Source organism: Nocardioides gansuensis, assembly GCF_003076135.1.
Taxonomy (GTDB): Bacteria; Actinomycetota; Actinomycetes; order Propionibacteriales; family Nocardioidaceae; genus Nocardioides; species Nocardioides gansuensis.
In genome coordinates this window covers 1-55,877 of sequence record NZ_QDGZ01000004.1, presented here as the reverse complement: position 1 = coordinate 55,877, position 55,877 = coordinate 1, and the positions used below count along the sequence as shown (strand labels likewise).

Sequence of the window (55,877 nt, the reverse complement as noted above, 5' to 3'; positions counted from 1 at the left end):
CTTGAGCCAGAGGGCGAGCTTGGCCGCGAGGGTCGTCTTGCCGGCGCCCTGGAGGCCGGCGAGCATGATGACCGTCGGGCCGGTCTTGGCGAAGCGCAGCCGCCGGGTCTCGCCACCGAGGATGTTGACGAGCTCCTCGTTGACGATCTTGACGATCTGCTGGGCCGGGTTGAGGGCCTGGCTGACCTCCTCGCCGCGGGCCCGCTCCTTCACGGCCGCGACGAACTCCTTGACCACGGGCAGGGCGACGTCGGCCTCGAGGAGCGCGATGCGGATCTCGCGCGCGGTGGCGTCGATGTCGGCCTCGGAGAGGCGTCCCTTGCCGCGCAGGTTCTTGAAGGTGTCGGCGAGGCGGTCGGAGAGAGTGGCGAACACGGTGTGGGTCAGTCCTCTGGAGGTTCAGGGATGCGTACGCCGCGACGCGACGCAGCAGTCGCCCAAGCCTAACCGGGGGACGGTGCCTGGCCGTGGTCGGCGGGACTTCACTCGCCCGCCAGGGCGGCCCGGACGGCGTGGGCGGCAGCGGCGGCGCGCTCGTCGGAGAGCCGGCCGGCGCCCTCCTCCTGAACGTAGAACACGTCCACCGCCTGCGGTCCGACGGTCGACACGTGCGCCGACCGGACCGACAGGTCGAGCTCGGCGAGGGCGGCACAGACCAGTGCGACGACCCCCGGCCGGTCGTCCATGCGCACCTCCAGCACGGTCGCCCGGTGCGACGCGTCCGGGCGGACCACCACGACGGGCTCCAGCCGGCCGGGTCCCGGGCGGGCCAGCCGGGACCTCGCGTCGACCCGGCCCTCGGCGACCGCGACGAGCCGTTCGCGGAGCACCGCCGGGTCCACGTCGCTGTCGGCGACCTCCCACACGGAGACGCCGAGCTCGTCCTGCGCCCAGGCCCGCGCCGAGCGCACCCGCACCCGCTGCAGGGCCAGGGTCGCGGCCGCGTCGGCGAGCAGGCCGATCCGGTCGGGTGCGGCGACCGTGACCCGGGCACCCGCCTCGTCGGGCTCGACGGACACCCACGCGCCGCCCGCACGGCGTACGGTGCCCGGGACCTCCACGACCGGTGGCGCCTCCTCGGGCGCCTCCTCGCCCCCGGCCGCGGCCATGGCGTTGCGGGCGAGCCTGCGGACCAGGCCGGCCCGCCAGGTCGACCACGCCTTCGGCGAGGCGGCCCGGGAGTCGGCCTCGGTGAGTGCGAGGAGGAGGGTGAGCGCCTCGACGCCGGGCACCCGGGAGCGCACGGTCTCGACCGTGGCGGGGTCGTCCGGGTCACGCGAGGTCGCGGTCTCGGAGAGCAGCAGGTGCCAGCGCACGAGCTCGCCGACCAGCTCCACGCCGGCGGCGTCGAATCCCATCCGGCGGGCGATCTCGCGCGCGATCGGCGCCCCCGCCACGCTGTGCTCGGTCAGCTCGCCCTTGCCGATGTCGTGGAGCAGCGCGGCCACCAGCAGGACGTCGGCGCGCGCCACGGTGCGGATGAGCGCGCCGGCCTCGATGCAGGTCTCCACCACGTGCCGGTCGACCGTGAAGCGGTGGATCACCGAGGCGTGCGGCAGGAGCCGGATGCGCTCCCACTCGGGGAGGATCCGCGCGAGGGCACCCGTCTCCTCCAGCGTCTCCCAGACGGGCAGCAGGCCGCGCCCCGAGGCCAGCAGCCGCACGAGCGCGTCGCGGGCCTCCGCGGGCCAGGGATCGGGCAGCGGGGCGCACTCCCGCACCAGCCGGGCCGCCGTGGGCGGAGCCAGCACGACGTCGTGCTCGGCCGCCTCGGCCGCCGCGCGCAGCAGCAGCACCGGGTCGGAGGCCGGCCGCGCCGCCGCGTCGAGCACGACCTCGCCGCGCGAGAGGGCCACGCCCGGCGCCAGCGGCTCGAGCCAGGGCCGCCTGGCGGTGCGCACCGACGCGGGCCTGGCCAGGACGTCGTCCACGCGGCGCCAGGTGAGCCGCGAGAAGTGGGACATCCGCCGCCCCAGCTCGCGCACGTGTCGCTGCGCGGCGCCCGCGTCCTCGACGCCGAGCGCCTCGGCGAGCGGCTCCCAGTGCTCGGGGGTGATCCGGTCGGAGGGCCGGCCGACGACGTCGTGCAGCACGTCGCGCAGGTCGAGCAGGTCCCGGCGGCCCCGCTCCAGGTCGGCGCCGGAGACGTCCACCAGCCAGGTGGCCTCCAGCGCCTTGAGCACGGTGGCGTCGCGGAGGCCTCCCTCCGACTCCTTGATGTCCGGGACCGACTCGTGCGCCAGCTCGCCCGCCACCTCGTGGCGCTTGCGCACCATCTCCCGCAGCTCCGGCAGGCGGTCCTTCGCGTGCCGTCGCCAGGCGGCCAGCATCGTCGTGCGCAGCCGCAGCGTGAGGTTGGGGTCGCCCGCGAGGTGGCGCACGTCGAGCAGGCCCAGGGCCACCTTCAGGTCGGACTCCGCCTGGCCGACCATCTCGGGCAGCGACCGTACCGAGTGGTCGAGGCGGGAGCCGGAGTCCCAGAGCGGGTACCAGACCGCGCTCGCCACCTCTCCCAGCTCCACGCCGTCGTCGTGCACGAGCACGACGTCGAGGTCGCTGTGCGGCGCGAGCTCGCAGCGCCCGTAGCCCCCGACCGCGACGAGGGCGACGCCGGTGTCCGGTCCTCCGCAGGCGGTGTACGCCGAGGCGCACACGTCGTCGGCGGCGGACGCCCGGGCGGCGCGCTCGGCTGCGGTCATCTGGTCAGAGCGCCGCTTCGTCGCGGTCGCCGGTGCGGACCCGGACGACCGCCTCGACCGAGCTGACCCACACCTTGCCGTCACCGATCTTGCCGGTGCGCGCGGCGTTGGCGATGAGCCCCACCACGCTGTCGACGTCGGCGGCGTCCACGAGGATCTCGACCCGGACCTTCGGCACGAGAGCGATGTCGTACTCAGCGCCGCGGTAGACCTCGGTGTGTCCCTTCTGGCGGCCGTAGCCGCTGACCTCGGACACCGTCATCCCGGTGATGCCGGCGGATTCCAGGGCGACGCGGACGTCCTCCCACTTGTGCGGCTTGACGACCGCGGTCACGAGCTTCATGGAGTGCCTCCTCTGCGCCCGGTGGCGCGGTTCCATCCAACAGCACGCCGACCCGCACGGACATCAGCCGTGCGGGTCGGCGCGTGGGTATGCGGTGCAGCGCGGTCGAGCGGGGTCAGAGCGCGGCCTCGTCGGTGTCCCCGGTGCGGACCCGGACGACGGTCTCGACCGAGCTGACCCAGACCTTGCCGTCCCCGATACGGCCGGTCTGGGCACTCTTGACGACGATCCCGACGACGTCCTCGGCGTCGGCGTCCTCGACCACGATCTCGATGCGGATCTTGGGCACGAGCGCGATGTCGTACTCAGCGCCGCGGTAGACCTCGGTGTGGCCCTTCTGGCGGCCGTAGCCGCTGACCTCGGAGACCGTCATCCCGGTGACCCCGAAGGTCTCGAGGGCCTCGCGGACGTCCTCCCACTTGTGCGGCTTGATGACCGCGGTGACCAGCTTCATGCCTTCACTCCTTCGGTTGCGGGCTCGGACGCCAGGACATGCCCCGAGAGGCCGCGACGGGCGCCGGAGGCGCCGACCAGGTCGTACGCCGACTCGCCGTGCTCGACGGTGTCGATGCCCTCGACCTCGTCCTCGTCCTTGATGCGCCAGCCGAGGGTGTACTTGATCAGCAGGCCGACGATCAGCGTGGCGACGGCCGACCACAGCATCGCGAACAGCGCGCACACGACCTGCAGGACGAGCAGCTTGGCGCCGCCGCCGTAGAGCAGGCCCTCCGGGATGGCCGAGGTGGCAGCGGTCGGGGCGGCCAGGAAGCCGACACCGATGGTGCCCACGAGGCCACCGACGAGGTGCACGCCGACGACGTCGAGCGAGTCGTCGTACTTGAACTTGTACTTGAGACCCACGGCCAGCGAGCAGAGCACGCCGGCGACGAGGCCCAGGATGATCGAGCCGACCGGGGTCAGCGCGCCACACGCGGGCGTGATGGCGACCAGGCCGGCCACGACACCGGAAGCGGCACCCAGCGAGGTGGCGTGCTTGTCGCGGATCTTCTCGACGAGCAGCCAGCCGAGCATCGCCGCGCAGGTCGCGACGGTGGTGTTGACCCAGACGAGACCGGTCTCCTGGCCGAACTGGGCGAGGAAGGCGTCGGGGTCGACGTCGGCCGGGTAGCCGTTGGGCGAGACCAGCGAGCCCACGTTGAAGCCGAACCAGCCGAACCACAGGAGGCCGGCGCCGATCATCGTGAGTGTCAGGTTGTGCGGCTTCATCGGCTCCTTGCCGAAGCCGAGGCGCTTGCCGATCAGCAGCACGAGCACGAGGCCCGCGATGCCGGCGTTGATGTGGACGACCGTGCCGCCGGCGTAGTCGATCGGCGCCACGTTGGGCACGCCGTCGGTGCTGCCGAACAGCATGCCGGCCAGGCCGTCGCCGTCAGCCCAGGTGAGGAAGCCGCCGCCCCACACCATGTGGGCGAGCGGGAAGTAGGACAGGGTCACCCAGAGGGGCAGGAAGACCAGCCACGCGGAGAACTTGACGCGGTCGGCGATGGCGCCCGAGATCAGCGCCGCGGTGATCACCGCGAACGTCATCTGGAACCCGACGAACACGTAGTTGTAGGGGTCGAGGTTGCTGAGGCCGAAGTTCTGGAACGGGCTCGCGAAGAGGCCGAGGAAATCCTTGCCGGTGGAGCCGTCCGCGCTGGCCCACGAGTCGCCGTAGGACATCGACCAGCCCCACAGCACGTAGACGACGCCCACGACGCCCAGGGAGGCGAACGACATCATCATCATGTTCAGGACGGACTTGGCTCGGCTCATGCCGCCGTAGAACAGGGCCAGGCCGGGTGCGGTCATCAGCAGCACCATCGACGCTGCCACCAGCATGAACGCGTAGTAGCCGTCATACGCGAAATTCACGGGACCTCCAGTGAAGCTTGTCTCGGGGGCGGCAGGCGGGCGGACGCCGGTGTCGGCACGCACTGCTGCGATCGGGCCCCACCCTGCTGTCCGGACATTTCGACGTACGCCGTCACATGTTGCGGGCAGGCAACGGTTGCCGCCCGAGTGTTACGTGCATGTGAACGACCCCTCACGCCCTGGAGCACCACCGCGGGCCCGGAGGACCGCCCGCTGCTCGTTAGACTGCGCGCCATGAGCCGGAGAGCGTTACGAACGCGATGCGTCCCCGGCTGAGGGCGGCGCGGGTGGGCGTGGTGATCGTCGACCACGACAGCATCGCCGACACCGAGGGCTGCCTGGCCTCCCTGGAGACCTCCCAGGAGCTCGACATGGCCGTCGTCGTCGTCGACAACTCCGAGCAGGAGGGCTCAGCCGGGCGGCTGCGGGCCGGCACCGGTGCGCGCGCCGAGGTGCTGCCGGGAGGCGGCAACTCCGGTTTTGCGGGCGGCGCGAACCGCGGCATCCGCCACGTGCTCGAGCAGGGCTGCGACTACGTGTGGCTGCTCAACCCCGACACCCGCGTCGAGCCGGCCACGCTGCCGCGGCTGCTCCAGCACCTCGACGAGGTGCCCGACTGCGCGGTCGTCGGCCCCCGCATCATCGAGCCGGGCGACCCCCCGACCGTCTGGTTCGACGGCGGAGTCGTCGCCCTCAACCGGCACGGCGAGACCCGCCACGTCGGGCAGGGGGTGTCGCTCGACGAAGCACCCGCGCCCAGGGTGCTCGACGTCGACTACGTGACCGGAGCGTCCCTGCTGACCCGGCGTACCGTCCTGGAGACCGTCGGCCTGCTGCCCGAGCACTACTTCCTCTACTTCGAGGAGACCGAGTGGTGCCACCGGGTGCGCGCGGCCGGCTGGCGGGTGATGGTCGACCAGCGGGCCAGGATGCTGCACCACAAGCGGTCGAGCGGGGACCTGCCGTCGCCCTACCACCTCTACTACATGGTCCGGAACCGCTACCTCTTCGTGCAGCGGGTGCTCGGCGGCGACCCCGAGGCCGCGCTCGCACAGATGCAGCGCACGTGGCTGCGCAACTGGCGGCGCCGCGTGACGGCGGCGGCCCCGGAGTGGCTGCCGGAGTTCGACGCCCTCGTCGAGCTCGCCGTGGCGGACGCCCGGGCGGGTCGGGACGGCCGCAGCGAGGCCGTGTCGCACGTGCCGTGGCCCGACGACCGGGGCGAGGCGCCGGACGAGAGCGCCGAGAGGGCAGACTGACCCCGTGGAGCCCACTCCCCGCGACGAGGTCGCGGCGCTCATCGACAGCACGCTCGGCGGCGGTCCGCGCGTGCTGCACATCAGCACGGGCGCGTCGCCCGTGCCGCGTCGTCTCGCCCAGGAGCACGACCGCGAGGTCGAGTGCCTGATCTGGCCGGTCGACGCCGAGGATGACCGCGACTGGGTGCGCTCCCCCGCCTTCGAGGCTGCCGAGGACGGCTGGGCACAGCCGTTCCTCGTGGCTCCGGTCGACGTGGTCGTCGTGGAGCGGGTCCTCGACGGTGACCGCGACCCCGTCGCGTTCCTGCGCACGCTGGCCGGCGGCGCGCTGGTGCCGGGTGCGCTGGTCGTCGTGGCCGGCAGCCGCGACCTGACCGCAGCGGTCGAGGCCGCGGGCTTCGTCCTGGAGGACGCCACCGGCCCGGGCGGCGCCGAGGGCGTCGGCGTCACGGTGGCGCGCTTCCCCTCGTTCACGCTGGCCCAGCCCTCCTCGCCGCACGCCGACGAGGCGACGGCCGCGGAGAACCGCCGGCTCGCCCACGAGCTCGAGCGCACGCGCGAGCAGCTCGCCCGCGAGCGGGCCACGATCGCCCGCGAGCTCCAGCTCGGCAAGGACGAGCTGCGCGCGATGGACAAGCAGATGGCCGAGCTGCAGGATCGGCTCCAGCGGCTGCGCCACAAGAACGTCATGCTCCGCGCCCGCGTCGCCCAGGTCGCCCGCGACCGCGACCTCGCCACCGCGCGCGCCGAGGAGCTCAGCCGCCAGCTCGCGCTCGCCGAGGACTCCCGGGCCGTGCGCGTCGTGGCCAAGGTGGTGCGCAGGGTGCGGCACGTGAGGGACTCGACGTGACTCCCGGTGAGTCCGCCGAGCGCGCGGACGCGGGCCGGCGGCGGGCCGCCTACAGACGGCTGGTGGAGGGTGAGCTCGCGGTCGGCGACCGCGGCACGGTGATCTTCCTGGTGCGCTCGGTCGACCTGCGCGAGGCCCGCTTCGACCTGGTGGCCGCGGCCGGGCTGGGGCTCGCCCTCGTCGAGCAGGGGTATGGCGTGCGGCTGGTGCCGCAGCACCGCTGGCACCTCGGCGGGGCCGCCGACGTGTGGGTGGCGCTGCTCCCGGAGGTCGACCCGTCGCTCGCGCCCGCCGGCGCCTGGCGGGTCGCCTGGGCGCTCAACGACACCGAGCAGTGGGCCGCCGCCGACCACCTCGTGGCGTACGACCAGGTGCTGGCCACCTCCGACATCGCCCTGACCCGGCTGCGCGAGCACACGGACCGGGCGGGCACCGTCCTGCGGGCCGCTGCTGACGCACGGATCTTCACCCCGGGCGTCCAGGGCCAGCCCCGCGAGGGGGTGGTGAGCTTCGGCATCCACGTCGACCGCACGCGCACGCCGCACCCGGTGCTCGGCGAGCTCGCCGTGCAGGTGCCGCTGACGGTGCACGCCGAGCCGATGCGCAACATGCGCGCCGGGCTGCTCGCGCGACTTGCGCCGCCGGTCCCGTGGCTGCGCGTGCCCGAGGTCGCGGCCCGGGCGCTCGTCACCGTCGACGACATGTCCCCCTCCGCGGTGGGCAACGGCACCCTCGACGCCCGGGTCTTCGAGTCCCTGGCCTGCGGCACCCTGCCGGTGGTCAACACCCGGCTGGGGCTGGCCGAGATCGGCCTGGACCTGCCGACGTACCGCTCGACGCGGGAGCTCGCCCGGGTCCTCAGCCACCTGGTGTCCGACCCCGAGGGCACCCAGGCACGTGCCGCGACGCTCCGGGAGACCGTGCTGGCGGGGCACACGTGGGAGCACCGGGCCGAGGAGTTCGCGAGCGCCGTGAAGCGCGCGCGGGAGGCTGCCTCGCCGGGGCCCCGGCGGGCGCTGCACTACTTCCCGGACTACAACAGCGCCAACCCCTACCAGGGCATGCTCTTCGCGGGCCTCGACACGGTCGACGCCTACCCGGTGGCCGTCACCGACGTGATCGACCACCTCGACCGGCGCGCGGTCTCCGCAGTGCCCGGCACCCTCAACATCCACTGGACGACGCCGATCCTGCAGTACGCGACCGGTCCGTTCCGCGCCGCGCTCGAGCTCGACCGGTTCTCCGCCGCGCTGCACCGGTTCCGCGGCGCCGGCGGCCGCCTGGTCTGGACCCTGCACAACGTGCTGCCCCACGAGGCCCGGCTGGTGTGGGCGGAGACCGAGCTCGCCCAGCTGCTCGCCGACCGTGCCGACGCCATCCACGCGCTGTCGGCGATCACCGCCCGCCAGGCCTCCGAGGTGCTGCGGCTGGACCCACGGCGCGTCGTGGTGATCGAGCACTCCAGCTACCTCGGCTGCTACCCCGACTGGATCAGCCGGGACGCGGCCCGCCGCTCGCTCGGCCTCGGCTCCGACGACGTGGTGCTCGTGGCGCTCGGCGGCATCCGGCCCTACAAGGGACTCGGCCGGCTCCTCGACGTCTTCCACGAGCTCGCCGAGGACGATCCCCGGCTGCGGCTGCTCGTCGCCGGGAAGCCCGCCCAGACCTCCGAGACCGCGGGGCTGCAGCGCCGGTGCGAGCAGTCGCAGCGGGTGATCTCCCACTTCGCGCACCTGCCCGACGACCAGCTCCAGGTGTGGTTCCGTGCCGGCGACCTCGCGGTGCTCCCCTACTCCCGCATCCTCAACTCCGGCGTCTTCTGGCTGGCCCAGAGCTTCGGGCTGCCGATCGTCGGCCCCCGCACCGGCGCCCTGCTGGACCTTGCCGACCAGGACCACGTGCGTCTGTTCAGCCCGCGCGACGACCGCTCGCTCAAGGAGACGCTGCGCACGGCCATCGTCGAGCTCGTCTACGACGAGACGCAGGCGCGGGCTGCCCGCCAGGCCTCCCTCGAGACGGCCCGGAGCCGGCCGCCCGAGCAGATGGCCGAGGACTTCGCGGCGTTCATCGACGCCCTGCTCCCCGCGTCGCCGCACCAGGTCACCGGCGCGGGGGCGGCGAGGTGATCGAGCCGCCGCTGACGCCCACCACCCGCCACTCGGTCCGTGACCTGGTCGCCTCGGGATTGCTGGACCTCGACTGGATCGCCGCCCAGCTCGGCACCGCGCCCGAGTCTCCGGAGGAGGCGGCCCGGGCGGTCCTCAACACCCCCGACATCTCGCCGCACCCACTCTTCGAGGCGACCTGGCTGCCCGGCAAGGGGGTGTGGCAGGCCGGTGACCTCCCGCCGTCGCTGTGGTACGTCACCGAGGGGCCCCGGCGCAACCGCCTGGCGCCGCACCCCCTGATCAACACCGAGCGGATCCTCGAGGAGCACTCCGCCGCGCGAGACCACGGCTACGGGCCGCTGGCCTGGTGGGCGACCCAGGCGCAGCGGGACACTCCGCTCCCCGTGCGGCGCGGCTACCCGCCCCTGCTGTGGGGCGAGTTCCGCGACAACGCCCTGCGCGCGGCGCGCGAGTGGCACGCCCAGACCCACCTCGACGCCAACCCCGGCGCCCAGCAGCCTCTGGCGGGTGAGCCGAGCCCGGTGGTGACGGTGCTGATGAGCGCCCAGGACGTCGGTCCCCTGCTTGGCCCGACCATTGCCTCCCTGCAGGCGCAGTCCCTCGACCAGTGGGAGCTGCTCGTCCTCGACCGGGGGTCGATCGACTCGACCGGAGCCGCGGCGATGAGCGCGGCGTCGGGCGACCCCCGGGTCCGTGTGGTGCTGGGCTCGCGCACCCAGCTGGGCCGCACGCTCAACCGCGGCATCGAGCGCGCCCGCAGCGAGTTCGTCGCGTTCCTCGAGCCCGGCGACCGCTGGCACTCCGAGCACCTGGCACGCACGGTGGCCGTGCTGCGCGCCGGCGGCCGAGTGGCGGTCCGGGCCTACACGTGCGGGGCCACCCGGCTCTCGGGCGAGCTGGTCACCCCCTCACAGGTCGACCTCGGCACGACCGTCGTACGCCGCTCCGTGCTCACCCAGGTCGGCGGCTTCGCCGACGTCGACGACGAGACGTGCGTGCCCGAGTTCGTCGACCGGCTGGCGCGGCTCACCGCCGGGCACGAGTGGGCCGACCCGGTCGTGCTGCTCCCGCCCTCCCCTGCCACGGGCCGGGCGACCGTCAACTGGGAGGCGGCCCAGGCCGCGGCCCGGGTGCCGTCGCGCACCAGCCTGGTGCTGCCGATGGGTGCGGGCAGCCGCGGCACCGTCGACTGGCTGCTCGCCGGTGGCGAGGACGTCGAGGTCGTCGTCGTCACCAGCCGGGACCGCCGCGGGCCGCACGTCCTCACCTCGGCCCTCGCCGGGCTGCTCCCCTCGGTCACCAGCATCTCGGTGCCGGCCGGCACCACGATCACCGAGGCCATGAACATCGGCATCGCCCACTCCACCGGCGGCACGCTCGTGTTGCTGCGCCCCGAGGCCCAGCCGGTCCCGGGCGTCATCGCCCCGCTCGTGGAGACCCTCGCGGCGCCGGGGGTGGCGCTGGCCCAGCCGCTCGTGCTCGACCGGCGCGGCCTGATCCTCTCCGCGGGCGCCGGCTTCCCGCAGGCCGACGACCGCCTGGGCCTGCTCTTCTCCGGCCACCCCGCCTCCGACGCCCGGCGCCTGGGTCCCACCCAGATCCCGGCGCCCGCCTCTCCGGTCATCGCGGTGCGGGCCTCCACCCTGCTGGCGCTGCACGGGCTCGACCAGGCGTTCGCCGACGTGCTCTCCGAGACCGACCTGGGACTGCGGGCGCTGGCGACCGGGGCCGGCCACAGCATGCTGGTGCCGCAGCAGACGGTCACCTCACGCACCGCCTACGCCGAGCCCGCCGACCTCAAGGTCGCGATGGCGACCCTGAGGTCCCGCCGCCACACGATCCCGGCCGACCACTCCAGCGACCTGTGGCGGACGACCGGCTTCGAGGTGACGGGCGTGCAGACGCAGCGCGTCTCGGCCGACCCCGACGACCCCGAGTCCGACTCCGTGCTGCTCCAGCAGCACGTCGTACGCCATGTCCGCGGCATCGACGAGCACCCGCCGCGGCTGCGCTGGACCATCGACACGGCCGCACCCGCCGGCCCGCGTGGCGAGCGCTGGGGCGACACGCACTTCGCCCGGTCGCTCGCAGCCGCCCTGGAGCGCTGCGGCCAGGACGTGTCCGTCGACCCGCGCGACGCCCGGTTCCGGTCCTCGCGCGAGCACGACGACGTCGTGCTCGTGCTGCGGGGGCTCGACCTGGTCGAGCCGCACCCTGACGCGCTCAACATGCAGTGGATCATCAGCCACCCCGACCTCGTCACCGGCGAGGAGATCGCCGGCTTCGACCAGGTGTACGCCGCCAGCCTGAGCTGGCCCGACCACGCTCGCCGGGCCTGGGGCGTCACCGTGCACCCGCTCCTGCAGTGCACCGACCCCCGTTACTTCAACCCCGAGCGCGGCGAGCCGGACACCGGTCCGGAGGTGCTGTTCGTCGGCAACTCGCGGGGCGTCTATCGCCACGCCGTGCGTGCCGCCCTGGAGGCGGGTGCCGAGCTCACCGTGCACGGGGCTGACTGGGACGAGTTCCTCGACCCGTCGATGGTGGCCTCGACCGGCGTGCCCAACGACGAGGTCGGCGCCCTCTACGCCAGCGCCGGCGTCGTGCTCAACGACCACCACGTCGACATGCGCCGCGACAGCTTCGTCTCCAACCGCATCTTCGACGCGGCCGCCTGCGCCGCCCGGATCGCCAGCGACGAGGTGACGGGACTGAAGGAGACCTTCGGCGACCTGGTCCAGACGTTCCGCACGAGTGCGGACCTCGCGCGCCTGATCAGGCCGCCGTACGACGCGTTCCCCGGCCTCGAGGAGCGGCGCGAGCTGGCCCGGCGGATCATCGAGGAGCACACCTTCGACCGCCGTGCCCTGCGCCTCATCGAGGATGCGGTCACCGCCCTGCGCGCCCGCTGACGCCCGGTCGCCCGGAGCCGTCAGCCGAGCAGCGCGTCGACGAACGCGGAGGCGTCGAAGGGCGCCAGGTCGTCGGCCCCCTCGCCCAGCCCGACGAGCTTGACGGGCACGCCGAGCTCGCGCTGGACGGCCACCACGATGCCGCCCTTGGCGGAGCCGTCGAGCTTGGTCAGCACGATGCCGGTGACGTCGACGATCTCGGAGAAGACCCGCGCCTGGATCATGCCGTTCTGGCCTGTGGTGGCGTCGAGCACGAGGAGCACCTCGGTGACGGGCGCCTGCTTCTCGATGACCCGCTTGACCTTGCCCAGCTCGTCCATCAGGCCGGCCTTGTTCTGCAGGCGGCCGGCAGTGTCGACGATGACGGTGTCCACGCCCCGGTCGATGCCCTCCTTGACCGCCTCGAACGCCACGCTCGCCGGGTCGGAGCCCTCCGGGCCGCGGACGACCTCCACGCCGACTCGCTCGGCCCACGTCGCCAGCTGGTCGACCGCGGCCGCGCGGAACGTGTCGGCAGCACCCAGCACGACCGACTTGTCCTCGGCGACGAGGATGCGGGCGATCTTGCCGACGGTGGTGGTCTTGCCGGCGCCGTTGACGCCGACGACCAGCACGATGCCGGGCCTGCCGTCCTCGCCGGTGATCCGCAGCCGCCGGTCCATGGTCGGGTCGACGAGCGCCACGAGCTCCTCGCGCAGCACGGTGCGCGCGTCCGGGGACTCGCCGCCCTCCACGCGCATCCGCGTGCGGAGGTGCTCGACCAGCTGCTGGGTCGGCGCGACCCCGATGTCTGCGGTCAGCAGGGTGTCCTCGATGGACTCCCAGGTGTCCTCGTCGAGCTTGTCACGCGAGAGCAAGGCGAGCAGCCCCCGTCCGAGGCCGCCCTGCGAGCGGGCGAGCCGCTCGCGCAGGCGCACCAGCCGCGACCTCGTGCCCTCGGGCTTCTCCAGCGCAGGGGCCGCCGGCTGCTCGGGCACCTGGACGGGCGCCTCGACCGGCGTCTCGACCTCCGCCTCGGTGGGAGGCGGCGCGAGGACGTCGGTGCCCGCGGTCGGCGGCTTCGGCCGACGCCGGCCGGAGGTCAGCAGCCCCGCGAGCGTGAGGATGCCGAGGACGGCGATGCCGATGATCAGGTAGAGCCAGTCACCCATGGCTCCATCCAATCAGAGCCCCCGGGCCAGGTCGTACGGCGAGGGGTGGCCGCCGGGGGTCAGGCGCGGCTCTCGTGCTCCTCGAGCGTCGGCAGCGAGTCGACGCCCTTGCGCATCGCGTTGCCGATCTGCGGCACGACCGGCAGCTGCTCGCCCCGGTGGGGGAACGCGACGTAGGCGACGACGACGCCGGAGACGGCAAGGACGAGGAACATGGTCACGACGATGGCGATCATGCGATCAACTCCCGAGGAACTCTGTCACGACGTCAGCTTCGACCTTCTGCTTCCAGAGTCCCACACCCGCGCACGAGGACCGTGATGGGGGGCGACGTGGCCTGCGTCACTCCCGCACGAGCGGGGTGACGGCGGCCCTGATCGCGTCCGGCACCGGGACCACCGGGCGGTCTCCGGCCCCCCGCGCATTGGTGACGTAGACGTGCACGAAGCGGCCCTCCGCCGCGGCCTGGTCGCCCAGCCCCTGGAACAGCCCTATCCGGTAGGTCACCGAGGAGCTGCCCAGGCGCTCGACGACGAGGCCCATCTCGACGGGCGCCGGGTAGCCGACCTCGCTGAAGTAGCGGCAGCCGACCTCGGCGACCACGCCGATCGCCGGCAGGGAGCGGATGTCGGTGCCGACGACCTCCGCGAGGTGGGCGTTCACGGCGGTGTCGATGAGCTCGAAGTAGCGCGCGTTGTTCATGTGGCCGTAGACGTCGTCGTCGGCCCATCGGGTGGTGGCCGTGCGCCAGGCGACGTAGTCCGCTCGGGTCGGCCGGGTGCGGTCGCTCACGCGGGCTCCGTCTCCCTGAGGCGCTGGGAGATCACGGCCGAGACGCCGTCGCCGCGCATCGTCACGCCGTACAGCGCGTCGCCGACCTCCATGGTCCGCTTCTGGTGGGTGATGACGAGCAGCTGGGAGTGGTCGCGCAGCTCCTCGTAGATCTCCAGCAGGCGGCCGAGGTTGGTGTCGTCGAGCGCGGCCTCGACCTCGTCGAGGATGTAGAACGGCGAGGGGCGGGCCTTGAACAGCGCGACCAGGAAGGCCACGGCGACGAGCGACCGCTCGCCACCGGAGAGCAGCGAGAGCCGCTTGACCTTCTTGCCGGGTGGGCGGGCCTCGACCTCGACGCCGGTGTTCAGCATGTTGCCCGGGTCGGTGAGGACGAGCCGGCCCTCACCGCCGGGGAACAGGCGGGCGAACGTCGCGTCGAAGGCCCTGGACACGTCAGCGTAGGCCTCGGTGAAGACCTGCTCGACCCGGTGGTCGACCTCCTTGACGATGTCGAGGAGGTCCTTGCGGGTGGACTTGAGGTCCTCGAGCTGCTCGGTGAGGAACTTGTGGCGCTCCTCCATCGCGGTGAACTCCTCCAGCGCGAGCGGGTTGACCCGGCCGAGCATCGACAGGGCGCGCTCGGCGGCCTTGAGCCGCTTGGCCTGCTCCTCGCGCACGAACGGCACGGGCTCGGGCTCGTCCTCCCCCTCGGCGACCTCGCCGGAGAACGGGACGAGGGTGTCCGGGCCGTAGTCGTTGACCAGGCCGTCGGGGTCGAGGCCGAGCTCCTCGAGCGCCCGCTCCTCGAGCTGCTCGATGCGCATCTTCTGCTGGGTGCGGGCCATCTCGTCGCGGTGGACGGAGTTGACCAGCTCGTCGTGCTCCCGGCCGAGGTCGCGCAGCCGGGCGCGGACGGCGAGCAGGTCCTGCTCACGGCCCTGCCGCGACTCCTCGACCCGGGCCCGCTCGTCGGCGGCGAGCATGACGGAGCGCTCCAGCTGGTGGAGCACCACGCCCACGGCGGCGAGCACGGCCTCGGCGGCCCGGCCCTCGCGGATCAGCCGCTCACGGCGCTCGGCCGCGCGCTGCCGCGACTCCCGCTCGGCCTGGGCCGCTCGCCGCAGCGAGTCGGCCCGGCCGTGGAGGGCCCGCGCCCGCTCCTCCGCGGTGCGCAGCGACAGCCGGGCGTCCATCTCCGCCTGCCGGGACGCCTTCGCGGCCTCGACGAGCCGCTCGCGCTCGCTGGTGTCGGGCTCCTCGTCCGGGGCGTCCTCGGCGCTGGCGAGCCGCGCCTCGAGCTCCGCGAGGCCGGCGAGGTCCTTCTCGCGCGCGGCGGTGGCCGCGGTGATGGCACGCTCGAGGCGCTCGGCCTCGCCGCGCGCGGCGCGGGCCTGGGAGCCGTACTGGCCCAGCTCCTCCGCCACCGCCGCGAGGGTGGCGTCGGACTCGTGGAGCTTGGCCAGCGCGACGTCGACCCGCTTCACGGCGTCGTGCCGCTCGGCCTCGAGCCGGGAGATGTCGAAGCCGAGCCGCTCGCTGGCGGCCGTGGCCTCCTGCAGCTGGGCGGCGGCCTCGTCCACGGCGGCCTGGATCTCCAGCAGGCTGGGCTGGCTCGAGGAGCCGCCGGCCGCGAAGTGGGAGCCCATCAGGTCGCCCTCGCGGGTCACCGCGACGAGGTCGGGCAGCTCGGCGACCAGCGCCTTGGCCGTCGGCAGGTCATCGACCACGGCGACGCGGACCAGCAGCCGGGCCACCGCCCCGCGGAGCTCGTCAGGAGCCTCCACCACGTCCACGGCGTACGTCGCGTGGCCGGGCAGGGTGGGCCAGCTGCTGCGGTCGTCGACCGGCGCGCCGCCGAGCAGCAGGCCTGCCCGGCCGAGGTCCTCGCCCTTGAGGTGTCCGATGGCGCCGGCGGCGGCGTCGGCGTCCTTCACGACCACGGCATCGGCGGCGCTGCCGAGCGCGGCGGCGACGGCGGCCTCGTATCCCGACCGCACCGACAGCAGCGCGGCGACCGAGCCGAGCAGCCCGGAGACGGTGTCGGTGGCGGCGAGCAGGGCACCGGCGCCGTCCTTGCGGTTGAGGCCGAGCTCGAGTGCGTCGCGACGGGCGACGAGGCCCGCTCGGTCGCGGTCTGCCTGCTGGGCCTCCTCGCGGGCCTTGGCGAGCCGCTCCTCGATGTCGTCGAGAAGGGAGACGGCCGCCTCGTGCTCGGCGTCGAGGCCCTCCTCGCCGGCGTCGAGGCCGGCGACCCGGGTCTCGAGGGCGGTGAAGTCGCGCTGGGCGCGCTCGACCCGGGCGAGCGCCTCCTCGCGGGCCTGGGCGAGGCGGCCGAGCTCCTCGTCGGCGGCCGCGGCGCGGGACTTGAGCGCGTTGACCTGCCCGTGCAGGCGGGCCAGCCCCTCACGGCGGTCGGCCGCAGCCCGGACGAGCCCGGCCACGCGGCGCTCCTCCTCGGCGGCGGCGTCCTCCGCCTGGCGGCGGGCGGTGACCGCCTGCTCGAGCGCGGTGCGCTGCTGCTCGACCTCGGCGGCGATCTGCTGCTCGCGGGCCCGGACCCGCTCGGCCTCGGCCTCGAGCTCGTCGGGGTTGCGGCCGGAGTCGACGGTGTCGGGCTCGGCGGCGCCGGCGGCGTTGCGCATCCGCTCGGCGGCCAGCGACTGGGTGCCGCGCAGCCGCTCGCGCAGCCCGGAGAGCGCGAACCAGGTCTCCTGCGCCTTCGCCAGCGCCGGCAGGTCCTCGCGCAGCGCGGCCTCGAGGGCGGCCTCCTGCTCGCGGCCCTTCGCGATCTCGGCCTCGACCTGCTCGCGGCGCTGCAGCAGGATCGACTCGTCGGCCATCTCCTGCTCCAGCGCCGTGCGGGCCGTGACGAGGTCGTCGGCGAGCAGCCGGGCCCGGGCGTCGCGGACGTCGGCCTGCACCTGCTGGGCCTTGCGGGCCACCTCTGCCTGCCGGCCGAGTGGCTTGAGCTGGCGCCGGATCTCGCTGAGCAGGTCGTTGAGGCGGGTGAGGTTGCCCTCGGTGGAGTCGAGCTTGCGGAGCGCCTTCTCCTTGCGCTTGCGGTGCTTGAGGACGCCGGCGGCCTCCTCGATGAAGCCGCGGCGGTCCTCGGGGGTGGCGTGCAGGATCGTGTCGAGCTGGCCCTGGCCGACGATCACATGCATCTCGCGGCCGATGCCGGAGTCGGAGAGCAGCTCCTGCACGTCGAGCAGCCGGCAGGGTTGTGAGTTGATGGCGTACTCCGAGCCGCCGTTGCGGAACATCGTGCGGCTGATCGTGACCTCGGAGTAGTCGATCGGCAGTGCACCGTCGCTGTTGTCGATGGTCAGCTGCACCTCGGCGCGGCCCAGCGGCGGGCGGCCGGAGGTGCCGGCGAAGATGACGTCCTCCATCTTGCCGCCGCGCAGCGACTTGGCGCCCTGCTCACCCATCACCCAGGCGAGCGCATCCACGACGTTGGACTTGCCGGAGCCGTTGGGGCCGACGATGCAGGTGATGCCGGGCTCGAGCTGGAGCGTCGTCGACGAGGCGAACGACTTGAACCCCTTGAGGGTGAGACTCTTGAGGTACAACGTGCTGCTCCCGGGTCGCGCGGTCGACAACGTCTGAACGCGGCATCCTCGCAAGGGACGCCGGGGGAAGGCTCAGCAGGGTCACCCTAACCGCGTGAGGGCCCACATCCGTGGACCTCTTCCCCGCGCGTGGCCCGCCTGCCACGATCCGTTCATGACCGCCCCCACTCCCGAGCAGCTGAAGGCCGGGATCACCGGCGTCTTCGACCGCGCCGCCGCGACGTACGACCAGGTCGGTGTCGACTTCTTCAGCCGGATCGGGGAGGAGCTCGTACGCCGCACGGCGCCCGCCGCGGGTGAGCGCGTCCTCGACCTCGGATGCGGCCGCGGCGCCTCGGCGCTGCCCGCGGCCCGTGCGGTCGGGCCGACCGGGCGCGTGGTCGCCACCGACCTCGCCCCGACGATGGTCGCCGGCCTGCAGGAGCAGGCGGCGGACCTTCCCTGGCTCACGGTCGAGCTCGGCGACGCGGAGCAGCCACCCGAGGGTCCGTGGGACGTGGTGCAGGCCAGCCTGGTGCTCTTCTTCCTGCCCGGGCTGCCGGCCGCCCTCGACTGCTACCGCGAGGTCCTGGCGCCCGGTGGACGGCTGGGCTACACGTGGTTCGGGCAGGGCGACGAGTCATGGAGCGACATCCAGCGACTGCTGCGCGACGGCATCCCCGAGGACCGGCGGCCGCCCGACATCGCCAAGGCCGGCCCGTTCTCCTCGGTGGACGCCCAGCACGCATTCCTGGAGGAGCACGGCTTCACCCGGGCCGACACCAGCGCGTTCCTGGTCGAGGTGCCCTTCCGCGACCCGGACCACTGGTGGGCCTGGTCGTGGTCGCATGGACAGCGCCACCTGCTGGAGCAGCTCGAGGCCGCAGGCAACCTCGACGACGTACGCCGCCGCGTGGACGCCGTGCTCACGGAGCGCCAGCGCGACGGCTCCCTGTCGTTCCGGACCGAGGTCCGCTGCACGCTGGCCCGTCCCTAGTGCCACACTCGCGTCGTGGTCAGCCTCCCCCCGAGCCGCTACCTGCTGCGCGCGCGTGAGCTCGTCGACGCCCACTACGCCGAGCCCATCACGGTGGCCGACATGGCGGAGGCGGCGCGGCTCTCCCCCGCCCACTTCAGCCGGGAGTTCAAGGCGGCGTACGGCGAGTCGCCGCACCAGTACCTGCTGACCCGCCGCCTCGAGCGGGCCGCGTCGCTGCTGCGCAACACCGACTGGTCCGTCGCGCGGATCTGCACGAGCGTCGGCCTCTCGAGCATCGGATCCTTCACGACCTCGTTCCGGCGGATGTACGGCAGGACGCCGACGGAGTATCGCGAGGCCCATCCCCCGGCCAGCCGGCTCGCCCGGCTCCCCGGATGTGTCGTACGCCAGGTGGCCCGCCCGCAGGTGCGCACGTTTCGAGAAGACGCGCCACAGGTCGCGCCGGTTGACTCGTCCTCACAGTCCACAGCAACCGAGGAGTCACCATGAACATCACCGTCGACAGCGCGCAGGTCTGGGTCCACGACCAGGACGAGGCGCTGAAGTTCTACACCGAGAAGCTCGGCTGCGAGGTCCTGGAGGACGTCACGGTCCCGGAGATGGGCAACTTCCGCTGGCTCAAGGTGGGCTTCCCCGGCTCGGGCAACATCGGCCTGGTGCTGATGGCCATCCCGGGCCCGCCGATGGTCGACCAGTCGCTGACCGACCAGATCGCCGACCTGATGGGCAAGGGCTTCGCCGGCACGGTCTTCTTCACCACCGACGACTGCCGTCGCGACTACGAGGAGCTCCTCGCGCGCGGCGTCGAGTTCGTCCAGGAGCCCGAGGACACGCCGTACGGCGTGGACTGCGGCTTCCGCGACCCATCCGGCAACAGCTTCCGGCTGACCGAGCTGCGCGCGGGCTGGGACGGTTGACCCGGGCACCCGGGGGTTCCGACGGGGCGACTCACGCCGTGGCGGCCTGGGTCGCCTCGTCGGCGTGGGCGACGTGGCCGAGCTCGCGCCACACCAGCACGAGGGTGAAGCCCGAGCCGACGAACGCGAACCACCAGGGCGCCGAGATGCCCCACTGGCCGGCGATCAGCCCGCCGAGCAGCGAGCCCAGCAGCATGCCGCCCATCACGCAGATCATGTAGACCGAGCCGACGCGCCCCTGGAACTCCGAGGGCACGGCCCGCTGCCGCACGGCGTTCGACAGGGTGCCCCAGATGAAGGCGTAGGCACCGAAGAAGAACATCAGGCCGAGCGCGAACGGGTAGGCGGTCGTGAAGGCCATCGCGAGGTGGAAGACCACCTCGCAGAGGAGTACCGCGCGCATCAGCGCCGCGAGCGGCACCCGCTTCTCCAGCCACCCGAAGGACAGGGTGCCGAGCAGGCCGCCCACCGCCGAGGTCGTCATCAGCAGGCCGAAGCCGGCCTCGCCGGCGTCCAGGCGCTCGAGCGTCCACAGCACGAGCACCGACCAGGGGGCGGCCCAGGTGACGTTGAAGGTGACGATCACCAGTGCCAGGGTCCGCACCGGGCGGTGGTGCGCGATCCAGCGCACGCCCTCGACGATGTCCTGCCGGACATGGGTCTCCACCGACTCGCGGACCGCGCCCCGCGGAGTACCGATCCGAGCCACCAGGAGGACGCCGAGCGCCACGCAGACGGCCTGCAGCACGAACGGCACCGCCGTGCCGACCGCGAAGAGCGCGGCGCCCAGGGCCGGACCCACGAGCTGGTTGGCCGTGATGAAGCCGGCCTGGATGCGGGCCTGCGCGACGCCGAGGTCCGGCTTCTCCACGAGCATCGGCAGCAGCGTCCCGGTCGTGGTGTCGGCGAAGACCTCGGCCACCCCGAGGGCGAACATCGCCCCCATCACCACCCAGATGTTGACGTGCCCGCTGAGAATCACGGTGCACAGGAGCACCAGGACGCCGGCGCGGACGGCGTTCATCACCATCACCACGACCCGGCGGTCCAGCCGGTCGGCGAGCGCGCCCGCGATCAGGCCGAAGAGCAGCCACGGCAGCTGGAAGGACATCGCCGCGGCGGCGACGAGCACCGGGTTGCGGGTCTGCGAGGCGACGAGCAGCGGCCCCGCTGCGAACATCAGCCCGTCGCCGATGTTGGTCACCCAGGAGCTCGCCACCAGCCACCGGAAGCCGCGCCCGAGTCGGGGCGGGAAGACGGTGTCGACGAGCAGGCTCACAAGCTCAGGAGGCTATCTGTCTCCCCACCGGCCGGGCACCGGGTTTACGAGGACGTACGCCGCCTCCGATAGAGCAGCAGCGCGGCGAGAGCTCCCCCGCCGACGACCGCGACGGGCACGCCCGACAGCGACGTGCTCAGGCCCACCGACGGCAGCGAGCCGAGGCCGTCCCCGGGGACGTCGACGGAGTAGACGTCCAGGCCGCGGACCAGGTCGATGGAGTAGACGAGGTTGGTGCGCCTGCCGGTCGCGATGCCGGCCTTGTTGTAGACGGGCACCCACATCGCGTCCCAGACCTCGGAAGCGCCCCAGGCGGCGTGGCCGTGGCTCTTCGGCGCAGTCGGGTCGCTCACGTCGATGAGCTGGGTGCCGCCGCCGTAGTAGCCGATGGCGACCAGCCCGGACGGGTGGTAGTCGAACCAGTGGGCCGAGCAGAAGGCGTCGGCCGGCACCGGGAACGTGCCCAGGTCGGCGAGCTCGAGCCTGGCCAGCGGGACGATCGAGCCGTCGGAGCCGTCGAGCCGCTTGACGTGCCAGGTCTGGAACGAGCCGGCCGTGGCGCAGTCGGGGTCCTCGTAGTCCTCCTCGGTGACGAGCAGGATGTTGCCGTTCGCCAGCGACGGGGCCGCGGCGGGACGGAAGGCCGAGGCGTTGGGCCGGAAGCTGTTGTGGTGGATGAAGTTGTTGAGCTCGTTCTTCGCGCCCTCGCGGGCGTTGTCGCCCGCAGCACCGGTGTTGGCGACCTCGACGGGGCGGGTCGGGTCGCTCACGTCGAAGACGTAGGAGCCGCCCGCGCCGGTGTGGGTGGCGAAGCCGGCGCCGTCGACGTTCCACTTGTGGCCGCCCCAGCCGACGGCGTCGGAGCGGAACGGCTGGGTGCCGGCCGTCGCGGGGTCGCTGTCGACCTCGACGGGGTGGTCGAGGTCGGTGAGGTCGAAGATGGAGAACTTCCCGAGGCCGCCGCGGTTGGAGCCGGCCGAGTAGGCGTAGCGGCAGTCGGTGTCGTCGATGCAGGTCACCGTGTGCGTGCTGGTGGTCCCCGGGACCCGCGAGCGGATGTGGGGGTTGGCCGGGTCGGTGACGTCGACGACCACGAGCTCCTGGCCGTCGCCGGCGTTGACGTGCTCGAGGTCGTCGGGTGACGCCTGGTGGAGGTCGACGCCGATCAGGGCGAACCGCTCGGTGCGGGTGCGGCTGACCTTGCGCTCCCCGCACTGCATCGCCTCGTTCTCGAACTGGGCGCTCGGCATCGCCCCGACGACCGTCGGCCGGGTCGGGTCGGTGATGTCGAAGACCTTCACCGAGTCGAGGCTGGACATCACGAACACGGGCGCGCTCTTCATGAAGCACCCGGAGATCCCGGCCGAGCCGGGGCGGCTGGCCACCAGGTCGATGTTGGGTGAGGTCACCAGCGGGACGCTCATGCCCGCGGCGTGCTCACTGGCCATCCGCTCGGCGCGCTCACGCTCGCCGTGGGCTGCGGCCGGCGGGGCGGCAGCGAGGAGGGTGACGAGGCCGAGCGAGGTGGACGCCACGGACAGCCGGAGGGCCCGTGAGGGCGCGCAGGAAGGACGCATGGTCCGTCAACGACGCACCAGCGTCGGAGGTCACTCAGGCAGGGAGCATCTCCTCGACCCGGTCCGCGTCACGGGTGTCGCGGTCGAGCAGTGTCGAAGCCCGGGCTTTGGTGAGGCGGTCGTTCTCGGCCTGGAGGCGGAGGACGAGGGACTCGAGCTCACCCACGCGCATGCGGAGCCGATGGTTCTCGGCGGAGATGTGAGCGGGGGTGCGCAGGTCGCTGTTCAGGTAGCCGATCAGCGCCTTGGCCATGGAGGAGCCTTTCGAGATGTGGAGAGGGCGTGCCCGTTCATCGGGGCCGTCTTCAAGAGTCCCACCGTGCCCCTGCAGGGTCAAGTCCGCGCGGCCCGCCTGCGGGGTGGCCGCTGGCACGTCGGGCAGAAGAACGACGACCGGTTCATGAAGGCCACCCGACGGACCGGCGTCCCGCACCGGTCGCACGGCTCCCCCTCGCGGCCGTAGGCGTGCAGGGAGCGGTCGAAGTAGCCGGACTCTCCGTTGACGTTGACGTAGAGCGCGTCGAAGGACGTGCCGCCCTGGACGAGGGCGTGGTTCATCACGTCGCGCACGTGGCCGAGCAGCTCGCGCACCTGCGCGGCGGTGAGCCGGTCCCCCGGCCGCTCGCCGTGGATCCCGGCCCGCCACAGGGCCTCGTCCGCGTAGATGTTGCCGACTCCGGAGACCAGCGTCTGGTCGAGCAGCTGGCGCTTGATGCCTGAGGCCCGGCGTCGTACGCGCCGCACCACCTCCGCCTCGTCCCACTCGGGGTCGAGGGGGTCGCGGGCGATGTGCGCGATCTCCGACGGCAGCTCGGCCCCGCCGGTGGAGACCAGCAGGCCGCCGAACATCCGCTGGTCGACGAACCTCAGCTCGAGCCCGGCATCCGCGGCCGGTCGAGCGAAGTCGAGACCGAACCGCACCCGCAGGTGCCGCTCCTCGGGCGCGCCCACCGGCTGCACGAGCATCTGCCCGCTCATCCCGAGGTGGCCCAGGAGAGCATCTCCGGTGTCGAGCGCGAGCCAGAAGTACTTCCCCCGGCGACGTACGCCGACCACGCGGCGTCCGACGAGCGCGGCGACGAAGCCCGTCGACCCGCGGGGGTCGCGCCGCAGCGGGCGCGGGTGCAGCACCTCGACGGACGTGAAGGTCGCACCGGTGACGTGGCGTTCGAGGCCGGCGCGGACGACCTCGACCTCGGGGAGCTCGGGCACGGCTGCCCGCTCAGGCGTGGGGCGAGGTGGGGTCGACCGCGGCCGCGGCGGGGTCGGCGACCTGGGCGTGCGCCGCCCGGATCTCCTGGTAGGCCGTCTCGGCGGCGCCCTGCTCGGCTTCCTTCTTGGAGCGACCGCCGCCCTGGCCGTAGAGGTTGCCACCGACGCGCACGCGGGCCACGAAGGTCTTCATGTGGTCGGGGCCCTCGTCCTCGATGACGTACTCGGGGACGCCGAGGCCGAGCGAGGCGGAGAGCTCCTGGAGGGAGGTCTTCCAGTCGAGGCCGGCGCCGAGCGACGCGGCGGCCTCCATCAGCGGGTCGAAGAGCCGGTGCACGACCGCGCTGGACTCCTCGATGCCGCCGGAGAGGTGGATGGCACCGATGAGCGCCTCGACCGTGTCGGAGAGGATCGAGGCCTTGTCGCGCCCGCCCGTCGACTCCTCGCCGCGGCCGAGCTTGATGTGCTCGCCGAGCCCGATCTGGCGGGCCACCTCGGCCAGCGCCCGGGCATTGACGACGGCGGCGCGCAGCTTGGCGAGCCGGCCCTCGGAGAGGGTGGGGTGGGTGCGGTAGAGCGTCTCGGTGACGACGACGCCGAGGACGGAGTCGCCGAGGAACTCGAGACGCTCGTTGGTGGGGACGCCGCCGTTCTCGTAGGCCCAGGAACGGTGGGTCAGGGCGCGCTCGAGGAGCTCGGGATCCAGCGTGGGATCACCGAGCTCCTCGCGCAGCTTCTGCATGGCCAGGGCCGGGCCGGTCAGGGCAGGCTCAGAGGACCTGGCGGCGGTCGGCGCGCGCGCCGTACTGGCCGCACTCGCCGCACGCACGGTGCGGGAGGTGCTTGGCGCCGCAGGCGGGGTTGGCGCAGGTCACCAGCTGGGGCAGCGACGCCTTCCACTGCGACCGGCGGTGGCGCGTGTTGCTGCGCGACATCTTCCGCTTCGGGACAGCCACGGTTTTTCTCCTACTACTCGGGGTTTGAGTCTTGGGGGTCTTGCTTCAAGGCCTGCAGGCCGGCCCAGCGCGGGTCGATCGGCTCCTCGTGCGAGTGTCCCGGGTCGTCTGCCAGGCGGGCGCCACACTCGACGCACAACCCGGGACAGTCGTCCTGGCACAGCGGCTGGAACGGCAGTGCAAGCACGACCGCGTCCCGCAGCAGTGGCTCGAGGTCGAGCAGGTCTCCCTCGAGCCGGCTGGCTTCGTCGTCGAGCTCCTCGTCGGAGTCGTCGTGCCGGACGTCGTCGTACACGAACAGCTCCTGGAACCGGACGTCGATCTGGTCGTCGATCGGCTCCAGGCACCGTGCGCATTCGCCTACCAGCTCGGCCTGGGCCGTGCCGGTGACCAGCACGCCCTCCATGACCGCCTCGAGGCGCAGGTCGAGCTCGACCGGCGACCCTTCGGGGACAGAGAGGACTTCGATGCCAAGATCTGCCGGCGCCGGAACAGTCAGCTCCACGTCTCGCTGGGACCCCGGGCGGCGGCCGAGCTCGCGAGTGTCGAGCACGAGCGGCGCCCTCGGGTCCAGGCTGGTCAACGCGTCACCTCAGGTCCGGACACAAACAGAACCGGTGAATCGTAACGGGCGCGGGGAGGACGGAGCAAAACGGCTCAGTCGCCACGCTGCCCCGCCGGACGTACGGCGTCCCATGGCCGAACAATGACCTGGTATCGGCAGTTCGGCCCGCGCGGCGACGAGGTGAGCGTGGATCGGGCCCAACGGTCGACGAACTGCCGACGCCAGGGTGAGGCGGAATGGGTTCGAGGCGGCGGCTCAGCCCGATTTCTCGGCCAGCCGCGCGAGCAGCCGCTCGCGGACGAACTCGGGCACGAGTCCGGAGATGTCACCCCCGAAGGCCGCGACCTCGCGGATCAGGCTGGAGGACACGAAGGCGTTGTGCACCGCACCGGGCAGGAAGACCGTCTCGATGCCGGTGAGGTGGGAGTTCATCTGCGCCATCGGGAGCTCGTACTCGTAGTCTGTCGCCCCGCGCAGCCCCTTGACGATGGCCACGGCCCCGATCTCGCGGCAGAAGTCCACGATCAGGCCGGAGAAGCCCTCGACCCGCACGTTGTCCAGGCCTGCGGTCGCCGCGGCGAGCATCTCGAGCCGCTCCTGCGGGCCGAAGAGCCGGCTCTTGGAGACGTTCACGCCGGTGGCCACGACGACCTCGTCGAACAGTCCGGCGGCCCGGCGGATGATATCGAGGTGACCGTTGGTGACCGGGTCGAACGAACCGGGGCAGACGGCTCGGCGCACGGGCCTCACTCCTCGGGGTCGATGGGGGTGTCGAGCGGGCTCTCAGGGGCTGCGTGACCGTACCAAAGCATGGTCTCGCCGTACCTGCGGCTCCGCGCGCCCGTCAGCCCCTCGGGCCACACCAGCCCGGGACCGCGGGAGGACCGCTCGACGACGACCAGCGCGCCGGGCACCAGCCACTGCTGCGCGACCAGCGCCGTTAGGTCGGCGGTGACCTGCTCCCCCCGGATCGGGTAGGGCGGGTCCATGAAGACGACGTCGTACGGCGCGGCCGGCGGTGTCGAGAGCGTGGTGGCGACGGACGCAGCGACCACGTTGGCGCGGCCGAAGCCGAGCGACTCGGCGTTCCTGGCGATCATCGCCGAGGTGCGGCGGTCCTGCTCGACCAGCGTGACCACGCCGGCACCCCGCGACCAGGCCTCGAGGCCCACCGCGCCGGACCCGGCGTACAGGTCGAGGAACCGCAGGCCGGAGAGCGAGCCGCACCACGACTCGATCGCGGAGAAGAGCGCCTCACGGACGCGGTCGCTGGTGGGCCGCGTGGCCGAGCCCTTGGGCGTGGCGAGCCGCCGGCCGCCTGCCGACCCGCCGATGATGCGGGTCACGTCTTCTCCAGGTAGTCCGAGGCGGTGGACCGCTCGACCTCGGCGACCGCCTGGGCCAGGGCGGGCGCGGACCTCAGCGTCGGGTCGTCAGCCAGCAGCTCCTCGGCCGCATGCCGCGCCATCACGATGGTCTCCTCGTCGCGCAGCACCCGGAGGGTGACGAGGCTGGACCGGAAGCCGCTCTGGCTGGCGCCGAGGACGTCGCCCTCGCGGCGCTGCTCGAGGTCGATCCGGCTGAGCTCGAAGCCGTCGGTCGTCGAGGCGACCGCCTCCAGCCGCTCGCGGGCCGGCGAGCCGGCCTCGGCGTGGGAGACGAGCAGGCACAGCCCGGGCAGCCCGCCCCGGCCGACCCGTCCGCGCAGCTGGTGGAGCTGGGAGACGCCGAAGCGGTCGGCGTCGAGGAGCACCATGGTGGTGGCGTTGTGGACGTCGACACCGACCTCGATCACGGTGGTGGAGACGAGTACGTCGACGTCCCCGGCTGCGAAGGCGCGCATGACCGCGTCCTTGGCGTCGGCCGGCATCCGGCCGTGCAGCATCTCGACCCGCAGCCCCTGGAGGGCTCCGGCGGCCAGCTCGGCGTGCACCTCCTCGACCGCGGCGAGCTGCTTGCGGGGGGCCGCCAGCTCGTCACCCTCGTCGTCGAGGTCGACCTGGTCGCTCTCCCCCTCCTCCTGGGTGTCGCCGCTGATGCGGGGGCACACGACGTAGGCCTGGTGGCCTTTCTCGACCTCCTCACGGACGCGCTGCCACACCCGCGTCATCCAGCCCGGGTGCTCGGCGAGCGGCACCACGTTGGTCTGGATCGGTGCGCGGCCGGCGGGCAGCTCGGCCAGCACGGAGGTCTCGAGGTCGCCGAAGACTGTCATCGCGACCGTGCGCGGGATCGGGGTCGCGGTCATCACGAGCACGTGGGGCGGGGTGCCGGCCTTGTCGGTGAGGGCGGCGCGCTGCTCGACACCGAAGCGGTGCTGCTCGTCGACGACGACCAGGCCGAGGTCGGCGAACTGCACGGACTGCTCGAGCAGTGCGTGAGTGCCGATCACGATTCCTGCCTCCCCGCTGGCGATCTGCTGGAGCGTCGCCTCCCGGGCAGTCTTCCCCATCGAGCCGGTCAGCAACACCACCGATGTGGCATCCGCTGCACCGCCGAGCATCCCGCCCTGGCCGAGGTCGCCCAGCATCGCGGTGATCGAGCGGTGGTGCTGCTGCGCGAGCACCTCGGTGGGGGCGAGCAGGACCGCCTGGCCGCCGGAGTCGACGGTGCGCAGCATCGCCCGCAGGGCGACGACGGTCTTGCCCGAGCCGACCTCGCCCTGGAGCAGCCGGTTCATCGGCTCTGGACGGCCCAGCTCGGCCTCGATGAGGTCGCCGATCTCGCGCTGCCCCTTGGTCAGCTCGAACGGCAGTCGCGCATCGAAGGCGGCCAGCAGGTCGCCGCACTCCCCTGTCGTCCGCCGGCCGGTGCGCGCCTGCGCGCCCTGCTCGCGCAGCGCCGCCCGCCGGCGGGCGAGGACGAGCTGGAGCACGAGTGCCTCCTCGAAGCGGAAGCGCTTGCGTGCCGCCCCGAGCTGCTCGTGGTCGTCGGGTCCGTGGATCCACCTGAGCGCGGTCATCGTGTCGATCAGCCCGTGCCGCAGCCGCAGCGCCGGGGTGAGCAGGTCGCGCACGTCGGTGACCAGGTCGAGCGCGCTGCGGATGACGAGCTGGAGGTCCCAGCTGTAGAGCCCGCTGGTGAGCGGGTAGATCGGCATCAGCTTGCTCAGGCCGCTGGTGTCGTCCTCGCCGCCGATGGTGAACCCGTGCGGCTGGTCGAGCTGCCAGGTGCGGCCGAAGAGCTTGGCCTTGCCGGTGAGCACGACGCGGCGGCCGGGGCTGAACTCCGCCTCGCGGCTCTCCGCCTGCCCCTTGTAGGGGCTGAAGAAGGAGACGGTGAAGTCGGGGCCGAGGGTGCGCACCTTGACCTCGGTGCGGTACTGCGGCTTGCGGCCCCTGAAGAACTGCGCGACCCGGCTCGAGACCACCTCGCCGACGAGCGTGACCTGCTCCCCCACGACCGGCCGCCCGACGTCGGAGAGCTCGGTGGCGTTGACGTAGCGGCGCGGGAAGTGGTGGAGCAGCTCGCCGACCGTGCGGATGCCGAGCCCCTCCTCGACCGCCTTGCGCTTCTTGTGGGACCGCCCGAAGACGGCCGCGACAGGCGAGTCCGGGGTGATCGCGGCCACGGCTCTCCCCTCACTCCACCGACATCAGCAACGGGTAGCGCTCCTGGCCCCCGTCGTAGACCATCACGTCGACCGCCGCGTGCGCATCCTCGACGTACGCCGCGCACGCGGCCGCCAGCTGCTCGCCACCCTCCCCCGCCACGATCGTGACCAGCTCGCCGCCGCCGCCGAGCAGTCGCTCCAGCACCTCGCGGGCGACGGCCTCGAGGTCCTGGCCGACCACGGCGAAGTCGCCGGCGACCACGCCGAGGACGTCTCCCGGCTCGCAGGGGCCGGCCATCGTGATGGCCTGCTTCGCGGCGACGGTGACGGCGCCGTGGCGGGCGTGGCGAGCGGTGGCGGTCATCTCGCGGACGTCCTGGTCGAACGTGCGACCGGGCTCGTGCACGGCCATCGCGGCGAGGCCCTGCACCTGCGCCGTACTCGGGACGACCTCGACCCGGATGCCGCTCTCCTGCTCGGCGGTGCGGGCGGCGATCTCGGCGACCTTGACGGAGTCCGCGTCGTTGGGGAGCACGACGACCTCGGCCGCGCCGCAGCGGGTGATCGCCTCCAGGAGCTGGCCGGTCGACGGCCGGCTGCCGGGGCCGCCCTCGACCACCACCGCGCCCGCCTCCTCGAAGAGGGCCTTGAGACCGGGACCAGCCGCGACCGCGACGACCATGCGGCCGGTGCGGGTGGCCTGCTTGCGCCGGGTCTCCGACACCTGCTCGGCGAAGTGGGTGACGCGCACGCGGTGCGGGCGGCCAGCCTCGATCCCGGCCTCGATCGCGGCGCCGACGTCGTCGACGTGCACGTGCACGTTCCACAGGCCCTGGCCGCCGACCACGACCAGGCTGTCCCCCAGCGGCGCGAGGGCCTTCTTCAGGGGCGCGATGGCGTCGTCCTCGGCATCCAGGAGGTACATCACCTCGTAGGACGGCCCGTCCTCGGTGAGGTCCTCCCCCGCCCTGGGCAGCGGGATGTGGTGCGTGCCGAACGGCTCCGGGACCGGCATCGGCCGCCGACCGGTCGACGTGGTGTCGGCGGCGTCGAGCACGACCACCAGGCCGCGGCCGCCGGCGTCGACGACGCCCGCGTCGGCCAGCACCTTGAGCTGGGTCGGCGTGCGCGCCAGCGCCTCCCTCGCGGCGGCGGCGGCCGCGGCGAAGACGTCGCGGGCTCGCGCCTTGTCGTCCTGCGCGGTCGCCATCGCCGCGTCGGAGGCCGCCCGCGCGACGGTCAGGATGGTGCCCTCCACCGGCGTCCCGACGGCGGCATAGCTGGCGTCGGTGGCCCGCTGCATCGCCTCTGCGACCGACACGGCATGGCGCTCGTCGGGCGCGGCCTCGCCCAGCCGCGCGACGTACGCGCCGAGCATCTGGCTGAGGATGACCCCGGAGTTGCCGCGGGCGCCCAGCAGCGCTCCCCGCGAGAGGGTCTTCATGGCCGTCGGCTGGTCGGCGCCGGCCGCGACCGCCTCGCGGATCGCGTCGCGCGCCGCCGAGACGGTGAGGAACATGTTGGTGCCGGTGTCGCCGTCCGGCACGGGATAGACGTTGAGCGCGTCGATCTCCTCGCGCGCGGCGCCGAGCGCGTCGGTCGCCACGTCGACGAAGCGCAGCACGGAGTCGAGTCCAAGGGACCCCCGCGGTGCATGCATCATGGACCTGCCTGCCAGTGTCGTGCCCTCCCCAGAGCGAGTGCCCACCCTAGCCATTCCGGGCTCGATCCTGATCCGCAGTCCGCGCCGCCCGGGCGCCGCGGGCTCGATTTCGTCGGTGGCCCGTCGCTCGGATACTCTTGTGCGGTTGTCCGCGCCAGCCCCTCATGGACTGAGTCTGCGGACCACGATTCTCATACACCCTCGAACGGATCGGAGTGCACGGTGGCTGCCGTCTGCGACATCTGCGCCAAGAAGCCGGGCTTCGGCAACAACCGTCCCTGGTCGCGCAAGATCACGAAGCGTCGCTTCAACCCCAACATCCAGCGCGTCCGGGCGACCGTGAACGGCACGCCCAAGCGCCTCAACGTGTGCACCGGCTGCCTGAAGGCCGGCAAGGTCTCGCGCTGAGCCGGAGCTTCACCGACAAGGCCCCGTCGCTTCGGCGACGGGGCCTTCGTCATTTCGGGGCCATCCTCGTCGCCCGTCGGGGTAGTCCGTGACGAAGGGACCCTGATCCTCGGGTCAGGAGGGTCCGATCGTCACGGACTATCCGGCGACGAGCTCAGAAGTGGGTCCAGCCGGTGGGGCCCTCGTAGTCCCCGCCGTCGACGGTGACGCCCTCGCCCTCGGCCACCTCGCCGACGACCTGCCAGCCGTCGGGCACGTCAGCGACACTCGTGAACGTGGCGAGCAGGGCGTGGTCGTCTCCCCCTCCGAGGATGAACTGCAGCGGGTCCGCGCCCAGCGCGGCTCCGACGGCCTGGAGCGGCTCGGGCACGGCGAACGCGCCACGTCGTACGTCGATCGCGACGCCGCTCTCCTCGGCCAGGTGTCTCGCCTCGGCGAGCAGCCCGTCGGAGATGTCGATCATCGCCGTGGCACCGGCCTCGGCGGCCAGCCTGCCGGCCGCGTACGGCGGCTCCGGCCGGCGGTAGGCCTCGACCAGGACGCGCGGCGACCGGAACCCCCGGCCCAGGACCGCGAGGCCACCGGCCGCCCAGCCCTGGCGGCCGTGGAGGGCGAGTACGTCGCCCGGCTGGGCGCCGCTGCGCAGGACCGGGGCCTGCGTGCAGGACCCGAGCACGGTCACCGCGATCACGATCTCGTCCGCGCGGGTCAGGTCGCCACCGACCACGCTGGCACCGACGAGCGCGCACTCCTCGGCGAAGCCGCGGGCGAAGTCCAGCGCCCACTGGGCGGGGAGGTCCGCGGGCGCGGCGAGGCCGACGGTCAGCGAGTGGGCGGTGCCGCCCATCGCGTTGATGTCGGAGAGGTTCTGTGCGGCCGCCCGGTGGCCGACGTCCTCGGCGCTCGCCCAGTCGCGGCGGAAGTGCCGGGCCTCCACCATCAGGTCGGTGGAGACCACCACGTGGCCGTTGCGGATGCGCAGCACCGCGGCGTCGTCCCCTGGCCCGACGAGCACGTGCTCGCCCTGCGGGAAGAGCGTCTCGAGCTCGGCGATCAGGCCGAACTCGCCGGCATCTGACAGGGACGCGTCGGGGGGCAGGGGCATGGCCCCATCCCACCAGACGGGGTGGCCGGCCGGAGCCTGCGGGCACCTACCCCCGCGTGTCGCCGACACGGTAGGTTGACCGCGTCCGCAATCCACGAGATCGAGGGAGTCCAGATGGTCGTCCAGGCCTACATCCTGATCCAGACCGATGTCGGCAAGGCCGCCGAGGTGGCCAAGGCCATCGCCCAGGTCAAGGGCGTCACCCTCGCCGAGGACGTGACCGGTCCTTACGACGTGATCGTGCGCGCCGAGGCCCGCAACGTCGACGAGCTCGGCAAGCTGGTCGTCTCGAGGGTGCAGACCCTCGAGGGCATCACCCGCACCCTGACCTGCCCGGTCGTCCACATCTGACTTGGCCGTCCACGGCTCTCGACGCCCCATGTCCTCCGGGACATGGGGCGTCGTCGCATCACTCGTCCTGCTCACGTCGGCGTGCTCGTCGGAGGCGGTCGAGATCGACGCGCCCAGGCTGCCGGCCAACGAGGCCGCGGCGTGCGCGGAGCTGCTGGACGCCCTGCCCGACACTCTTTTCGGCGAGCAGCGCCGGCCGGTGCACCCCGACGGCGCCCCGGGCGCGGCCTGGGGCGACCCGCCCGCCGTGCTCACCTGCGGTGTGGGCGAGCCGTCGGGCTATGAGCCCACCGCGGGCTGCATCGAGATCCGCAGCGTCGGCTGGTTCGTTCCGCAGGAGCAGCTGACGGACGTCGGCGCCGACGCGACGGCCACCGTGCTGACCCACTCGCCCCGGGTCGAGCTGCAGGTCCCGGCCGACTACCGGACCACCGGACAGTCGGCGTTGGCCGAGCTGACACCGGTCATCGAGGAGACCCTGGAACGGACCGACCGCTGTCTGTGAGCGCGCGCAAGATCCCCGGATGTCCGGGGATCCTGCCGGTTCGGGTGCGTTGCAACCCCACGAACCGCCACCAGTGAACCCTCGGCCCGACCTCAGATCAGAAGGCGCCGTAGCGGGCCAGGGAGTCGGCCACCCAGCCGCTCTCGACGAGCTCGTCGACGACGCGACGCACCCAGGCCACAGACTCGGCCGACCGCGACACCGGCACGCCGACCGCCTGGCGGATCTGCATGAACGCCGGCTCGAGCAGCCGGAGGCCGGGGTCGGACGAGACAGCCCGGGTCATCGGCTGGCGGATCCCGGCACCGGCCTCGAGACCACCCTCGCGGAGCGCGTCGATGCCGTCCTCACCGCGCACTACCGAGGCGTGCCCCAGCGAGCGGGTCAGGAAGAGGTCGTAGGCCGACCCGTGCTTCACGCCGACCCGCACGCCCGGGCGGTCGACCTCGTGGGCGCTCGTGATCGGGGAGCCAGCCGGCACGACGTACACGCCCTCGATGACGACGTACGGCGTGGAGAAGGCGACCTCGGTCTCGCGCGCGGGGTCGATCGCGAGGAAGCACAGGTCGGCCCTTCCCTGCGCCAGCGCGTCGAACGACTTGCGTGCGGCGTCGAAGCACATCAGCGCCACGTCGACGCCGAGCCGGGAGGCGAGCTCGCGGGACAGGTCGACGGTGACGCCCGACGGCGCCTCGGGGGTGCCCTGCGCGAGCACGGGGTTGCCGAGGTTGATGGATGCGCGGAGCACGCCCGTCGGCGCGAGGTCTGCGGCGAGGCTCATCGCAGGCCGGTGTCGCGGCTGAGCGCGAGGGTGATCAGCCGGTCGACCAGCTCGGGATAGGTGAGCCCGGACTCGGCCCACATCTGGGGATACATCGAGGTCGGCGTGAAGCCCGGCATCGTGTTGAGCTCGTTGATGATGAGGGAGCCGTCGGGCATCAGGAAGAAGTCGACGCGGGCCAGGCCCTCGCACGAGAGGGCCTCGAAGGCCCGCAGCGCCATCGCCCGCACCTGCTGCTCGACGTCGGCCGGCAGGTCGGCCGGAATGTCGATCCGGGTCTGCTGGTCGGCGAGGTACTTGGCCTCGAAGTCGTAGAAGGTGTGCTCGCCGCCCGCACGCACCTCGCCGGGGCGGGTCGTCTCCGCGTCGGCGTCCACCGTGCCGAGCACGCCGCACTCGATCTCCCGGGCGCCGAGCATGGCGACCTCGACGAGCACCTTCGCGTCGTACCGGAGCGCCAGCTCCATCGCGTCGGCGACCTGCTCCACGCGGTCCACGCGGCTGATGCCGATGCTGGAGCCGCTGCGCGGCGGCTTGGCGAAGCAGGGGAAGCCGAGGTCGGTGAGGCGGGCGATCGCGCCGGCCTGGTCCTGCTCCCACTCCCGGCGGCTGATCACGATGCCGGGCGTGACGGGCAGGCCGGCCGCCTGGAAGGCGATCTTCATGTAGACCTTGTCCATGCCGACGGCCGACGCCAGCACGCCGGAGCCGACGTAGCGGACACCCGCCATCTCCAGCAGGCCCTGGATCGTGCCGTCCTCGCCCCAAGGACCGTGCAGCAGCGGGAAGACGACGTCCACCTCGCCCAGCACCTGCGGCACCCGGGCGGGCTCGGCGACCACCAGGTCGGCCTTGCCGTCGCCTCCGAGCAGGGCGACCGGCGCCCGGCCACCGTCGACCGCGGGCAGGCGGTTGTCGCGGATCGCGAGCGCGGCAGGCTCGTCGGCCTCCAGCACCCAGCGGCCGTCGGTGGCGATGCCGACCGGCACCACGTCGTACTTGTCCCGGTCGATCGCGGCGAGCACGCTGCCTGCAGTGACGCAGGAGATGCCGTGCTCGGACGAGCGGCCACCGAACACGACGGCGACGCGGGGCTTGCGGGAGCCGGGCTCTGCGGGAGTGGGTGCAGTCATCGGGCACGACCCTATCGGCCTACGCTGGCCGGCATGGCCGACGCCCTGTCCCCCAAGCCCGCCACTCTCAGGCCCGCGACGCTCGCCGTCACCGCTGGTCGTCCCGACCACGAGCCCGACGCGCCGCTCAACGCGCCGATCACGATGGCGTCGACGTACGTCGCGGGCGGCGACCTGGAGTACGGCCGCTACGCGAACCCCACGTGGACCGCGCTGGAGGACGCGCTCGGCGCACTGGAGGGCGGTCGCTGCCTGACCTTCGCCTCCGGGCTGGCCGCGGTCGGCACGGTGCTCGACCTCGTGGGCGCCGACTCCAAGGTGGTCGTCCCGCGGCACGCCTACCACGGCACCGTCATGCAGGTCGCCGACCTCGAGGCGCGCGGCCGGCTCCGCGGTGAGCTCGTCGACATCACCGACACCGACGCCGTCGTGAAGGCCTGTGCCGACGCCGCCCTGGTCTGGCTGGAGTCCCCCACCAACCCCGCCCTCGAGATCGCCGACATCCCCACCATCACCGAGGCCGCCCACGAGGCGGGGGCCTACGTCGTCGTCGACAATACCTTCGCCACTCCCCTGCTCCAGCAGCCGCTCGACCACGGTGTCGACCTCGTCGTGCACTCGGCGACGAAGTACATCTCCGGCCACAGCGACGTCCTGCTGGGCGCCGTCTGCACCCGGGACGAGGAGCTGTACGGCGTGCTGAAGGGCCGTCGCGACCTGCTCGGTGCGATCCCCGGGACGTTCGAGGCGTGGCTGGCCCTGCGCGGGCTGCGCACCCTCCACCTCCGCGTCGAGCGGTCACAGGCCAACGCGAGCGAGCTGGCCCGCCGGCTCGCCGACCACCCCGCGATCGCCGAGGTCCGCTATCCCGGCTTCGGCGGCATCGTCGCGATCGTGCTGGCACAGGGGGCCCTCGCGGCCGACCTGCTCACCCACAAGACGAAGCTCTGGGTGCACGCCACGTCGCTGGGCGGCGTCGAGTCGACCTTCGAGCGGCGGCGCCGCTGGAAGACCGAGGCGCCCTCCATCCCGGAGGCCTTGGTGCGGATGTCCGTGGGCATCGAGGACGTCGACGACCTCTGGGACGACCTGGTGCGGGCGCTGGACGACCTGCGCTAGTCCGTCTCGGCTTTCGTGTCGCGGGCGATGAAGCTGTCCATCATCTCCGTCGCCGTCATCCGGCCGTCGACGACGGCGTCGACGTGCTCGGCGATGGGGGCGTCGACACCGGTGCGGCGGGCGAGGTCGAGCAGCGACTTGCACGACTTCGCGCCCTCGGCGACCTGGCGCGTGGAGGCGAGGATCTGCTCGGTCGTCATGCCCTGGCCGAGCTTTTCGCCGAAGGTGCGGTTGCGCGAGAGCGGCGAGGAGCAGGTCGCGACGAGGTCGCCGAGGCCGGCGAGGCCCATCAGCGTGAGCGGATTGGCGCCCTGCGCCATGGCCAGCCGGGCCGTCTCGGCGAGCCCGCGCGTGATCACGGACGCCGTCGTGTTGTCGCCGAAGCCCAGGCCCACGGCCATGCCGACCGCGAGGGCGACGACGTTCTTGTAGGCGCCACCGAGCTCGCACCCGAGCACGTCGACGGAGGTGTAGGGACGGAACGCCGGCGAGTGGAACAACGCCTGCAGCCGCTTCGCGACCTCCTCGTCCTCACACGCGACGACCGAGGCGGCCGGCTCCCGGCGGGCGATCTCCTTGGCCAGGTTGGGCCCGCTGACCACCGCGATGCGGGAGGGGTCGGCGTCGGTGACCTCGGCGATCACTTCGCTCATCCGCTTGAGGGTCCCGAGCTCGACGCCCTTCATCAGGGAGACCATGACGGCGTCGCGCGGGATCGCGGGCGTCCACTCGGCGAGGTTGTCGCGCAGCGTCTGCGAGGGCACGGTCAGCACCACCACGTCCGCGCCGGCGAGGGCCTCCTCGTGGTCGGTCGTGGCCGACACGCTCGGCGGCAGCTCGATGCCGGGGAGGTACTCGGAGTTCTCGCCCTTGGAGTTGATGTTCTCCGCGACCTCGTCGCGGCGAGCCCAGAGCACCACGTCGTTGCCGGCATCGCCCAGCACGACGGAGAACGACGTGCCCCACGACCCGGCGCTCAGCACCGCAACCTTGCTCACTTGGCGTCCTTCTTGTTGCGCTTGTTGGGATTGCCGATCGGCTTCACGCCCGCCTTGCGCGGGTCGAACCGCTGCGCCGGCGGGGTCTCGCCGCGCAGCTCCGTGACGATGTCGGTGAGGGCCGTCATGATCCGCTCCGTCGCGGCCGTGACCGTCTCCGCCGTCAGCGGCGCCGCGCGCAGGTCGTCGAGCGGGACGGGGTCGCCCGCCTTCATCACGATGTGCTTGCGCGGGAAGAGACGGGGCTTGCTGGCGTAGGGGTAGAGCAGCTCCTGCGCTCCCCAGTGACCGAGCGGGATCACCGGGCAGCCGGTGGCCAGGGCGATCCGGGCGGCGCCGGACTTGCCGGCCATCGGCCAGAGGTCCGGATCACGGGTGAGTGTCCCTTCGGGGTAGACCACGACGCACTCGCCGTCATGGACGGCCTCGACCGCCGCGTCGTACGCCCCGATGGCGCTGCGGGTGAGCCGCTCCACGGGGATCTGCCCGGCCGAGCGCAGGAAGCCGGCCAGCGCCTTGTTCCGGAACACGCTGGACTTCGCGAGGTAGCGCGGCAGCCGGCCGTGGTCGTAGACGAAGTGCGCGACCAGGAACGGGTCGAGGTGGGAGATGTGGTTGGCGACGACGATGCAGCCGCCGGTGGGCGGGATCTTCTCGCCGTCGATCCAGGTGTAGCGCGTGACGGCCCAGGCGGCGGGCTTGACGATCGCGGCGCCCAGCGTGAACGCCCAACCCCGTCGCCCTTCCAGCTTGCGAACCCGCACCGGCACCTCATTCCAGGCCAGGGCCGCCGTCGGCGGCCTCCCACACGTGGAGTGCAGGCTACTCGCTCCCACCGCGCGCGGCCGCGGGTGGACACACCGGTGCAGGTGGCAGGATCGCTGCCGATGCCAGGTTCGCCGCCGAGCTCCGGGCCGAGGGGTGCGCGGTGATACCCGACGGCGTCTCGGAGGACCTCAACGCCTCGCTGCGGCAGGCGGCGGCCGAGGCCGTACGCCGCTGGCCGGGCGCGACCCCCGTCGTGCTCTGCGCCGAGCTGCCCGCCCTGCGCGCCGAGGACCTGCAAGCCGTCCTCACTGCCCTGCCCGCCGGCAGTGCGGCGTTCGTGCGCGACGCCCGCGGCACGGACACCACTCTCTACTCCGCGTCGGAGACGCTCTTCGACCCGGCGTTCGGCGCCGACTCGGCCGGTCGCCATCTCGATGCCGGGGCTGCCGAGCTCGACGTGGCTGCGCCGACGGTGCGGCAGGACGTCGACGACGTCGGCGACCTCGGCCGTGCCCTGGTGCTCGGCGTGGGGCCGCACACGGCAGCGGCAACCGGCCCGGTCCTGAACCCAGGAGAGGTGGCGCCGTCCGCACGTACGACGACGGCGGGCCGCCCGCAGGCAGCCCGCCGTCGTCTGTGGTGCTGGGTCAGGCCTTCTTCGCCGCGGTCTTCTTCGCGGGGGCCTTCTTGGCCGGCGCCTTCTTGGCGGCGGTCGTGGTCTTGGCAGCGGCGGTCTTCGCGGGCGCCTTCTTGGCGGCCGCGGTCTTGGCCGGAGCCTTCTTGGCCGGTGCCTTCTTGGCGGCGGTCGTGGTCTTCGTCGCGGTCGACTTGGTGGTGGTGGTCTTGGCAGCCGTCGTCTTGGCCGGAGCCTTCTTGGCGGGCGCCTTCTTCGCAGGAGCCTTGGCAGCGGGGGCCTTGGCCGTCGAGGCCTTCTTGGCTGATGCCTTCTTCCCCGGCGTGGCCTTGTCCACGGCGGACCTGACCTGGTCGGTGACCGAGCGCACCGTCGGCGGCTTGGGCATGTTGGCCGCCGTGAGCTTGGGCAGCTTCTTCACGCCCCCGACGATGTTCTTGAGGTCCTGGCCGGCCGTGAACTTGGGCACCGACTTCTTCTTGGACTTCATGCGCTCGCCGGTCTGCGGGTTGCGCACCCAGCGAGCGTTGCGGACCGACTTCTCGAACGAACCGAAGCCGGTGATGGCCACCTTCTCGCCGCGAGCGACCTCGCGCGTGATGGTGTCGAGCACCGAGTCGAGCGCGTGGGCGGCAGCCTTGCGGTTGCCTTCGTACCGCGCAGCCAGTGCGTCGATGAGCTGAGACTTGTTCACTGTCTTCCCTTCCAATGAACCCACTGGACGAGCGGGGTGCCCGACCAACTTGCCTTGCACGCTAGGGCGGACACGCTCTGCGCATCCACTCTATCGGCGCGACACGCCGGACAACACGCGCTTCGTGGGCCGAAAGGGCTACTGGGTGGCGGGTTTCCAGGCCGGACGGGTCGCCTCGTACGCCGCGATGTCGGCGTCGTGGCCGAGGGTGATCCCGATGTCGTCGAGGCCCTCGAGCAGGCGCCAGCGGGTGTAGTCGTCGATGTCGAAGGAGTCCTCGATGGCGTCAGGACCCTCACCCGCACGGACGGTGCGCGACTCGAGGTCGACGGTGATGGTCGCGCCGGGCTTGTCCTCCAGGTAGTCCCACAGCTTCTGCACGACCTTCTCGTCGACCTGGGCCGCGAGCAGCCCGGCCTTGCCGGAGTTGCCACGGAAGATGTCGGCGAACCGGCTCGAGATCACGACCTTGAAGCCGTAGTTCTGCAGCGCCCAGACGGCGTGCTCACGGGAGCTGCCCGTGCCGAAGTCCGGTCCCGCGACCAGCACCGTGCCCGCGGCGTACTCCGGCTTGTTGAGCACGAACTCCGGGTCGTTGCGCCAGGCCGCGAACAGCCCGTCCTCGAAGCCGGTGCGGGTGACGCGCTTGAGGTAGACCGCCGGGATGATCTGGTCGGTGTCGACGTTGCTGCGGCGCAGCGGCACGCCCACGCCGGTGTGGGTGGAGAACTTGTCCATGTGTCTTCCTTCGATCAGACCGAGGCGGGCTCGAGGTCGGCGGGCGAGGACAGGGTGCCGCGCACGGCCGTGGCTGCGGCGACGGGGATCGAGACCAGGTGCGTGCGACCGCCCTTGCCCTGGCGGCCCTCGAAGTTGCGGTTGGAGGTCGACGCGCTGCGCTCCTGCGGGGCGAGCTGGTCGGGGTTCATGCCCAGGCACATCGAGCAGCCTGCGCCGCGCCACTCGGCGCCGGCCTCGATGAAGACCTTGTCCAGGCCCTCCTCGATCGCCTGGTTGCGCACCCGGACCGAGCCGGGGACGACGAGCAGGCGGGTGCCCTCGGCGACCTTGTGGCCCTGGATGATCTCGGCGGCCAGGCGGAGGTCCTCGATGCGGCCGTTGGTGCAGGAGCCGACGAAGACGGTGTCGACCTTGATCTCGCGCATCGGGGTGCCGGCCTCGAGGCCCATGTACTGGAGAGCCTTCTCGGCGGCGATGCGCTCGTCGGAGTCCTCGAAGTCGCTCGGGTCTGGCACGCTCGCGCCGAGCGGCACGCCCTGGCCGGGATTGGTTCCCCAGGTGACGAACGGCGTCATCTCAGCGGCGTCGAGGACGATCTCCTTGTCGAACTGGGCGTCCTCGTCGGTGACGAGCGTCTTCCAGTGCTCGACGGCGGCATCCCAGTCGGCGCCCTTCGGGGCCTCCGGCTTGTCCTTGATGTAGGCGAACGTGGTCTCGTCGGGCGCGATCATGCCGGCCTTCGCGCCCCACTCGATCGACATGTTGCAGACCGTCATCCGGCCCTCCATCGAGAGCTCCTCGATGGCCTGGCCGCGGTATTCGACGATGTAGCCCTGGCCGCCGCCGGTGCCGGTCTTGCTGATCAGGGTGAGGATCAGGTCCTTGGCGGTGACGCCGTCGGGCAGGCTGCCGTTGACCGTCACCGCCATCGTCTTCGGCTTGGCCTGTGTCAGGGTCTGGGTGGCCAGCACGTGCTCGACCTCGGAGGTGCCGATGCCGAAGGCGATCGCGCCGAACGCGCCGTGGGTCGAGGTGTGGGAGTCACCGCAGACGATCGTCATGCCCGGCTGGGTGAGGCCCAGCTGCGGGCCGACGACGTGCACGATGCCCTGCTCGACGTCACCCAGCGGGTGGAGGCGTACGCCGAACTCGGCGGCGTTCTTCCGCAGCGTGTCGACCTGGGTCTTGCTCACGGGGTCGGCGATCGGCTTGTCCCAGTCGAGGGTCGGGACGTTGTGGTCCTCCGTCGCCAGGGTGAGGTCGGGACGGCGCACCCGTCGGCCGGCCAGGCGGAGGCCGTCGAAGGCCTGGGGCGAGGTGACCTCGTGGATCAGGTGGAGATCGATGTAGAGGAGGTCGGGCTCTCCCGGCGCACTGCGGACGACATGCTCGTCCCACACCTTCTCGGCCAGGGTCTTGCCCATGACGTTGCTCCTTCTCCAGCGTTGAGTCCGTTGGTGCGGCGATGCGCGACCGTCGTTCGTGTCGGGTGGCACTCTACCGCTTGCATCCCATGATCTGAGACGGCAGTATTGCCATATGGACAACTCTAGCGGAGTCGGCGTCCTCGACAAGGCCGCCCTCGTGCTCGCTGCCCTCGAAGCCGGACCGGCCACGCTGGCCGGACTCGTGGCAGGCACCGGCCTGGCCCGACCCACCGCCCACCGCCTCGCGGTGGCGCTCGAGCACCACCGGCTGGTCGCCCGCGACATGCAGGGACGCTTCGTCCTCGGCCCCCGCCTCGCCGAGCTCTCCGCCGCGGCCGGTGAGGACCGGCTGCTCGCCGCAGCCGGCCCGGTGCTGGCCCGGCTGCGCGACATCACCGGCGAGTCGGCGCAGCTGTGGCGCCGCCAGGGCGACCACCGCGTCTGCGTCGCCGCCGCAGAGCGCCCGTCCGGCCTGCGCGACACCATCCCGGTCGGCTCCCAGCTGACGATGCGCGCCGGGTCTGCCGCCCAGGTGCTGCTCGCATGGGAGGACCCGGAGCGCATGCACCGCGGCCTCCAGAACGCCGCGTTCTCCGCCACTGCCCTGTCGGGCATCCGCCGCCGCGGCTGGGCCCAGTCGGTCGGCGAGCGCGAGCAGGGCGTCGCCTCGGTCTCGGCGCCCGTCCGCTCCCCCGGCGGCAAGGTCATCGCCGCCGTCTCGGTCTCCGGCCCGCTGGAGCGGCTCTCCCGCCAGCCAGGCCGCATGCACGCGCCCGCCGTGCTCGCCGCCGCCGAGCGGCTCTCGGAATCGCTGCGCCGCGCCGCGTCGGAGTGAGGCTGCGCCCTCGCGCCTGATCGCCTTCACACAGGGCGCATCGTCAGTGAGACTGCCGGCATGAGCGAGCCCATCGACCTCGACACGTCTGCCCGACAGCTCCTGGCGGTGGCGCAGGGAGTGACGGACGACCAGCTGGACGCATCGACACCGTGCGACGGGCGCACCGTCGGTCAGCTGCTGGCGCACGTCGTCGGCCTGACCGCGGCGTTCAAGGCGGCCGCCGACAAGGACTTCGGGCCGTGGACCGACACCGACCCGGACGCGAACGGCTGGCCCGAGCTCGAGGATGGCTGGCGGGAGACCCTGGCCGAGCGGGTGCCCGCACTCGTGGAGGCCTGGCGGTCGCCGGAGGCGTGGCAGGGCATGACCCGCGCGGGCGGAGTCGACCTCCCGGGCGAGGTGGCCGGGCTCGTCGCGCTGGACGAGATCGTGCTGCACGGATGGGACCTCGCGCGGGCCACGGGCCAGTCCTACGAGTGTGACGACGCGACGGCCGCCGCGTGCATGGCGTTCGTCGGGCAGTTCGACCCCTCCGGCACGCCCGGGCTCTTCGGTCCTGCCGTGCCCGTGGACCAACAGGCATCGGCCTTCGAGCAGGTGCTGACCCGGTCGGGTCGCGACCCGCATTGGTCCTGACGCGAGCTCCTGCTCAGACCAGCAGCGGCGCGACCTCTTCCGCGATCAGCGCGTGCGCCGCGGCCGAGGGGTGGAAGCCGTCAGCGGCATAGCCGCCCTCGAGGATGCGGCCGGCCAGCCGCAGGTGGTGTACGCCGCGGCGCGCGGCCACGTGGGCCCCGATCGCGTCCAGCCGGCGGGCCCGGGCACCGAGGAGGTCGGCCAGCGGGCGCGGCAGCGCCGGGAACCGGCTGAGGTCGGGCACGCCGAGCAGGGCCGCCGGGATCCCGACCGGGAGCGCGGCTAGGAGGGCCTCGAGCTCCCGCTCCCAGCGCGCGTCGGAGTGCATGCCCAGCACGTCGTTCACGCCGACAGACACGATCGCCGCGTCCGCGACGAGGCCGACGACCCGTCCCCGGGCCGTGCCAGCCGTCGCACCACTCCTCGCGGCCACCTGCCACTCCACCGGCCGCCCGGTCTGCTCGTGGAGCAGTCGCGACACCCGCCCGGCCAGGGAGTCGGCATGGTCCTCGAGGCCGACGCCCACCGCCACCGAGTCTCCGGCGACGAGCAGTCGCAGCGCCTCTCCCGCGGGACCGACCCGGCCCGTGGTGCCGGCCGCCTCGGGCAGCTGCGGCGTGTCGCGGCGTACGCGACGGCCCTGCGCCAGAAGGACGGGCGCGGCCGCGAGCAGCGCGGCCCTCGGGAGGCCGCTCACGCGAGGAGCCCGATGCCGAGGGTGAGCAGGCTGGCGGCGAGCAGCGCCGCACCCGCGAAGACCATGACGATGAAGCGGTTGGGCGCCGTGCGCCCCTGCCCCATCGACGAGAAGAAGAAGCCGCCGGGCATCAGCAGCGCCGCGACGGCGACCCCGCTGCGGGCAAACCACTCGGTGGCGCCGGTGAGGCCGGTCGCGTCGACGTAGGGCTGGCAGAGGAGCGCGAGAAGCAGCAGGACCCCGGCGTGCGCGTGGCCGGCGCGCGCGAACGCGAGCTGGAAGGGCGTCACCTCGGCGCGACCACGGACGATCTTGAGGAGGTAGAGCCCGCCGGACTCCACGGTCACCAGGGAGATGAGCAGGATCCCGGCCAGCGCCTGGGACTCTCTCGACAGCAGTTCCACCGGATCTCCTCGCTTGGATAGTGCAACTCTCCAATATTGGACAGTCGCACTATCCAATGTCAAGATGCAACCCATGTGGATGTCGGAGCTGAGCGCGCGCAGCGGCGTCCCGGTGGCCACCGTGAAGTACTACCTGCGCGAGGGCCTGCTCCCCGCCGGCCAGGCGACGGGCGCGACGCGCGCGGTCTACGGCGAGGAGCACGTGCGCCGGCTGAGGCTCATCCGCGCCCTCGTGGACGTGGGCGGCCTCCGGCTCGCGGAGGTACGCCGCGTGGTGGAGGCGGTGGACGACGAGACCTCCTCCCTCCACGACGTCCTGGGCGTCGCCCAGGCCGCACTGACCCCGGACCTGCCGGAGCCGACCGCGGAGAGTCGGGCGCGCGTCGACGCGCTGCTCCGCCGGCTGCGGTGGAAGGTCTCGGACCAGAGCGTCAACCGCGTCGCGCTGGCCCGCGCGCTCGACGCCATGGCCGACGCCGGCGACCCGCTGCGCGCCGACGCGCTCGAGGACTACGCACGCACCCTGCTCGGGCTGGCCGAAGCCGAGGTGCCGACGATCGACACCAGCTCCCGTGAGGTTGCCGTGCGGCAGACCGTCGTGCGCACGGTGCTGGTCGAACCGATCCTGCTCACCCTGCGCCGGATGGCCCACGAGCACGTCTCGCAGCGCTCCCTCTCCCGCCGGCGCCGCTGACCGCAGGTCAGAACAGGGCGTCCTGCTCCAGCTCGAGCAGCAGCTGCTTGCGGTCCAGCCCGCCGGCATAGCCGGTCAGGGTGCCGTTGGCACCGATCACCCGGTGGCACGGGACCACGATGGCGATGGGGTTGCGGCCGTTGGCCAGCCCGACGGCACGTGAGGCCGCGTTGGTCATGCCCAGCCGCGCCGCGATCTCGCCGTACGACGCGGTCTCGCCCCAGCCGATGCCGCGCAGCTGCTGCCACACGCGCTGCTGGAAGGGCGTGCCGTCCGGCGCGAGCGGGAGGTCGAACTCCTTGAGGTCGCGAGCGAAGTAGGCGGTCAGCTGGCGCCTGGTCTCGACGAGCACGGGGTGGTCGTCCTGCCGCTCCCCCAGCGGCCGCCCGTCGGGGGGCGGTCGGAACGGGAAGAACTCGATCGCCTTCAGCGCATCCGCGCGCTCCACCAGCCTGAGCTCCCCCAGGGGCGAGTCCATCAGGGTCCACATGTCAGTCATCCTCCTCGGTCAGGGAGCGCCACAGGTGCACCTGGGCGTAGGAGCGCCACGGCCGCCAGGTCTCGGCGAGCTCGCGGGGGTCGGTGTCGACGCCGAGCCGGCGCAGGGCGTCGCGGGTGCCGATGTCGGTCGGCAGGAACACGTCGGGGTGGCCGAGCGCGCGCATCGCGACGTAGTCGGCCGTCCACGGCCCGATGCCGGGCCGGGCCAGCAACGCGGAGCGCGTGGCGTCGCGGTCGTCGCCGCGGTCGAGCCGGATGTCGCCCTCGGCGAGCACGTGGCAGAGGCCGACGAGGGCCCGGCCGCGGGCGCGAGGCATCGGCAGGTGCTCGGGGTCGAGCTCCGCGATCGCCGCCGCCGTCGGGAACAGGTGGGTCAGGCCGTCGACCGCGGTGGCGACCTGCTCGCCGTGCTCCGCGACCATGCGCGCGGCGGTCGTGCGCGCCCCTGTGACGCTCACCTGCTGGCCGAGGATCGCGCGCACCGCGACCTCGTTGCCGTCGACGTGACCGGGCACGCGCAGGCCCGGCCGCCGGCGGGCCAGCGGCCCGAGGACCGGGTCGCCGGCGAACGCATCGCCGACCGCCACGGGATCGCAGTCGGCGTCGATGAGGCGCCGCACCCGCTCCACCGCGGCCCCGGTGTCGCGCAGGTCGCCGAGGGAGAACTCCGCGTGGGCGAAGGCCGTCTCCCCCGGCGTCGCCACGTCGGGCAGTCGCAGCCGCACCGTGCCGTGACCGTGCGGGAGTGCCAAGGTGCGGGAGTAGGTGTCGCCGTCGACCTGCTCGACGCCGGGCACGGCCCGGAGTGCGAGGAAGTCGAGCATCGCGCGGCCGGCGTACGGCGTGCGCACCGCGAGCCGCATCACGACCGTGCCGTGCGCGGGCCGGGAGCCGCCGCGTCGTCCGCGAAGCTCACTGGGGGACATGTCGTAGACGTCGCGCACGGTCTCGTTGAACTGCCGGACGCTGGAGAAGCCGGCCGCGAACGCGGCGTCGGTGAGCGTCATGTCGGTGGACTCGATGAGGACGCGGGCGTTCTGCGCGCGGCGGGCGCGGGCCAACGCCAGCGGCCCGGCTCCGAGCTCCTGGGTGAGGAGCCGGCCGAGGTGCCGCGACGTGTAGCCGACCCGGGCGGCGAGGCCCTCGACGCCCTCACGGTCGACGAGGCCGTCGGCGATCAGCCGCATCGCCCGGCCGGCGACGTCGGCGGCGACGTCCCAGTCGGGGCTGCCCGGTGTGGCGTCGGGCAGGCAGCGCTTGCACGCGCGGTAGCCCGCCGCCTGGGCGGCGGCCGCGGTCGGGTGGAACGTCACGTTGCCGAAGGCGGGCGTGCGGGCCGGGCAGCTGGGCCGGCAGTAGATGCCGGTCGTGCGGACGGCCGTGTAGAAGACCCCGTCGAATCGCCGGTCCCGGCTCTTCACCGCGCGGTAGCACGACTCCGGGTCGAGGGTCTGGATCGGGCTCATGACGCCATCCTGCCCCAGCCCACCGACATCGACTCGCGGAAATCGGACACTGCGGCGAGCGGCCGACGACCCGTCAGCGCTGGGCGCTGTAGCGGCGCTCCGGGCGCCCGGCGCCGCCGTAGTGCAGCCGCACCACGGCGCGGCGCTGGGCGACGAAGTGCTCGAGGTAGCGGCGGGCCGAGACGCGCGAGATGCCGACCAGGTCAGCGCACTCCTGCGCCGAGACCTCCTCCGCGTCGGCCAGCACCTTGGCCACCGCCACTGCCGTCTCGGGGCTGAGCCCCTTCGGCAGCGTGACGGCGGCGGGCGCGACGGCGCGGCCGAAGACGGCGTCGATGTCGTCCTGCCCGGGCTGTACGCCGCCGGCCAGGGCGAGGTGGGCGCTGCGGAACGCCTCGAGCCGGACCCGGAGGTCGTCGTAGTCGAACGGCTTCACGAGGTAGTGGACCGCGCCACCGGCGGCAGCGGCCCGCACGGTGTCGGCCTCCCGGGCAGCCGTCACCATGAGCACGCCCACGTCGTCGCCCCGGGCACGCAGCGCGCGGAGCACGTCGATGCCGGTCTGGTCCGGCAGGTGCACGTCGAGCAGCACCAGGTCGGGCCGCAGTCGCTCCACCTCGTCCAGCGCGACCGCACCGGTCGAGGCCGTGCCCACGACCCGGAAGCCCGGCGTGCGCTCCACGAACTGGGTGTGGATGCGGGCGACCATGAAGTCGTCCTCGACGACGAGCACTGCGATCTCGGTGGTCATCGCGCCAGCTCCTCCTGTCCGGGCAGGCTGGCCCTGAAGACCGCGCCCCCGCCGTCGCCGCCCAGCACCGTCACCTCGCCACCGCGACGCTCGCACACCACCTGCACCAGGGCGAGACCGACACCCCGTCCGCTTGCCCCGGCAGGCTTGGTGGACCAGCCCCGCTGGAAGATCTGCCCCACCTGCTCCGGAGGCACTCCCGGTCCGGAGTCGGCCACCCCGACGACGACGTCGCGGCCGCGGGTCCGCAGGTCGACCGAGACGAGGCTGCCCCCGGCCGCGACCGAGGCGTCGACCGCGTTGTCGACGAGGTTGCCCAGCACGGTGCCGATGTCCGTCGAGTGCTCGGCGGGCAGGCGCGGGAGCGACGACTCCTCCGTCAGCACCAGGTCGACGCCGCGCTCGGCGGCGACGCTCACCTTGGCGATGAGCAGCGCCGCGACGGCGGGGTCGTCGACGCGCGAGAGCACCGTGTCGGAGATCTCGGCCCGCCGCCGGCTCAGCGTGCCCACCAGCCGTGCCACCTCGTCGTACTCCTCCAGCTGCACCAGTCCGGAGATGGTGTGCAGCTGGTTGTGGAACTCGTGGGTCTGTGCGCGCAGCGTGTTGGTGATCGACTCGCGGGCGCTCAGCTCGCTCTGCAGGGCGAGCAGCTCGGTGCGGTCGCGCAGCGTCGTCACGGTCGCGACCTGGCGGCCGCCCTGGCGCACCGGGTTGCGGTTGACGACCACGACGCGGCCGTCGACCACGAGCACCTCGTCGCGGACCGTCGCCTCGCCCGTCAGGGCGGCGCGTACGCCGGGTGGCAGGTCCAGGTCGTCGAGCCGTCGTCCCTCGACCCCGTCGGGTAGGCCGAGCAGGTCGCGCGCGCTGTCGCTGAGCAGGGTCACCGTGCCGTCCTCGGAGATGGAGACGACCCCCTCGCGGATCGAGTGGAGCAGCGCCTCGCGCTGGTCGGCCAGGGCTGCGATCTCCGCCGGCTCGAGTCCGCGGGTGCGGCGCTTGACCAGCCGGGCGAGCAGCCAGGAGCCGGCCACCCCGAGGGCCAGGCCGATGCCGAGGAAGGCCGCGAGGTCAGGCAGGATCCCGCGCGCCCGCTCGCCCCAGGTGGGGTATTCCTCGGCGACCATGACGATGCCGGCGAGGTCGCCGTCGTCGGTGATGACGGGCACCTGGGCGGCGATGGAGCGGTTCCCCATGTCCTCCACGTCGCCCGTCCAGGTGCGGAGGTCCTGCACGGTGCTGCCCTCGAGGTCGATGGACTGCCCGCGACCCGCGAAGTCGCTGCTCACCACGATGCGGCCGGCGGCATCCGTCACGTAGACGCCGTTGGCCTGCACCCCGTTGCGCGTGCGCTGCAGGTAGGACGCCACCGAGCTGCGCCGGCGGGCGTCGTCGAGGTTGTCATTGACGACCGGGTCACGCACGCCCGGCGTGTTCGCCAGGTTCTCAGCCGCAGCCCGCAGCCGGGCGCCGCGGGTGGTGCGGAAGTCCTCGTCGCTCTGCTGGACGGACACCACGCTCGCCACCGCGAGCACGGCCAGGAGCACGGTCAGCTGCAGCATGAGGAACTGTCCCGCCATCGTGCGCGGACGGAGGTTGACGCGTGACCACAAGTTCCACTACCTCCATTGCTTACCCAAGCGTGACGACCGCCACATGCAGTCTCCACCATCAGGAGAGGTCGCCTCGCGCGACGTTCCATCCCCCGACCCCCAGGAGACGACATGGTCCCCCGCCCGAGACGGCTGGCGAGTGGCCTCGCCCTCGTCCTCGCGCTCGTGCTCACCACCGGCTGCGGAGTCACGCGCGGCGCCGAGAGCGCCGACATGACGATGCTCATCCCCAACAGCCCCGGTGGCGGCTACGACCAGACCGGACGTGCTGCCGTCGCGGTGCTCGAGCACCGCGACATCACCGGCGGCTCGTTCGAGGTGACGAACGTGATCGGCGCCGGCGGCTCGGTCGCGATGACGCGGCTGATGAACGCCGAGGGCGACGAGCGCACGATGATGACGGCCGGGCTCGGCGTCGTCGGCTCGCTCTACTCGTTCGGCGCGCCGCACAAGATGCACGACGCGACGCCGCTGGCACAGCTCATCGAGGACCAGGAAGGCGTCCTCGTGCCCGCGGACTCGCCGTACAAGACCATCGACGACCTCGTGGCCGCCTGGAAGGCCGACCCGTCGTCAATCGTGATCGGCGGCGGCTCCTCCCCCGGTGGGCCCGACCACCTCTTCCCGATGCAGCTGGCGGGCGCGGTCGGCATGGACCCGCGTGACGTCCGGTACGTCGTCTACGACGGCGGCGGCCCGCTGACCAGCGCGTTGCTCGGCCACAAGATCGACGTCGGGTTCTCCGGTGTCGGCGAGTTCGAGGGGCAGCTCTCCTCGGGCGAGCTGCGGCTCCTCGCGGTCTCGGGTGAGGAGCGGCTCACGGGCGACGTCGTGTCCGAGGCGCCCACCCTGAAGGAGTCCGGCATCGACCTGGTCTTCACCAACTGGCGCGGGGTGCTCGCCCCGCCCGGCATCAGCGAGGAGCGCCGCGCCGAGCTGATCGCGATGCTCGAGGAGATGCACGAGTCCCCGGAGTGGCAGCAGGCCCTCGAGGACTACGGCTGGATCGACGAGTTCAAGACCGGCGACGAGTTCACCCAGTTCCTGCGCGAGCAGGACGAGCGCGTCGCCACCACCCTGAAGGAGCTGGACCTGCTGTGAGCACCGTGACCACATCCCCTGGTGCACCGACCACGCCGAGACGCGACAAGGCCCAGCTGGGCCTGGCTGCGCTGCTCGCGGTCGTCGGCGCCTACACCTTCTACGACGCGACCACGCTGCGGGTCGGCTTCGGCGACCCCGTCGGTCCGCGCCTGTTCCCCTACGTCATCGGCGCGGGCACCTTCCTGCTCGCCGTGCTGCTCGTCGTCGCGACCCTGCGCGGCGACGTGCCTGAGGCCGAGGCAGGCGAGGACATCGACCTCTCCCAGCCCGCCGACTGGCGCACCGTGCTGACCCTGGTGGGCGTGCTTGCCTTCACCGTGCTGACCGTCAGCTTCCTCGGCTGGGCGGTGAGCGGCGCGATCCTGTTCGCCGGCTCCGCCTGGGCGCTGGGCAGCCGCACGGTGGTGCGTGATGTGCTCGTGGGCGCCGTGCTGTCGGTGACGAGCTGGTACTTCTTCCATGAGGTGCTGGGCGTCGCGCTGTCCCCCGGGATCTTGGACGGGGTGCTGTGATGGAGAGCCTCTCGCTGCTGCTCGACGGGTTCGCGTCCGTCCTGACCCCGATGAACCTGCTCTACGCCGCCATCGGCGTGCTGCTCGGCACGTTCGTCGGCGTGCTCCCCGGCATCGGCCCGGCCATGGCGGTCGCGCTCCTGCTGCCGGTCACCTACGGGCTCGACCCGGTCGCGGCGTTCATCATGTTCGCCGGCATCTACTACGGCGGGATGTACGGCGGCTCGACCACCGCGATCCTGCTCAACACCCCGGGCGAGTCGGCGTCGGTGATGACGGCGCTGGAGGGCAACCTGATGGCCCGCCGTGGCCGGGCCGCCCAGGCCCTCGCCACGGCGGCCGTCGGCTCGTTCATCGCCGGCACGATCGGCACGATGCTCGTGGTGTTCTTCGCTCCCGCCCTGGCCAGCGTCGCCGTCGAGATCGGCGCGCCGTCGTACTTCGCGCTGATGGTGCTTGCCATGGTGATGGTGACAAGCGTGCTGGGCCACTCGTGGCTGCGCGGCTTCATCGCCCTCTTCCTCGGGCTCACCATCGGCCTGGTCGGCCTGGACCTCAACACCGGCCAGCAGCGGCTCAGCTTCGACCAGCCGCTGCTGGCGGACCGGATCGACATCGTGGTGGTCGCCGTCGGCATCTTCGCCCTCGGCGAGGCCTTGTGGGTCGCCGCACACCTGCGTCGTGCCCCGCTGCACGTGGTCCCGGTCGGCCGGCCGTGGATGAGTGGTGGCGACGTACGACGCTCGTGGGGGCCATGGCTGCGCGGCACGGCCTACGGGTTCCCGTTCGGCGCGATCCCAGCAGGCGGCGCCGAGATCCCGACGTTCCTGTCCTACCTGACCGAGAAGAAGCTGGCCGCCCGCAAGGGCCAGGACGAGTTCGGCAAGGGCGCGATCGAGGGCGTCGCCGGCCCCGAGGCGGCCAACAACGCCTCGGCTGCTGGCACGTTCGTCCCGCTGCTGGCGCTCGGCCTGCCGGTGACGGCCACGTCCGCGGTGATGCTGGCCGCCCTGCAGGGCTACGGGATCGAGCCGGGCCCGTCGCTGATGACGGACCAGCCCGAGCTCGTGTGGGCGCTGCTCGCCAGCCTGCTGATCGGCAACGCGCTGCTGCTCGTCCTCAACCTGCCGCTGGCGCCCCTGTGGGCCAAGCTGCTGCGCATCCCGCGGCCGCAGCTCTACGCCGGCATCCTGTTCTTCGCCGCCCTGGGCGCCTACGCCGCCAACATGCAGGCCTTCGACCTGTTCCTCCTGCTGCTGCTCGGCCTGCTGGGCCTGCTGATGAGGCGCTTCGGGCTGCCGGTGCTGCCGCTGATCCTCGGCGTCATCCTCGGCCCGCTGATGGAGTTCCGGCTGCGCGAGGCGATGGCGATCTCCGGCGGTGAGGTCTCCGGCCTGTGGAGCGAGCCGCTGGCCATCGTGGTCTACGTGATCGTCGCCCTCGCCGTGGTGGCACCACTGGTGCTGCGGGCGGTGCGGCCGGCGCCCGCGGCAGTGGCGGCCGAGCTCGAGCACGAGCACGAGCACGAGCACAGCGCTGACAAGGAAGAGGTGGAGCGATGAGCAAGACGATCGTCGTCGGGTGGAGTCCCGACGCCTACGGCGAGGCCGCCCTGGCGCGGGCCGTCGAGGAGGCACGGCACCGGGACGGCCGGGTCGTGGTGGTGAACGCGACTCGCGGCGACGCCCTCGTCGACGACCGCTACGCCACCGACGAGCAGCTCACGGCGCTGACGTCGCGGGCCAAGGAAGACGGCGTCGACGTCGACGTACGACGCTCCCTGGGCGCCGACGTCGGTGACCAGGTCCTCGCGGTGGCGAACGAGGTCGACGCCGACCTCATCGTGATCGGCCTGCGCCGGCGCAGCCCGGTGGGCAAGCTGATCATGGGCAGCGTCGCGCAGCGGATCCTCCTCGGCGCCGAGTGCGCCGTGCTGGCGGTCAAGCCAGCCGCCTGACCCTTGCACCGGTGGTGCGACAGCCTCGGTCTGCGAGTCGCAGACCGAGGTTGTCGCATTTCCCGTCGCGCAACCCGGCAGGGCAGGCCTCCCGAGTCGTCAGTCCCTAGTGCTGCTCGAGTGCTGTTCGATCGCGCTGCCCGGCGTGGATGACCGGGGGTTCACCCAGTAGCTGATGGTCTCGGTGCGGTCTCGATGCTGAGACGACATGTGGCCAGCCGAAGCAGCCACCCACACGCGGGCTGCGCGATCGCCACGCGTGCGGCCCAGGGCGCAAGGTCGCGGACCCTTCGGGCGAGCCAGGGCGCGATCTCGGTGACCAGGGACCGGGCGAGGTCCCGGCGGGAGGGCGCGGTACCGGTGCAGGTCACTGAGGGAAGCCGGAGTGCCAGGCCCTCATCCGCGAGTAGTTGGCCGATGCTCCGGGCCAGTCGGCGGTGGCCGAGCTCGGAGGGATGGAGTCGGTCCGCGGCCCAGAGTGCGCGGGAGTAGACCATGGGATCGGCGGCCAGGTCGAGCCGCGTCGTGCCGTAGCGCTCGTGGACCTCGTCGTAGATCCGGTTGAGCGCCTCGATCCGGCGGCGCATGGGCCGGGCCAGCAGGGCGGGCAGGCCGAGCACGCGAGTGTGGTCATGGAATCGGACGGTGACCACGAGGGCGCCTTGGCCCGCGAGCGCGGCCGCGCAGTACAGCAGGTCCTCGCGGATCTGGTGGGGGTCCCAGGTGGAGCGCATGACGTCATTGAGACCGACGATCAGAGAGGCGATGACCGGGCGGTGGTCGAGGGCCGGCTGCAGCTGGTCTCGTCGCACGTCTTCGATCGTTGCGCCCGGCACGGCTACCTTGCAGAACGACACATGGTGGTCCACCGCGATCGAGTCGGCCAGCAGCTGTGCCCAGCCACGCCACCCGTGGGGCGTCGCGTCGCCCACCCCGCAGGAGGCGGAGTCCCCAAGCGCTGCGAACCGGATGTAGTCCCGGGCCTTCGGGTGCCGTGCGCGTCCGGACCGGTGGTCGTCGTAGCCCTGGGCTTCTTCACCACTCATCTGCCCGTGCTCACGGGGCCTCGACATCGGGGTCTTCGAGGGCCAGGAACGCCTGGCGCCACCATGCGGCAGCCTCGGCTGCCTCTTCGGGGGTGAGAATCTCGTGATCCATCGGCTCAGGTCCCGCAGGTGACGTAGGTGACCAGGAAGCCGTCGGGGCACGGACACGTGCGTGTGATGGTGCCGCCGGCGCTGCGGATCTTGGCGAGCAGGCTCTGGAACTCGTCCTGGGCAGCGACCTCGGTGCGCCACGTGATGTCGCGCTCCCGATGAGCTGGATATGTCGGCGTGGCCGTCGAGTTGTCGTGGCGTGCGGTCTGCATGGCTGCCTCGTCTCGTGGACTCTGTTCTTAACCCACTGAACCTCCACGACGCAGGCTCGACGACCGCAGGACTACGCATCTAAGTACGTACGTATCGCGAAGTACGTATCTCGCGGGTCCCACCCCTCCCGCTGTCGTGAGCGGCGCCAACGGCGCGGCCCGAAGCATCAAGGTGATGGCGTCGCTGAGCAGGATCACCGCGACCAGGCACCACGTCACGTGTGAACGATTTTCGTGGTGGGTACAGAAGGACTGCAACGTCCTTCATCACTCGAGGAAGTGGTGCTCGTGATTATCCTCGGCGTCGTCCTGCTCATCCTCGGCGCGATACTCGACATCCCGATCCTGTGGACCATCGGCATCATCCTCGTCGTCGTCGGGGCGTTGCTGTGGATCCTCGGTTCGACGGGCCGCGCGGTCGGTCCCCGGAGCCATTACTGGTGACGGCCGAAGCGCGAGACCCGTGGGGAACCGCTGCACAATAGCCACAGCTGCCCGTAGAACGCCGTTTCCGCCGGACACGGCGGCACAGAAGGGCCCCGATCCAGCGTTGCGGCTGGTCCGGGGCCCTTCTGGAAATCAGCGAACGTGAACGACCTCGCGCACTCGCCGGGCGAAGCTCCGCTGCCAGGGAACATCTGCTCGATGCCGTCGCTGACCCGTATGTCCATGTCACGGCGGTACGCCGCGGTGAGGGCTCAGAGACAGCCCGGCCCGGCACCGATGCGGCTCATCCCCGTGAGGTCGCCGGCGCCCAGGTTGTGGTTGAGGGAGGACGCGCTGCCGTGCATGACCTGCTCGGCGCCGTTCGCGTGCCCGAGGCCGAGGGCGTGCAGCGTCTCGTGCATCATCACCTGGCCCCACGTGGTCGACCCCGAGCTGTCGAAGCCCGGACGGAGCGCGTGGCCGCGGTCGAGCAGGACGAAGCCGCGCACCATCTTCCAGGCCACGTCCGTCCCGGCAGCCGCCTGGGCCGACCCGCCGCCGATGCCGACGACGCCGCCCAGCAGGTCCGGGACCTGGGCCTCGTCGGACCAGGCGACCGCGATGTCCGCGTGGGCCGGGAAGATCGACGCGGTCCGGTGGACGTGGGTGGTCTCCCCGACGTACTCGAAGGTCAACCCCGTCCGGCTGGCGATCCTCGCGAAGGCCTCCTGGACGTGGGCCAGCGACCCGGCGTACCCGCCCTGCGGGTTGTAGGCCCAGCGGATGGGCGTGCACGGGTTCCAGCGGGATCCGCCGGCGGCGAACAGGTAGGACCAGTCGCCCGCCAGGCCCAGAGGCGTGAGCACGTCGACAGGCGTCGGTGCCGGGGTCGGTGCCGGTGTCGGGGCCGGCGTGGTGGGCGGTCGGACCACGGCCACCCGAAGCCGCCCCGTGTGGGCTGCGGCGAGGCCGTCGAAGCGGGGGCTCCTGATCTGGAACGAGCGCGTCCGGTCCTGCGACCCGGCACCCACCTCGAACCGGAAGACACCGGTGCGGGCCGTCTGCTTCCGGGCCAGGACCCGCCAGCCCGCCGACGTGGACTCGAGCAGCTCCACGGGCCGCGGGCGGGCGTGGCGGGCCGCCTGGACCTGGGCCACCCCGGAGACGACGATGCGCGCACCGGTCTCGGCGCTCTTCGGCGTCGTCGCCGCGATCCGCGCAGCGCGGTTGAGCTCTGCCGCGTCGCCCCCGTGCACCGTGTCGGCGTACTCGGCCGTCACCGTCGCGGGGCGCGCGGCACCATCCCCAACGGCGTCGGGGGCGCCGGCGGACATCGATGCGGGAGCCAGCGCCAGCGCGAGGCCGGTCGCAGCCACAGTGGCGCACATGTGGCGAAGGGCGGGACTTCCTGGGAGCTTCATGCCGCGGTCCTCGTGGTCAAACGGGAACGGCCGGCGCTCCCCGAGAGTTGCATGGAAATGCCCCGCAGGTGTCTCGGGTCACCTGCGGGGCCATGTCAATTCTGCACGACCACCACGCGGTCTGTCACCGAATCCCGAAATTTCACGCGCAAGGATCGTGAGACCTCCCGTCCCGAGATCGGCAGGTCCTGCGTTCCGTAGCGCGAAGGTGAGTTTGCCAAGTGTTCTTGACCTGAACTTTACAGAGCAAGTCACATTCCGGAGGGGTTTCTTGGGAATTCCTTGAGAGTTCCGACCCCGAGGGAGACGGACATGCTCAAACATCCACCGTCGGCACAGTGGCCCCGGCCGAGGCCGGCGGCGCCAAGACGAGCAGGGTCGGCGACGGTTGGTGCTGCTGACCCTTCGATCAGGACTGTTCGATCAGGACTGATCGACCTGCGCGGTCACGCGGTACGCGACGACTCGGTCAGCCGTGCCTCGACCCGGCTGCCCGGGCGAGCCCGCACGCCCGCGGACGCCGCCGCGTTGCGGTAGGCGTCTCGCGCAGCGTCGG

56 protein-coding genes (1 of these 56 running past the window's edge) are annotated in these 55,877 nt (G+C 72.5%); 19 read left to right on the top strand and 37 right to left on the bottom strand.

The genetic code is table 11. The features are described 5' to 3' along the window. The 5 genes from ffh to DDE18_RS09730 all read right to left on the bottom strand — a co-directional run. On the bottom strand, positions 1–375 hold the start of the coding sequence (ffh, locus tag DDE18_RS09750; RefSeq protein ID WP_116572080.1) for a signal recognition particle protein. The gene continues 1,185 nt to the left of window position 1, outside the view; the window shows 375 of its 1,560 coding nt (coding positions 1–375); it begins with the start codon at positions 373–375; the stop codon falls past the left edge of the window. Between the two features lie 107 nt (positions 376–482). After that, on the bottom strand, positions 483–2,699 hold the full coding sequence (locus DDE18_RS09745) for a [protein-PII] uridylyltransferase (RefSeq protein WP_116572079.1): 2,217 nt from the start codon (positions 2,697–2,699) through the stop codon (positions 483–485). A gap of 4 nt (positions 2,700–2,703) precedes the next feature. Further along, on the bottom strand, positions 2,704–3,042 hold the full coding sequence (locus DDE18_RS09740; protein ID WP_116572078.1) for a P-II family nitrogen regulator: 339 nt from the start codon (positions 3,040–3,042) through the stop codon (positions 2,704–2,706). A gap of 115 nt (positions 3,043–3,157) precedes the next feature. Continuing rightward, positions 3,158–3,496: a P-II family nitrogen regulator gene (locus DDE18_RS09735; protein ID WP_116572077.1), complete on the bottom strand. Its 339-nt coding sequence runs from the start codon at positions 3,494–3,496 to the stop codon at positions 3,158–3,160. Beyond that, positions 3,493–4,917, bottom strand: coding sequence for an ammonium transporter (locus DDE18_RS09730; RefSeq protein ID WP_245916570.1), 1,425 nt, complete (start codon positions 4,915–4,917; stop codon positions 3,493–3,495). Before DDE18_RS09730 ends, DDE18_RS09735 begins: the two co-directional genes overlap by 4 nt. 260 nt (positions 4,918–5,177) lie before the next feature. Here DDE18_RS09730 and DDE18_RS09725 point away from each other — a divergent pair, with 260 nt between their 5' ends. From DDE18_RS09725 to DDE18_RS09710, 4 genes are read left to right on the top strand one after another with little or no spacing between them, the layout of a single operon-like run. Then, positions 5,178–6,176, top strand: a complete 999-nt coding sequence (locus tag DDE18_RS09725; protein ID WP_116572076.1) for a glycosyltransferase family 2 protein — start codon at positions 5,178–5,180, stop codon at positions 6,174–6,176. A gap of 4 nt (positions 6,177–6,180) precedes the next feature. Beyond that, entirely contained in the window at positions 6,181–7,026 is an 846-nt protein-coding gene (locus DDE18_RS09720) for a hypothetical protein (RefSeq protein WP_116572075.1), read from the top strand. Then, positions 7,023–9,152, top strand: coding sequence for a glycosyltransferase family protein (locus tag DDE18_RS09715; RefSeq protein WP_116572074.1), 2,130 nt, complete (start codon positions 7,023–7,025; stop codon positions 9,150–9,152). The genes DDE18_RS09720 and DDE18_RS09715 overlap by 4 nt, the downstream gene beginning before the upstream one ends. Then, complete coding sequence (locus DDE18_RS09710; RefSeq protein WP_116572073.1) at positions 9,149–12,067, top strand: glycosyltransferase; 2,919 nt, start codon at positions 9,149–9,151, stop codon at positions 12,065–12,067. The genes DDE18_RS09715 and DDE18_RS09710 overlap by 4 nt, the downstream gene beginning before the upstream one ends. Before the next feature lie 20 nt (positions 12,068–12,087). Here the strand turns inward: DDE18_RS09710 and ftsY are convergent, their stop codons facing one another. The 4 genes from ftsY to smc form a co-directional block, all read right to left on the bottom strand. After that, the gene (gene ftsY / locus DDE18_RS09705; protein WP_116572072.1) at positions 12,088–13,218 is read right to left on the bottom strand and encodes a signal recognition particle-docking protein FtsY; all 1,131 of its coding nucleotides are present in this window, start codon (positions 13,216–13,218) and stop codon (positions 12,088–12,090) included. 59 nt (positions 13,219–13,277) lie between these two features. After that, positions 13,278–13,454, bottom strand: coding sequence for a hypothetical protein (locus tag DDE18_RS22950; RefSeq protein ID WP_165821112.1), 177 nt, complete (start codon positions 13,452–13,454; stop codon positions 13,278–13,280). 106 nt (positions 13,455–13,560) lie between these two features. Then, the gene (locus DDE18_RS09700; RefSeq protein ID WP_116572071.1) at positions 13,561–14,010 is read right to left on the bottom strand and encodes an acyl-CoA thioesterase; all 450 of its coding nucleotides are present in this window, start codon (positions 14,008–14,010) and stop codon (positions 13,561–13,563) included. Continuing rightward, positions 14,007–17,564 carry a chromosome segregation protein SMC gene (smc, locus tag DDE18_RS09695; RefSeq protein WP_116572070.1) on the bottom strand — a complete coding sequence of 1,186 codons (3,558 nt, stop codon included), beginning with the start codon at positions 17,562–17,564 and terminating at the stop codon, positions 14,007–14,009. Before smc ends, DDE18_RS09700 begins: the two co-directional genes overlap by 4 nt. A 154-nt stretch (positions 17,565–17,718) precedes the next feature. Between smc and DDE18_RS09690 the strand changes: the two genes are divergently transcribed. The 3 genes from DDE18_RS09690 to DDE18_RS09680 are packed head-to-tail and all read left to right on the top strand — an operon-like array spanning position 17,719 to position 19,460. Next, positions 17,719–18,540, top strand: a complete 822-nt coding sequence (locus DDE18_RS09690; protein WP_116572069.1) for a class I SAM-dependent methyltransferase — start codon at positions 17,719–17,721, stop codon at positions 18,538–18,540. A gap of 15 nt (positions 18,541–18,555) precedes the next feature. Beyond that, a complete protein-coding gene (locus DDE18_RS09685) occupies positions 18,556–19,032 on the top strand; it encodes a helix-turn-helix domain-containing protein (RefSeq protein ID WP_116572068.1) in 477 nt (158 codons plus the stop codon). After that, entirely contained in the window at positions 19,029–19,460 is a 432-nt protein-coding gene (locus tag DDE18_RS09680; RefSeq protein ID WP_116572067.1) for a VOC family protein, read from the top strand. Before DDE18_RS09685 ends, DDE18_RS09680 begins: the two co-directional genes overlap by 4 nt. Positions 19,461–19,491: 31 nt before the next feature. Here DDE18_RS09680 and DDE18_RS09675 read toward each other — a convergent pair whose 3' ends face one another. The 11 genes from DDE18_RS09675 to DDE18_RS09625 form a co-directional block, all read right to left on the bottom strand. Further along, complete coding sequence (locus DDE18_RS09675; protein WP_116572066.1) at positions 19,492–20,739, bottom strand: MFS transporter; 1,248 nt, start codon at positions 20,737–20,739, stop codon at positions 19,492–19,494. 44 nt (positions 20,740–20,783) lie between these two features. Continuing rightward, positions 20,784–22,274, bottom strand: a complete 1,491-nt coding sequence (locus DDE18_RS09670) for an LVIVD repeat-containing protein (protein ID WP_165821111.1) — start codon at positions 22,272–22,274, stop codon at positions 20,784–20,786. 76 nt (positions 22,275–22,350) lie between these two features. Beyond that, positions 22,351–22,569 carry a hypothetical protein gene (locus DDE18_RS09665; RefSeq protein ID WP_116572064.1) on the bottom strand — a complete coding sequence of 73 codons (219 nt, stop codon included), beginning with the start codon at positions 22,567–22,569 and terminating at the stop codon, positions 22,351–22,353. Positions 22,570–22,649: 80 nt separating this feature from the next. Continuing rightward, positions 22,650–23,528: a bifunctional DNA-formamidopyrimidine glycosylase/DNA-(apurinic or apyrimidinic site) lyase gene (gene mutM, locus DDE18_RS09660; protein WP_116572063.1), complete on the bottom strand. Its 879-nt coding sequence runs from the start codon at positions 23,526–23,528 to the stop codon at positions 22,650–22,652. Between the two features lie 10 nt (positions 23,529–23,538). Further along, complete coding sequence (rnc, locus tag DDE18_RS09655) at positions 23,539–24,270, bottom strand: ribonuclease III (RefSeq protein WP_116572062.1); 732 nt, start codon at positions 24,268–24,270, stop codon at positions 23,539–23,541. Positions 24,271–24,298: 28 nt separating this feature from the next. Continuing rightward, complete coding sequence (gene rpmF / locus DDE18_RS09650; RefSeq protein WP_116572061.1) at positions 24,299–24,484, bottom strand: 50S ribosomal protein L32; 186 nt, start codon at positions 24,482–24,484, stop codon at positions 24,299–24,301. Between the two features lie 13 nt (positions 24,485–24,497). Further along, on the bottom strand, positions 24,498–25,067 hold the full coding sequence (locus DDE18_RS09645; RefSeq protein ID WP_116572060.1) for a YceD family protein: 570 nt from the start codon (positions 25,065–25,067) through the stop codon (positions 24,498–24,500). Positions 25,068–25,304: 237 nt separating this feature from the next. Then, complete coding sequence (gene coaD, locus DDE18_RS09640; protein WP_116572059.1) at positions 25,305–25,790, bottom strand: pantetheine-phosphate adenylyltransferase; 486 nt, start codon at positions 25,788–25,790, stop codon at positions 25,305–25,307. A gap of 5 nt (positions 25,791–25,795) precedes the next feature. Beyond that, positions 25,796–26,395, bottom strand: a complete 600-nt coding sequence (gene rsmD / locus DDE18_RS09635; protein WP_116572058.1) for a 16S rRNA (guanine(966)-N(2))-methyltransferase RsmD — start codon at positions 26,393–26,395, stop codon at positions 25,796–25,798. Then, a complete protein-coding gene (locus DDE18_RS09630; protein ID WP_116572057.1) occupies positions 26,392–28,620 on the bottom strand; it encodes an ATP-dependent DNA helicase RecG in 2,229 nt (742 codons plus the stop codon). The genes rsmD and DDE18_RS09630 overlap by 4 nt, the downstream gene beginning before the upstream one ends. A gap of 10 nt (positions 28,621–28,630) precedes the next feature. Further along, on the bottom strand, positions 28,631–30,226 hold the full coding sequence (locus DDE18_RS09625) for a DAK2 domain-containing protein (RefSeq protein ID WP_342748925.1): 1,596 nt from the start codon (positions 30,224–30,226) through the stop codon (positions 28,631–28,633). Positions 30,227–30,487: 261 nt separating this feature from the next. On the opposite strand from DDE18_RS09625, the gene rpmB reads away from it, so the two are divergent. Further along, positions 30,488–30,673: a 50S ribosomal protein L28 gene (gene rpmB, locus DDE18_RS09620; RefSeq protein WP_056602600.1), complete on the top strand. Its 186-nt coding sequence runs from the start codon at positions 30,488–30,490 to the stop codon at positions 30,671–30,673. A 154-nt stretch (positions 30,674–30,827) separates the two neighbouring features. Here the strand turns inward: rpmB and DDE18_RS09615 are convergent, their stop codons facing one another. Further along, complete coding sequence (locus DDE18_RS09615; protein WP_116572056.1) at positions 30,828–31,778, bottom strand: thiamine-phosphate kinase; 951 nt, start codon at positions 31,776–31,778, stop codon at positions 30,828–30,830. Positions 31,779–31,892: 114 nt separating this feature from the next. Between DDE18_RS09615 and DDE18_RS09610 the strand changes: the two genes are divergently transcribed. After that, on the top strand, positions 31,893–32,129 hold the full coding sequence (locus DDE18_RS09610; RefSeq protein WP_116572055.1) for an Lrp/AsnC family transcriptional regulator: 237 nt from the start codon (positions 31,893–31,895) through the stop codon (positions 32,127–32,129). A 28-nt stretch (positions 32,130–32,157) separates the two neighbouring features. Further along, entirely contained in the window at positions 32,158–32,634 is a 477-nt protein-coding gene (locus tag DDE18_RS09605; protein ID WP_116572054.1) for a DUF3515 domain-containing protein, read from the top strand. A 97-nt stretch (positions 32,635–32,731) separates the two neighbouring features. On the opposite strand, the gene DDE18_RS09600 is transcribed toward DDE18_RS09605, so the two are convergent. Continuing rightward, the gene (locus DDE18_RS09600; protein WP_116572053.1) at positions 32,732–33,415 is read right to left on the bottom strand and encodes a transporter substrate-binding domain-containing protein; all 684 of its coding nucleotides are present in this window, start codon (positions 33,413–33,415) and stop codon (positions 32,732–32,734) included. Next, the gene (locus tag DDE18_RS09595; protein ID WP_116572052.1) at positions 33,412–34,548 is read right to left on the bottom strand and encodes a D-alanine--D-alanine ligase family protein; all 1,137 of its coding nucleotides are present in this window, start codon (positions 34,546–34,548) and stop codon (positions 33,412–33,414) included. The genes DDE18_RS09600 and DDE18_RS09595 overlap by 4 nt, the downstream gene beginning before the upstream one ends. 33 nt (positions 34,549–34,581) lie before the next feature. Between DDE18_RS09595 and DDE18_RS09590 the strand changes: the two genes are divergently transcribed. Further along, positions 34,582–35,667 (top strand): trans-sulfuration enzyme family protein, encoded by a 1,086-nt coding sequence (locus DDE18_RS09590; protein WP_116572051.1) that lies wholly within the window; start codon positions 34,582–34,584, stop codon positions 35,665–35,667. Here the strand turns inward: DDE18_RS09590 and DDE18_RS09585 are convergent. The 5 genes from DDE18_RS09585 to leuC all read right to left on the bottom strand — a co-directional run bounded on the left by DDE18_RS09585 (position 35,664) and on the right by leuC (position 40,926). Beyond that, positions 35,664–36,665 carry an NAD(P)H-dependent glycerol-3-phosphate dehydrogenase gene (locus DDE18_RS09585; RefSeq protein ID WP_116572050.1) on the bottom strand — a complete coding sequence of 334 codons (1,002 nt, stop codon included), beginning with the start codon at positions 36,663–36,665 and terminating at the stop codon, positions 35,664–35,666. The two genes, DDE18_RS09590 and DDE18_RS09585, sit on opposite strands and share 4 nt — an antisense overlap. After that, entirely contained in the window at positions 36,662–37,429 is a 768-nt protein-coding gene (locus DDE18_RS09580; protein WP_116572049.1) for a lysophospholipid acyltransferase family protein, read from the bottom strand. Before DDE18_RS09580 ends, DDE18_RS09585 begins: the two co-directional genes overlap by 4 nt. A gap of 651 nt (positions 37,430–38,080) precedes the next feature. After that, positions 38,081–38,761 carry an HU family DNA-binding protein gene (locus tag DDE18_RS09575; RefSeq protein WP_116572048.1) on the bottom strand — a complete coding sequence of 227 codons (681 nt, stop codon included), beginning with the start codon at positions 38,759–38,761 and terminating at the stop codon, positions 38,081–38,083. Positions 38,762–38,899: 138 nt separating this feature from the next. Then, on the bottom strand, positions 38,900–39,499 hold the full coding sequence (gene leuD, locus DDE18_RS09570) for a 3-isopropylmalate dehydratase small subunit (protein WP_116572047.1): 600 nt from the start codon (positions 39,497–39,499) through the stop codon (positions 38,900–38,902). 14 nt (positions 39,500–39,513) lie between these two features. Then, positions 39,514–40,926, bottom strand: coding sequence for a 3-isopropylmalate dehydratase large subunit (leuC, locus tag DDE18_RS09565; RefSeq protein WP_116572046.1), 1,413 nt, complete (start codon positions 40,924–40,926; stop codon positions 39,514–39,516). A gap of 115 nt (positions 40,927–41,041) precedes the next feature. On the opposite strand from leuC, the gene DDE18_RS09560 reads away from it, so the two are divergent. Both DDE18_RS09560 and DDE18_RS09555 read left to right on the top strand, forming a co-directional pair. Then, the gene (locus DDE18_RS09560; RefSeq protein ID WP_116572045.1) at positions 41,042–41,764 is read left to right on the top strand and encodes an IclR family transcriptional regulator; all 723 of its coding nucleotides are present in this window, start codon (positions 41,042–41,044) and stop codon (positions 41,762–41,764) included. A 60-nt stretch (positions 41,765–41,824) separates the two neighbouring features. Then, complete coding sequence (locus DDE18_RS09555) at positions 41,825–42,403, top strand: TIGR03086 family metal-binding protein (RefSeq protein ID WP_116572044.1); 579 nt, start codon at positions 41,825–41,827, stop codon at positions 42,401–42,403. 13 nt (positions 42,404–42,416) lie between these two features. Here the strand turns inward: DDE18_RS09555 and DDE18_RS09550 are convergent, their stop codons facing one another. Together DDE18_RS09550 and DDE18_RS09545 are read right to left on the bottom strand one after the other, a co-directional pair. Beyond that, on the bottom strand, positions 42,417–43,100 hold the full coding sequence (locus DDE18_RS09550; RefSeq protein ID WP_116572043.1) for an SGNH/GDSL hydrolase family protein: 684 nt from the start codon (positions 43,098–43,100) through the stop codon (positions 42,417–42,419). Beyond that, positions 43,097–43,504 (bottom strand): hypothetical protein, encoded by a 408-nt coding sequence (locus tag DDE18_RS09545; protein ID WP_116572042.1) that lies wholly within the window; start codon positions 43,502–43,504, stop codon positions 43,097–43,099. The genes DDE18_RS09550 and DDE18_RS09545 overlap by 4 nt, the downstream gene beginning before the upstream one ends. A 73-nt stretch (positions 43,505–43,577) precedes the next feature. On the opposite strand from DDE18_RS09545, the gene DDE18_RS09540 reads away from it, so the two are divergent. After that, a complete protein-coding gene (locus tag DDE18_RS09540) occupies positions 43,578–44,198 on the top strand; it encodes a MerR family transcriptional regulator (RefSeq protein ID WP_116572041.1) in 621 nt (206 codons plus the stop codon). A gap of 7 nt (positions 44,199–44,205) precedes the next feature. Here DDE18_RS09540 and DDE18_RS09535 read toward each other — a convergent pair whose 3' ends face one another. From DDE18_RS09535 to DDE18_RS09520, 4 genes are all read right to left on the bottom strand, one after another. Continuing rightward, positions 44,206–44,688, bottom strand: coding sequence for a methylated-DNA--[protein]-cysteine S-methyltransferase (locus DDE18_RS09535; RefSeq protein WP_116572040.1), 483 nt, complete (start codon positions 44,686–44,688; stop codon positions 44,206–44,208). A gap of 1 nt (position 44,689) precedes the next feature. Continuing rightward, positions 44,690–46,165 (bottom strand): AlkA N-terminal domain-containing protein, encoded by a 1,476-nt coding sequence (locus DDE18_RS09530; protein WP_116572039.1) that lies wholly within the window; start codon positions 46,163–46,165, stop codon positions 44,690–44,692. 73 nt (positions 46,166–46,238) lie between these two features. After that, positions 46,239–46,916 (bottom strand): response regulator, encoded by a 678-nt coding sequence (locus tag DDE18_RS09525; protein ID WP_116572038.1) that lies wholly within the window; start codon positions 46,914–46,916, stop codon positions 46,239–46,241. Beyond that, positions 46,913–48,499, bottom strand: coding sequence for a sensor histidine kinase (locus DDE18_RS09520; protein ID WP_133241202.1), 1,587 nt, complete (start codon positions 48,497–48,499; stop codon positions 46,913–46,915). Before DDE18_RS09520 ends, DDE18_RS09525 begins: the two co-directional genes overlap by 4 nt. Before the next feature lie 144 nt (positions 48,500–48,643). On the opposite strand from DDE18_RS09520, the gene DDE18_RS09515 reads away from it, so the two are divergent. From DDE18_RS09515 to DDE18_RS09500, 4 genes are read left to right on the top strand one after another with little or no spacing between them, the layout of a single operon-like run. Further along, positions 48,644–49,633, top strand: a complete 990-nt coding sequence (locus DDE18_RS09515) for a Bug family tripartite tricarboxylate transporter substrate binding protein (RefSeq protein ID WP_116572036.1) — start codon at positions 48,644–48,646, stop codon at positions 49,631–49,633. 5 nt (positions 49,634–49,638) lie between these two features. Further along, a complete protein-coding gene (locus DDE18_RS09510) occupies positions 49,639–50,148 on the top strand; it encodes a tripartite tricarboxylate transporter TctB family protein (protein ID WP_245916568.1) in 510 nt (169 codons plus the stop codon). After that, positions 50,148–51,710, top strand: coding sequence for a tripartite tricarboxylate transporter permease (locus DDE18_RS09505; RefSeq protein WP_116572034.1), 1,563 nt, complete (start codon positions 50,148–50,150; stop codon positions 51,708–51,710). Before DDE18_RS09510 ends, DDE18_RS09505 begins: the two co-directional genes overlap by 1 nt. Continuing rightward, positions 51,707–52,105 (top strand): universal stress protein, encoded by a 399-nt coding sequence (locus DDE18_RS09500; protein WP_116572033.1) that lies wholly within the window; start codon positions 51,707–51,709, stop codon positions 52,103–52,105. Before DDE18_RS09505 ends, DDE18_RS09500 begins: the two co-directional genes overlap by 4 nt. Before the next feature lie 161 nt (positions 52,106–52,266). Here DDE18_RS09500 and DDE18_RS09495 read toward each other — a convergent pair whose 3' ends face one another. Next, positions 52,267–53,151, bottom strand: a complete 885-nt coding sequence (locus DDE18_RS09495; RefSeq protein WP_116572032.1) for an SGNH/GDSL hydrolase family protein — start codon at positions 53,149–53,151, stop codon at positions 52,267–52,269. A gap of 116 nt (positions 53,152–53,267) precedes the next feature. Then, the gene (locus DDE18_RS09490; protein WP_116572031.1) at positions 53,268–53,474 is read right to left on the bottom strand and encodes a hypothetical protein; all 207 of its coding nucleotides are present in this window, start codon (positions 53,472–53,474) and stop codon (positions 53,268–53,270) included. Positions 53,475–53,708: 234 nt separating this feature from the next. Between DDE18_RS09490 and DDE18_RS22635 the strand changes: the two genes are divergently transcribed. Continuing rightward, positions 53,709–53,918 carry a DUF6131 family protein gene (locus DDE18_RS22635; RefSeq protein ID WP_133241201.1) on the top strand — a complete coding sequence of 70 codons (210 nt, stop codon included), beginning with the start codon at positions 53,709–53,711 and terminating at the stop codon, positions 53,916–53,918. Positions 53,919–54,172: 254 nt separating this feature from the next. Here the strand turns inward: DDE18_RS22635 and DDE18_RS09485 are convergent, their stop codons facing one another. Continuing rightward, complete coding sequence (locus DDE18_RS09485) at positions 54,173–55,321, bottom strand: zinc metalloprotease (protein ID WP_133241200.1); 1,149 nt, start codon at positions 55,319–55,321, stop codon at positions 54,173–54,175. Positions 55,322–55,877: the final 556 nt, after the last annotated feature.

What these genes read in the sequence shown, in the direction of transcription:
- DDE18_RS09515 (WP_116572036.1), top strand. Translation starts at nt 48,644, where the DNA reads ATGGTCCCCCGCCCGAGACGGCTGGCGAGTGGCCTCGCCCTCGTCCTC.
- DDE18_RS09615 (WP_116572056.1), bottom strand. Translation starts at nt 31,778, where the DNA reads ATGCCCCTGCCCCCCGACGCGTCCCTGTCAGATGCCGGCGAGTTCGGC.
- DDE18_RS09500 (WP_116572033.1), top strand. Translation starts at nt 51,707, where the DNA reads ATGAGCAAGACGATCGTCGTCGGGTGGAGTCCCGACGCCTACGGCGAG.
- DDE18_RS09740 (WP_116572078.1), bottom strand. Translation starts at nt 3,042, where the DNA reads ATGAAGCTCGTGACCGCGGTCGTCAAGCCGCACAAGTGGGAGGACGTC.
- DDE18_RS09595 (WP_116572052.1), bottom strand. Translation starts at nt 34,548, where the DNA reads ATGACTGCACCCACTCCCGCAGAGCCCGGCTCCCGCAAGCCCCGCGTC.
- DDE18_RS09555 (WP_116572044.1), top strand. Translation starts at nt 41,825, where the DNA reads ATGAGCGAGCCCATCGACCTCGACACGTCTGCCCGACAGCTCCTGGCG.
- DDE18_RS09485 (WP_133241200.1), bottom strand. Translation starts at nt 55,321, where the DNA reads ATGAAGCTCCCAGGAAGTCCCGCCCTTCGCCACATGTGCGCCACTGTG.
- DDE18_RS09560 (WP_116572045.1), top strand. Translation starts at nt 41,042, where the DNA reads ATGGACAACTCTAGCGGAGTCGGCGTCCTCGACAAGGCCGCCCTCGTG.
- rnc (WP_116572062.1), bottom strand. Translation starts at nt 24,270, where the DNA reads ATGCAGAAGCTGCGCGAGGAGCTCGGTGATCCCACGCTGGATCCCGAG.
- DDE18_RS09535 (WP_116572040.1), bottom strand. Translation starts at nt 44,688, where the DNA reads ATGTGGACCCTGATGGACTCGCCCCTGGGGGAGCTCAGGCTGGTGGAG.
- DDE18_RS09610 (WP_116572055.1), top strand. Translation starts at nt 31,893, where the DNA reads ATGGTCGTCCAGGCCTACATCCTGATCCAGACCGATGTCGGCAAGGCC.
- DDE18_RS09505 (WP_116572034.1), top strand. Translation starts at nt 50,148, where the DNA reads ATGGAGAGCCTCTCGCTGCTGCTCGACGGGTTCGCGTCCGTCCTGACC.
- ftsY (WP_116572072.1), bottom strand. Translation starts at nt 13,218, where the DNA reads ATGGGTGACTGGCTCTACCTGATCATCGGCATCGCCGTCCTCGGCATC.
- DDE18_RS09495 (WP_116572032.1), bottom strand. Translation starts at nt 53,151, where the DNA reads ATGAGTGGTGAAGAAGCCCAGGGCTACGACGACCACCGGTCCGGACGC.
- DDE18_RS09590 (WP_116572051.1), top strand. Translation starts at nt 34,582, where the DNA reads ATGGCCGACGCCCTGTCCCCCAAGCCCGCCACTCTCAGGCCCGCGACG.
- leuC (WP_116572046.1), bottom strand. Translation starts at nt 40,926, where the DNA reads ATGGGCAAGACCCTGGCCGAGAAGGTGTGGGACGAGCATGTCGTCCGC.
- DDE18_RS09745 (WP_116572079.1), bottom strand. Translation starts at nt 2,699, where the DNA reads ATGACCGCAGCCGAGCGCGCCGCCCGGGCGTCCGCCGCCGACGACGTG.
- DDE18_RS09520 (WP_133241202.1), bottom strand. Translation starts at nt 48,499, where the DNA reads ATGGCGGGACAGTTCCTCATGCTGCAGCTGACCGTGCTCCTGGCCGTG.
- DDE18_RS09540 (WP_116572041.1), top strand. Translation starts at nt 43,578, where the DNA reads ATGTGGATGTCGGAGCTGAGCGCGCGCAGCGGCGTCCCGGTGGCCACC.
- DDE18_RS09490 (WP_116572031.1), bottom strand. Translation starts at nt 53,474, where the DNA reads ATGCAGACCGCACGCCACGACAACTCGACGGCCACGCCGACATATCCA.
- DDE18_RS09690 (WP_116572069.1), top strand. Translation starts at nt 17,719, where the DNA reads ATGACCGCCCCCACTCCCGAGCAGCTGAAGGCCGGGATCACCGGCGTC.
- DDE18_RS09525 (WP_116572038.1), bottom strand. Translation starts at nt 46,916, where the DNA reads ATGACCACCGAGATCGCAGTGCTCGTCGTCGAGGACGACTTCATGGTC.
- DDE18_RS09665 (WP_116572064.1), bottom strand. Translation starts at nt 22,569, where the DNA reads ATGGCCAAGGCGCTGATCGGCTACCTGAACAGCGACCTGCGCACCCCC.
- DDE18_RS22950 (WP_165821112.1), bottom strand. Translation starts at nt 13,454, where the DNA reads ATGATCGCCATCGTCGTGACCATGTTCCTCGTCCTTGCCGTCTCCGGC.
- DDE18_RS09530 (WP_116572039.1), bottom strand. Translation starts at nt 46,165, where the DNA reads ATGAGCCCGATCCAGACCCTCGACCCGGAGTCGTGCTACCGCGCGGTG.
- DDE18_RS09735 (WP_116572077.1), bottom strand. Translation starts at nt 3,496, where the DNA reads ATGAAGCTGGTCACCGCGGTCATCAAGCCGCACAAGTGGGAGGACGTC.
- DDE18_RS09600 (WP_116572053.1), bottom strand. Translation starts at nt 33,415, where the DNA reads ATGAGCCTCGCCGCAGACCTCGCGCCGACGGGCGTGCTCCGCGCATCC.
- leuD (WP_116572047.1), bottom strand. Translation starts at nt 39,499, where the DNA reads ATGGACAAGTTCTCCACCCACACCGGCGTGGGCGTGCCGCTGCGCCGC.
- DDE18_RS09680 (WP_116572067.1), top strand. Translation starts at nt 19,029, where the DNA reads ATGAACATCACCGTCGACAGCGCGCAGGTCTGGGTCCACGACCAGGAC.
- DDE18_RS09725 (WP_116572076.1), top strand. Translation starts at nt 5,178, where the DNA reads ATGCGTCCCCGGCTGAGGGCGGCGCGGGTGGGCGTGGTGATCGTCGAC.
- DDE18_RS09605 (WP_116572054.1), top strand. Translation starts at nt 32,158, where the DNA reads ATGTCCTCCGGGACATGGGGCGTCGTCGCATCACTCGTCCTGCTCACG.